Origin of the sequence: Pseudomonas parakoreensis (assembly GCF_021602155.1) — a bacterium.
GTDB classification, from domain to species: Bacteria; Pseudomonadota; Gammaproteobacteria; order Pseudomonadales; family Pseudomonadaceae; genus Aquipseudomonas; species Aquipseudomonas parakoreensis.
Genome location: NZ_BQHY01000011.1, coordinates 115344 through 173014 on the forward strand (window position 1 = coordinate 115344; position 57671 = coordinate 173014).

43 protein-coding genes and 3 pseudogenes (2 of these 46 cut by a window edge) are annotated in these 57671 nt (G+C 61.9%); 26 read left to right on the forward strand and 20 right to left on the reverse strand.

Features of this window, described 5'->3' with window-relative positions; genetic code table 11:
* On the reverse strand, positions 1-605 hold the 5' portion of the coding sequence (locus L6D63_RS18675; RefSeq protein WP_047291528.1) for a hypothetical protein. The gene continues 145 nt to the left of window position 1, outside the view; 605 of the gene's 750 nt are visible here — the first part of the coding sequence; its start codon is at positions 603-605; its stop codon lies off the left edge, out of view.
* Between the two features lie 358 nt (positions 606-963).
* Here L6D63_RS18675 and L6D63_RS18680 point away from each other — a divergent pair, with 358 nt between their 5' ends.
* The 3 genes from L6D63_RS18680 (at position 964) to L6D63_RS18690 (ending at position 3623) form a co-directional block, all read left to right on the forward strand.
* Entirely contained in the window at positions 964-2112 is a 1149-nt protein-coding gene (locus L6D63_RS18680; protein WP_131670103.1) for an aldose epimerase family protein, read from the forward strand.
* A gap of 190 nt (positions 2113-2302) precedes the next feature.
* Positions 2303-3124: an aldo/keto reductase gene (locus L6D63_RS18685; RefSeq protein ID WP_131670102.1), complete on the forward strand. Its 822-nt coding sequence runs from the start codon at positions 2303-2305 to the stop codon at positions 3122-3124.
* A 28-nt stretch (positions 3125-3152) separates the two neighbouring features.
* Positions 3153-3623 (forward strand): DUF1810 domain-containing protein, encoded by a 471-nt coding sequence (locus L6D63_RS18690; protein WP_095667002.1) that lies wholly within the window; start codon positions 3153-3155, stop codon positions 3621-3623.
* Here the strand turns inward: L6D63_RS18690 and L6D63_RS18695 are convergent.
* Positions 3588-5948 (reverse strand): DNA polymerase II, encoded by a 2361-nt coding sequence (locus L6D63_RS18695; RefSeq protein ID WP_236170368.1) that lies wholly within the window; start codon positions 5946-5948, stop codon positions 3588-3590. The two genes, L6D63_RS18690 and L6D63_RS18695, sit on opposite strands and share 36 nt — an antisense overlap.
* Before the next feature lie 342 nt (positions 5949-6290).
* Here L6D63_RS18695 and L6D63_RS18700 point away from each other — a divergent pair, with 342 nt between their 5' ends.
* Entirely contained in the window at positions 6291-6731 is a 441-nt protein-coding gene (locus tag L6D63_RS18700; RefSeq protein ID WP_027613875.1) for a CBS domain-containing protein, read from the forward strand.
* A gap of 92 nt (positions 6732-6823) precedes the next feature.
* Here L6D63_RS18700 and L6D63_RS18705 read toward each other — a convergent pair whose 3' ends face one another.
* Entirely contained in the window at positions 6824-7447 is a 624-nt protein-coding gene (locus tag L6D63_RS18705) for a glutathione S-transferase N-terminal domain-containing protein (RefSeq protein ID WP_047291518.1), read from the reverse strand.
* A gap of 1082 nt (positions 7448-8529) precedes the next feature.
* Here L6D63_RS18705 and L6D63_RS18710 point away from each other — a divergent pair.
* The 11 genes from L6D63_RS18710 (at position 8530) to L6D63_RS18760 (ending at position 21311) form a co-directional block, all read left to right on the forward strand.
* Positions 8530-9348 (forward strand): energy transducer TonB, encoded by an 819-nt coding sequence (locus tag L6D63_RS18710; RefSeq protein WP_131670100.1) that lies wholly within the window; start codon positions 8530-8532, stop codon positions 9346-9348.
* A gap of 46 nt (positions 9349-9394) precedes the next feature.
* Complete coding sequence (locus L6D63_RS18715; protein WP_007966644.1) at positions 9395-10102, forward strand: MotA/TolQ/ExbB proton channel family protein; 708 nt, start codon at positions 9395-9397, stop codon at positions 10100-10102.
* Positions 10102-10503, forward strand: a complete 402-nt coding sequence (locus L6D63_RS18720; RefSeq protein WP_003223575.1) for an ExbD/TolR family protein — start codon at positions 10102-10104, stop codon at positions 10501-10503. The genes L6D63_RS18715 and L6D63_RS18720 overlap by 1 nt, the downstream gene beginning before the upstream one ends.
* Positions 10504-10710: 207 nt before the next feature.
* Positions 10711-13422 carry a TonB-dependent receptor gene (locus tag L6D63_RS18725; protein WP_047291513.1) on the forward strand — a complete coding sequence of 904 codons (2712 nt, stop codon included), beginning with the start codon at positions 10711-10713 and terminating at the stop codon, positions 13420-13422.
* A gap of 149 nt (positions 13423-13571) precedes the next feature.
* Positions 13572-15437 (forward strand): extracellular solute-binding protein, encoded by a 1866-nt coding sequence (locus tag L6D63_RS18730; RefSeq protein ID WP_047291511.1) that lies wholly within the window; start codon positions 13572-13574, stop codon positions 15435-15437.
* A gap of 1 nt (position 15438) precedes the next feature.
* The gene (locus tag L6D63_RS18735; RefSeq protein WP_047291509.1) at positions 15439-16503 is read left to right on the forward strand and encodes a microcin C ABC transporter permease YejB; all 1065 of its coding nucleotides are present in this window, start codon (positions 15439-15441) and stop codon (positions 16501-16503) included.
* A complete protein-coding gene (locus L6D63_RS18740; protein ID WP_047291506.1) occupies positions 16503-17525 on the forward strand; it encodes an ABC transporter permease in 1023 nt (340 codons plus the stop codon). The genes L6D63_RS18735 and L6D63_RS18740 overlap by 1 nt, the downstream gene beginning before the upstream one ends.
* Before the next feature lies 1 nt (position 17526).
* A complete protein-coding gene (locus L6D63_RS18745) occupies positions 17527-19131 on the forward strand; it encodes an ABC transporter ATP-binding protein (protein WP_047291504.1) in 1605 nt (534 codons plus the stop codon).
* A 197-nt stretch (positions 19132-19328) separates the two neighbouring features.
* Positions 19329-19850, forward strand: coding sequence for a DUF3455 domain-containing protein (locus L6D63_RS18750; protein ID WP_131670099.1), 522 nt, complete (start codon positions 19329-19331; stop codon positions 19848-19850).
* A 226-nt stretch (positions 19851-20076) separates the two neighbouring features.
* Positions 20077-20613 (forward strand): sigma-70 family RNA polymerase sigma factor, encoded by a 537-nt coding sequence (locus tag L6D63_RS18755; protein WP_047291500.1) that lies wholly within the window; start codon positions 20077-20079, stop codon positions 20611-20613.
* Positions 20610-21311, forward strand: coding sequence for an anti-sigma factor (locus tag L6D63_RS18760; protein ID WP_047291498.1), 702 nt, complete (start codon positions 20610-20612; stop codon positions 21309-21311). The genes L6D63_RS18755 and L6D63_RS18760 overlap by 4 nt, the downstream gene beginning before the upstream one ends.
* A 7-nt stretch (positions 21312-21318) precedes the next feature.
* Here the strand turns inward: L6D63_RS18760 and L6D63_RS18765 are convergent, their stop codons facing one another.
* Positions 21319-22401 (reverse strand): DUF1615 domain-containing protein, encoded by a 1083-nt coding sequence (locus L6D63_RS18765; RefSeq protein ID WP_095667005.1) that lies wholly within the window; start codon positions 22399-22401, stop codon positions 21319-21321.
* Positions 22402-22677: 276 nt separating this feature from the next.
* On the opposite strand from L6D63_RS18765, the gene L6D63_RS18770 reads away from it, so the two are divergent.
* The gene (locus L6D63_RS18770) at positions 22678-24882 is read left to right on the forward strand and encodes a TonB-dependent receptor (RefSeq protein WP_095667006.1); all 2205 of its coding nucleotides are present in this window, start codon (positions 22678-22680) and stop codon (positions 24880-24882) included.
* Positions 24883-25092: 210 nt separating this feature from the next.
* Complete coding sequence (locus tag L6D63_RS18775) at positions 25093-26628, forward strand: FAD-dependent oxidoreductase (RefSeq protein WP_131670098.1); 1536 nt, start codon at positions 25093-25095, stop codon at positions 26626-26628.
* A 129-nt stretch (positions 26629-26757) separates the two neighbouring features.
* Here the strand turns inward: L6D63_RS18775 and hemB are convergent, their stop codons facing one another.
* Positions 26758-27732: a porphobilinogen synthase gene (gene hemB, locus L6D63_RS18780; protein ID WP_121184653.1), complete on the reverse strand. Its 975-nt coding sequence runs from the start codon at positions 27730-27732 to the stop codon at positions 26758-26760.
* 243 nt (positions 27733-27975) lie between these two features.
* Positions 27976-28674, reverse strand: a complete 699-nt coding sequence (locus L6D63_RS18785; protein WP_047291489.1) for a glutathione S-transferase family protein — start codon at positions 28672-28674, stop codon at positions 27976-27978.
* Between the two features lie 225 nt (positions 28675-28899).
* On the opposite strand from L6D63_RS18785, the gene L6D63_RS18790 reads away from it, so the two are divergent.
* Entirely contained in the window at positions 28900-29574 is a 675-nt protein-coding gene (locus tag L6D63_RS18790; RefSeq protein ID WP_047291488.1) for a hypothetical protein, read from the forward strand.
* A 133-nt stretch (positions 29575-29707) separates the two neighbouring features.
* On the opposite strand, the gene mnmH is transcribed toward L6D63_RS18790, so the two are convergent.
* The 4 genes from mnmH to L6D63_RS18810 form a co-directional block, all read right to left on the reverse strand.
* Complete coding sequence (mnmH, locus tag L6D63_RS18795) at positions 29708-30811, reverse strand: tRNA 2-selenouridine(34) synthase MnmH (protein ID WP_047291486.1); 1104 nt, start codon at positions 30809-30811, stop codon at positions 29708-29710.
* Positions 30811-31845: a selenide, water dikinase SelD gene (gene selD, locus L6D63_RS18800; RefSeq protein ID WP_131670095.1), complete on the reverse strand. Its 1035-nt coding sequence runs from the start codon at positions 31843-31845 to the stop codon at positions 30811-30813. Before selD ends, mnmH begins: the two co-directional genes overlap by 1 nt.
* A 196-nt stretch (positions 31846-32041) precedes the next feature.
* The gene (locus L6D63_RS18805) at positions 32042-32407 is read right to left on the reverse strand and encodes a nuclear transport factor 2 family protein (RefSeq protein ID WP_131670094.1); all 366 of its coding nucleotides are present in this window, start codon (positions 32405-32407) and stop codon (positions 32042-32044) included.
* A 98-nt stretch (positions 32408-32505) separates the two neighbouring features.
* Positions 32506-43026 (reverse strand): autotransporter-associated beta strand repeat-containing protein, encoded by a 10521-nt coding sequence (locus L6D63_RS18810; RefSeq protein WP_236170369.1) that lies wholly within the window; start codon positions 43024-43026, stop codon positions 32506-32508.
* A 442-nt stretch (positions 43027-43468) separates the two neighbouring features.
* On the opposite strand from L6D63_RS18810, the gene L6D63_RS18815 reads away from it, so the two are divergent.
* A complete protein-coding gene (locus tag L6D63_RS18815; RefSeq protein WP_121184643.1) occupies positions 43469-44428 on the forward strand; it encodes a nucleoside-specific channel-forming protein Tsx in 960 nt (319 codons plus the stop codon).
* Between the two features lie 15 nt (positions 44429-44443).
* Positions 44444-45466, forward strand: coding sequence for a purine-nucleoside phosphorylase (locus L6D63_RS18820; RefSeq protein ID WP_131670092.1), 1023 nt, complete (start codon positions 44444-44446; stop codon positions 45464-45466).
* A gap of 126 nt (positions 45467-45592) precedes the next feature.
* Here the strand turns inward: L6D63_RS18820 and L6D63_RS18825 are convergent, their stop codons facing one another.
* The 3 genes from L6D63_RS18825 to L6D63_RS18835 form a co-directional block, all read right to left on the reverse strand.
* The gene (locus tag L6D63_RS18825; protein WP_131670091.1) at positions 45593-46549 is read right to left on the reverse strand and encodes a quinone oxidoreductase family protein; all 957 of its coding nucleotides are present in this window, start codon (positions 46547-46549) and stop codon (positions 45593-45595) included.
* Between the two features lie 32 nt (positions 46550-46581).
* Positions 46582-46755 (reverse strand): DUF1427 family protein, encoded by a 174-nt coding sequence (locus L6D63_RS18830; protein WP_073471384.1) that lies wholly within the window; start codon positions 46753-46755, stop codon positions 46582-46584.
* Positions 46756-46952: 197 nt separating this feature from the next.
* Complete coding sequence (locus L6D63_RS18835) at positions 46953-47720, reverse strand: AraC family transcriptional regulator (RefSeq protein WP_236170370.1); 768 nt, start codon at positions 47718-47720, stop codon at positions 46953-46955.
* 145 nt (positions 47721-47865) lie between these two features.
* Between L6D63_RS18835 and L6D63_RS18840 the strand changes: the two genes are divergently transcribed.
* Entirely contained in the window at positions 47866-48093 is a 228-nt protein-coding gene (locus L6D63_RS18840; protein WP_003223528.1) for a DUF6555 family protein, read from the forward strand.
* A gap of 40 nt (positions 48094-48133) precedes the next feature.
* Complete coding sequence (locus L6D63_RS18845) at positions 48134-48406, forward strand: hypothetical protein (RefSeq protein WP_131670089.1); 273 nt, start codon at positions 48134-48136, stop codon at positions 48404-48406.
* A 22-nt stretch (positions 48407-48428) separates the two neighbouring features.
* Here L6D63_RS18845 and L6D63_RS18850 read toward each other — a convergent pair whose 3' ends face one another.
* The 3 genes from L6D63_RS18850 to L6D63_RS18860 form a co-directional block, all read right to left on the reverse strand.
* Positions 48429-48596: a metallothionein gene (locus tag L6D63_RS18850; RefSeq protein ID WP_080963240.1), complete on the reverse strand. Its 168-nt coding sequence runs from the start codon at positions 48594-48596 to the stop codon at positions 48429-48431.
* A 1007-nt stretch (positions 48597-49603) separates the two neighbouring features.
* Positions 49604-50059 carry a DMT family transporter gene (locus L6D63_RS18855; protein WP_095667017.1) on the reverse strand — a complete coding sequence of 152 codons (456 nt, stop codon included), beginning with the start codon at positions 50057-50059 and terminating at the stop codon, positions 49604-49606.
* A 4-nt stretch (positions 50060-50063) separates the two neighbouring features.
* Complete coding sequence (locus L6D63_RS18860; protein WP_131670088.1) at positions 50064-50549, reverse strand: DMT family transporter; 486 nt, start codon at positions 50547-50549, stop codon at positions 50064-50066.
* 114 nt (positions 50550-50663) lie between these two features.
* Here L6D63_RS18860 and L6D63_RS18865 point away from each other — a divergent pair, with 114 nt between their 5' ends.
* Positions 50664-51599 carry a LysR family transcriptional regulator gene (locus tag L6D63_RS18865; protein WP_095667019.1) on the forward strand — a complete coding sequence of 312 codons (936 nt, stop codon included), beginning with the start codon at positions 50664-50666 and terminating at the stop codon, positions 51597-51599.
* Positions 51600-51737: 138 nt separating this feature from the next.
* Here the strand turns inward: L6D63_RS18865 and L6D63_RS28825 are convergent, their stop codons facing one another.
* The 3 genes and pseudogenes from L6D63_RS28825 to L6D63_RS18875 all read right to left on the reverse strand — a co-directional run bounded on the left by L6D63_RS28825 (position 51738) and on the right by L6D63_RS18875 (position 54899).
* Positions 51738-52559, reverse strand: a complete 822-nt coding sequence (locus L6D63_RS28825) for a methyl-accepting chemotaxis protein (protein ID WP_373292980.1) — start codon at positions 52557-52559, stop codon at positions 51738-51740.
* Between the two features lie 84 nt (positions 52560-52643).
* A pseudogene (locus tag L6D63_RS28830) lies at positions 52644-53420 on the reverse strand (cache domain-containing protein); the annotation flags it as partial.
* 162 nt (positions 53421-53582) lie between these two features.
* Positions 53583-54899, reverse strand: coding sequence for a Na+/H+ antiporter family protein (locus L6D63_RS18875; protein WP_041070854.1), 1317 nt, complete (start codon positions 54897-54899; stop codon positions 53583-53585).
* A 145-nt stretch (positions 54900-55044) separates the two neighbouring features.
* Between L6D63_RS18875 and L6D63_RS18880 the strand changes: the two genes are divergently transcribed.
* From L6D63_RS18880 to L6D63_RS28840, 3 genes and pseudogenes are all read left to right on the forward strand, one after another.
* Entirely contained in the window at positions 55045-55200 is a 156-nt protein-coding gene (locus L6D63_RS18880; protein WP_236170371.1) for a hypothetical protein, read from the forward strand.
* A 385-nt stretch (positions 55201-55585) separates the two neighbouring features.
* Positions 55586-56554 (forward strand): annotated as a pseudogene (locus tag L6D63_RS28835) (PDC sensor domain-containing protein); the annotation flags it as partial.
* A gap of 264 nt (positions 56555-56818) precedes the next feature.
* Positions 56819-57412, forward strand: a pseudogene (locus L6D63_RS28840) (methyl-accepting chemotaxis protein); the annotation flags it as partial.
* Positions 57413-57537: 125 nt separating this feature from the next.
* On the opposite strand, the gene L6D63_RS18890 reads toward L6D63_RS28840, so the two are convergent.
* A protein-coding gene (locus tag L6D63_RS18890) for a sensor histidine kinase (protein WP_095667022.1) crosses the window boundary here: on the reverse strand, positions 57538-57671 show its 3' portion. The gene runs 1180 nt beyond the window's last position; the window shows 134 of its 1314 coding nt (coding positions 1181-1314); its start codon lies off the right edge, out of view; it ends in the stop codon at positions 57538-57540.

The following is a 57671-nucleotide window of genomic DNA, read 5'->3' on the forward strand; positions in this document are numbered from 1 at the left end:
CCCTCCTCCGAGATTTCATTGGAGAACAGCAGCGGCTGGCCTTCCTTGTTCTGGCGCTGGGCCAGGATCCACGTGGCTTTCTCGATGTTACGCGCGGCGTTGTGGACGAAGGTCGGGTTGATTGCGTCGGTCATGTAGAACTCGACACGGTTGCCATGAGCGGTGACCAGCATGCTGCCGATGGCATAGATGAAGGCGCCGACCCGATCCCCGAGAAACTCCGGACTCATCGCATAGCTGAGCGCCGCCAGATCCTTGCGCCCGCCCAAAACCGGCAACGGTTGCTGCTGCTCGACCGCCAGGCGCACCTGTTTCACCGCGGTGTTGATGTCGAGGAACCCAGACTTGCGCAGTTCTTCCGGGTTGCGCAAATACAGCTTGCCCATCAACCGATAAAGACTGTTGAGGTTGTCGCGCATCGCCAATGTGGCCATGCGGTCGACGCTGGTCTGCAGGAATTCCTGCGGTTGACCGTCACGCATCTGAGCGATGAAACCGTTGCCGGTCTGGTGCGTGCAACCGCTGACAAACAGCGATGACAGACAGGCCAGCAGCAGACACGGGCGGCGAACAAATCGGATGATCGGGTGAAAAGCTCTCGGCATGAATTCTCGAACGGGCACATTCCTGCGCGGCGGGCGTCGCCGCATCCTGGCCATGGATAGAGCCGGCAATTGCAAAAAAGTGCAGTGGCGGATCTGCCCGGTTGATCGGCGGCGAATGAGCGCCAAGCCAATTAGTCAGTCTTTATTGTTGAAATATACGATCAATCAGCTATAAATCTCCTTAAACAACCAAAATAGATTGACTAGTTACCTGTAGGAGCTGCCGAAGGCTGCGATCTTTTGACCTTCGTTTTTAGAATCAAGATCAAAAGATCGTCCGAACGCGGCCCGAGCCTGCGGCAGCTCCTACAGGGGAATTGTGGTGTTTTCAAAACAACAACAAAAAGGAAGGTCAACCATGCTTCAATCCCGTCACCTGCTTTCCGGCCTCGGACTGTCCCTGATGATCGCCACCCTCTCCGCCAACGCAGCCGGCCTGAGCGCCGAACACAAAGCCTTTGGCAAAACCAATGACGGCACGCCCGTCGAGCAATACATCCTGCGCAACAGCCACGGCATGCAGGCGACCGTCATCACCTACGGCGCCACCTTGCAATCGCTGCTAGTACCGGACAAACACGGCAAAGCCGCTGACGTGGTGCTCGGTTTCGACGATGTCCAGGGTTACCAGAAAGGCACGGCGTATTTCGGCGCGACCATCGGCCGCTTCGGCAATCGCCTGGCCGAGGGTGCATTCGCACTCGACGGCAAGCGCTATCAAGTGCCGCAGAACGACAAGTCCAACGCCTTGCATGGCGGCACCCAGGGTTTCGACAAGAAAGTCTGGAAAGCGCAGGAAACCAAGGACAAGGATTCAGTCGGCGTGACCCTCACCTATCTGTCGGCGGACGGTGAAATGGGCTTCCCCGGCAATCTCACCACCGAAGTGACCTACCGCCTGACCGACAACAACGAGTTGCGCATCGACTACAAGGCCAGCACCGATAAACCGACGGTGCTCAACCTGACCAACCACAGCTACTTCAACCTCGCCGGTGCCGGCAATGGCGACATCCTCAAGCAGGTGGCCACCTTGCACGCCAGCCATTACACCCCGGTCACCGGCAAACTGATCCCGACCGGCGAACTGGCGTCCGTGGCCGGCACGCCGATGGACTTCACCCGGCCCACTGCCATCGGCACGCACATCAAGGCTGATCACCCGCAGCTGAAATTCGCCGAACCGAAACAGGGCGGCTTTGATTTCAACTGGGTGCTGGACACAAAAGGTGATGTGAGCAAAGTTGCCGCCGAGGTCAGTGATCCGCAATCCGGACGGCATCTGCAGCTGTTCACCAGCGAGCCAGGCGTGCAGTTCTACACCAGCAACTTCCTCGACGGCACGGTCAAAGGCAAGGGCGGCAAGGTCTATCCGCACTGGGGCGCGTTTACCCTGGAAACGCAGCACTATCCGGATGCGCCGAATCAGCCGGACTTCCCGAGCACGCGGCTGGATCCGGGGCAGACTTATAGCCATAGCGTGGTGTTGAAGTTCTCCGCGAAATAACACCGGCCTTGTGGTGAGGGGATTTATCCCCGATGGGTTGCGCAGCAACCCTGCTTCTTGGGGGCGCTGCGCGCCCATCGGGGATAAATCCCCTCGCCACAACCCCGATCCACTCCTTTCTGGAGGCCATTGGAACCCCTGCGCTATCCTGCTGCCCACTAAGGTATGACCATCAGCACAGGAGGTTTGAATGCGTACCCTTGAACTGGCAGGCGTGCAGGTTCCAGTGATCGGCCAAGGCACCTGGCGCATGGGCGAAGACCGCTCGGCGCACTCGCGTGAAGTGTCCGCGCTGCGCCAAGGCATCGAACTGGGCATGACCCTCATCGATACCGCAGAAATGTACGCCGAAGGCGGTGCCGAAACTGTCGTCGGCGAAGCCATCGCGGGCCTGCGCGATCAGGTGTTTCTGGTGAGCAAGGTCTATCCGCACAACGCCAGCCGCAAAGGTATCCCGCAAGCCTGCGAACGCAGTCTGCGCCGGCTCGGCACCGATTACATCGAACTCTATCTGCTGCATTGGCGCGGCCAGTATCCGCTGGAGGAAACCGTCGAAGCCTTCGAACGCCTGCGCGAGGACGGCAAGATTGGCCGTTGGGGCGTGTCGAATTTTGATGTCGATGATCTCGAAGAACTGTCTTCCCCGGCCTGTGCGACCAATCAGGTGCTGTACAACCTGGAAGAGCGCGGCGTCGAATTCGATCTGCTGCCATGGTGCCAGCAGCAACGCATGCCATTGATGGCGTACTGCCCGATCGGTCAGGGCGGTGCGATGCTGGCTGAACCGGTGCTGAACACGATTGCCACTCGTCACAACGTTAGCCCGGCACAGGTTTCACTGGCGTGGATTCTGCGCCAGGATGGTGTGATTGCGATTCCCAAGGCTGTGCGACCGGAACACGTGCAACTCAATGCACAAGCGGCGCAGTTGCAACTGGATGCCGGGGATCTGGCGGCGCTGGATCAGGTATTCAAAGCGCCACAACGCAAGCAACGGCTGGCGATGGTCTGAGTCGCTGGCCGTTGGCGAGGGCTTCGTCATGAGAAGCACTGATCAGTACGATCCGTTCAATCTGCAGCGTTTCGTCCAGGCGCAGGACCCGGTGTTCGAACGGGTTCAGCGCGAACTCGATGAAGGGCGCAAACGCAGTCACTGGATGTGGTTTGTGTTCCCGCAGTTCGCCGGGCTGGGTGGCAGCGAGATGTCCCGGCGTTACGCCATTCAATCCGCCGAAGAGGCGCAGGCCTATCTGGCCCACGATCTGCTTGGCGCACGGCTGCGCACCTGCACGCAACTGGTGCTGAACATCCGTCAGCGCTCGATAGCCGAAATTTTCGGCCACCCCGACGACCTGAAATTCCACTCCTCGATGACCCTGTTTGCGCAGTTCAGCGCCGACGACTGCCCGTTCGCTCAGGCGCTGGAGCGCTACTTCCATGGCATCCTTGACGAATGGACGTTGCAGCTACTGGACTCAAAACAGGCCCAGTTGCCCCCCGATCAGGGTTGAAAAATCGTCATCGACGAACGGCAGAATCGCATCCGCCACCGGTTGCAGCTGGCGAGTGATGTAGTGGTCGTAGTCGATGGCGGCGCGGCGCACTTCCAGCGGTTCCGGCCCGGCGAGAGTGATGACGTAACTGATCCAGCCGCCATTCTGGTACTGCCGTGGGCGACCCTGCTGCGCGTTGTAATCATCGGCCAGCCGCGCCGCCCGCACGTGCGGCGGCACGTTGCGTTCGTAGTCGTCGAGGGTGCGGCGCAGGCGCTTGCGGTAGACCAGTCGTTCATCGAACTCGCCAGCCAGAGTCTTGCGCACGTAATCACGCACGTAATCCTGATACGGCCTGCGCTGGAAGATCCGTTCGTAGAGCTCCTGCTGAAATTGCCGGGCCAGCAGCGACCAGTCGGTGCGCACGGTTTCCAGGCCTTTGTAGACCATTTCTTCACTGCCGTCGGCGCGGGTCACCAGTCCGGCGTAGCGCTTCTTGCTGCCCTCCTCGGCGCCGCGAATGGTCGGCATCAGAAAGCGTTTGTAGTGAGTTTCGTATTGCAATTCGAGGGCGCTTTGCAGACCGTATGCTTCCCGCACGTGCTCGCGCCACCAGTCGTTGACGTGCTTGACCAGCGCTTGGCCGATCTGCGCCGCCTCCTCCTGACCGTGCGGCCGGCGCAGCCAGACGAAGGTCGAATCGGTGTCGCCGTAGATCACCGCATGGCCCTGCGCTTCGATGAGCTGGCGCGTGCGCAGCATGATCTCGTGGCCGCGCAAGGTAATCGACGACGCCAGACGCGTATCGAAAAACCGGCAGCCACTGGAACCGAGCACACCGTAGAACGCGTTCATGATGATCTTCAGCGCCTGCGACAGTGGCGCGTTGTGCTCGCGTTTGGCGGTCTCGCGACCTTCGGCGACCCGCGCGACAATCGACGGCAGGCAATGCCGGGTGCGCGAGAAACGCGCGCCGCGAAAACCCGGAACCGAATCGGCATCGTCCGGGTGCTGCAAACCTTCGATCAGCCCCACCGGGTCGATCAGAAAGGTGCGGATGATCGACGGATACAGGCTCTTGTAATCGAGCACCAGCACCGACTCGTACAGCCCCGGCTGTGAATCCATGACGAAGCCGCCCGGGCTGGCCTGTGGCGGATTGGTGCCCAGGTTCGGCGCTACGAAACCCTGACGGTGCATCAGCGGCATGTACAAATGGGTAAACGCCGCCACCGAGCCGCCGCTGCGGTCCGCCGGCAGGCCAGTGACGCTGGCGCGCTCGAGCAAAAACGTCAGCAGTTCGGTTTTGGCGAAGATCCGCGTGACCAGTTCGCAGTCCTTGAGGTTGTACTTGGCCAGCGCCGGTTTGTCCTCGGCGAACATGCGGTTGATTTCGTCCATGCGCTGGTATGGGTTGTCGATCGCCTTGCCCTCGCCAAGCAAGGTCTGGGCGACGTTTTCCAGGCTGAACGAAGGGAAACTCCAGGTCGCCGAACGCAGCGATTCGATGCCGTCGATGATCAGCCGCCCTGCTGCCGAAGCAAAGAAATGCGTGCGACTGCCGTGTTCGCGCCATTGCATCTCTTCACCGCCACGGCCGATTTTCAGCGGCACGCCGAGGCGCCGCGCGTGTTCGTGGAGGACGCGCAGGTCGAACTGCACGACGTTCCAGCCGATGATCGCGTCGGGGTCGTGGAGGGCGAACCAGTCGTTGAGCTTTTTGAGAAGGACGGTGCGCGAATCGCAGTATTCGAGATCGAAGTCGACAATGCTCGCATCACCGTTCGGTGCGCCGAGCATGTACACCTGACGCTGGCCGCAGCCTTCCAGGGCAATGGAATACAGCTCGCCGGTTTCGGTAGTTTCGATGTCCAGCGATACCAGACGCAGTTGCGGTCGGTAGTTGGGGTCGGGTTTCAGTTGGGCATTGAGCAAGACGCCGCCGTCATCGGCACTGCCACTGAACAGCACCGGCGCGGTGATGAAGCGCTCCATCAGGTAGCGTTCCGGCGGGCGCACGTCGGCTTCAAAGACGTCGACCCCGGCGCGGTTGAGCGCGGTTTCCAGGCGCATCAATTGACCGTGTTGCTGGCAATACAGGCCCAGCACCGGACGATGCTCGAAATCCTGCAGGGCCAGCGGGCGCAGCTCGACATTCTTTTCATCGTGCAGCAGACGTTCGGCTGCTTCGCGTTGTGCAGCGGGGATAAACGCCACTGACGTCTGCGGCGCCAGACGCACACGGCGCGGTCCGGCGTCAGTCGCCAGCCAGAACTCGACTTCGGTGCCGGCCGGGGTGTCGCGCCAATGCCGGGTCAGGACGAAGCCCTGCTGTAAATCCACCACTGCAACCTCAGGAATTGAATCAGAGGGGCATTCTACGCTGCCATTCAGGGGATAACCCCATACCCTGTGGCGAGGGGATTCATCCCCGATGGCCTGCGTAGCGGGCCCAAAACCATCCAGTGATATGTGTCAGAAAAATCCGGCTTCATGAGTTTGGGGCTACTTCGCAGCCCATCGGGGATAAATCCCCTCACCACAAGGTTTCCCTTCGCGCAGGCTCAGGGGTAGGTATTTTCGGCAAATGACGTTTTTTGCGTGCTATCTGTCGCTTTGCCACCTTGCCCTGCGCGCCAGCGTCTACGATGCTTGGAGAACAACGACAACACCTGAGTAACCACCATGAAGACCGTCGCCCAATTGCTCAAGCTCAAAGATCAGAAAAATCAGGAAGTGCACCATATCGATCCCGGTCACATGGTGCTCGAAGCGCTGATGAAAATGGCCGAGAAAAACGTCGGGGCCTTGGTGGTGATGGAAGATGACAAAGTGGTCGGCATCATCAGTGAGCGTGATTACGCGCGCAAACTGGTGCTGCACGGGCGCTCGTCAGTGGGCACACCGGTGCGCGACATCATGGTCAAGGACGTCATCACCGTGGACACCCACCAGACCGTCGACACCTGCCTGGGCATCATGTCCGACAAACGCCTGCGCCACTTGCCGGTGGTGGAGAACGGCAAGCTGATCGGCCTGCTGTCGATCGGCGACCTGGTGAAAGAGGCGATTGCCGAACAGGCCGAGCTGATCAAGCAGCTGGAGCAGTACATTCGCGGGGAATAATCCGCAAGATCAAAAGATCGCAGCCTCCGGCAGCTCCTACAGAGAACAGTGTAGGAGCTGCCAGAGGCTGTGATCTTTTGATCTTTACACTCTTAAACCGGCCAATGCCGGGCGAAGACAGGCGCCAGCACCGGGTGCCGGTCAATGCGCTGCAACCATGCGTAGAACCCGGGGCGGGTCTGGCGCAGGTGCTCGCGACTCCCCGACCAGCGCGTCACCACCGCTGCCAGCACGTCCAGGGCGCCGGGCGTCTCATCGTCCAGGTACAACTCGGCGGAAAACTGATCGGCAAATACTTCCCAACTCCAGTGCAAGCGCTCGCGGGCACCGGCCATCAGATTCTGTCGTGAGGCTTCGTCCGGCATCACCAGCCAGCGCTCGGGGTAATCGATGACGCCGATGGCCGCGTAGCAATTGCTCGCGATGTAGACCATGCCGCGAATCGCCTGATCGCGATCAGCCGCCTTGGCGGGCAACAGACCGGACTCGGGAAAACTCAGGCCCAGATGAATCAGAATCGCCACACTCTCGGTGATCGCACTGCCATCGGGCAACTGCAGGGTCGGCACCTGTTTCAGTGGATTGAGGCGCGCCAGGGCTTCGGCCGCCTCGCTCGAAGCTTCGATATCGATGAAGCGATAGGCGATCTGGCATAACTCCAGCGCTGCTTCGATGGCTGCAGCACCCGAATTGCGATGTCCGTACAGTTGATACATGCCCCCTCCTCGATCTCGACGGATCTGTGTAGCCCTATTTATAGCGGGTGTATCGGCTTTGGCACGTTTTTCCCATGCATTCGCGACTTGCGAATTCAAACCCCGCAAAACTGCGCTGGCGGTGCCCATCCCGCACCAAGAGCAATCATCGAACGCTATCCGCGTTCTTGTAAGGTGCGATACCGGACCAAAAGTTCGCGTATCCGAACTGGCAACAAGGAGGTCACTGCGTGAATCTTCAATCGTTCTGCCGTTTCACGGCCTGTTTATACCCATCCGCGCAATGTCGAGTTCACCTGAACAGCACCGGCCACCCGCGCATTTACGTCATTACCTGAACCTGATAACCGACCACTCTGCTGGCGCTGAATAATGCGCCGACGGCAGCGTGATATTTATTTTTTAAATAAGACCCATGAAGTTGTTGAGCCAGCACTGAGTTAATCAGCGACTGCCAAATTGTCGAACAATAACTTCAATTGATTTTTTAATTGCACCAAAAGCGTTCCTGCACACGCAACTAACGCAGATCCGGAATACTGATTTCATTTAAACAAAAACAAGGAACATGCGCCGTGACCCGCTAAAACACTGACCCGCACCAAATCAGTCCGTCGCGCACCATCAAGCGCCCTGGAGGACCCGAGCTCAGCGGCTCTATCTGGCTAATCCGGCGGATACGGCGCCCGGTCTGACTCGCCTGCAAAAAAGCCCCGGCGTTCGGGGCCGCGGACAGTCATGCACTAAATAAAATGGGGACCGTCTGTAAAATTTATATAAATGCGACATGGGTAACAGCCATGAAATAACCGCGCTACATTTCAGCAATATTTGGCACAGCGGTTGCAAAATGAATCACGACCATTGAAACAATCCATACCGATACAGAACAACACCAGGGAATGGCGAATGAACAAACGAAGTCATTGGCGTTAAGCCAGTAAGCCTGCACAAGCCTATTCAATAGATAGTTCAACTATCGGCTTGCGTACACCCAAAAGAAAGTTACACCCACCCACTCGAACATCAACGAAATGTTCGGACGGCACCTTATTGCCCTTCATCAACCCGAGGGAGCTTTAATGAACGATGCGGTAAAGCACAGAACCCTGCCGGGGCCGTTACGGGACGCGCCAGTCCCGCCACCACCGGGCAGACCGGCCTTCACGGCCAACACTTCGCAGCCCGGCGGGTTGAACAAGCAGCAGATGCTGTTGCTGGTCGCGGTATCGGCACTGATACACGGCGGTGCCTGGTGGTTTTTCCAGCAGACCCGGCCCGAGCCCCTGCCGACGCCGCCGCAGATTCCGGAAATGACCGTCGAGCTGAGCAGCCCGACGCCACCGGCACCGCCCACACCGGAACCACCACCGCCACCGCCGCCCCCTCCGGAGCCGGAACAACCGGTGGAGGACGAAGACGCGGTCAAGCCACCGCCCAAACCGGTGGAGAAACCCAAGCCGATCGAAAAACCGAAACCGCTCGAGAAGCCCAAACCGGTGAAGAAGGTCGAGCCGCCAAAAGCCCCGCCCGCCCCGGCACAACCGGCCGCTCCCGCTGCGCCGGCGACACCGAGCGCGCCACCGGCCCCGGCCGCCGCGCCGGGCCCGGTCAAGGAATCGGCCGCGATTTCCGGCCTTGCCAGCCTTGGCAACCCGCCGCCGGAGTACCCGTCACTGGCGCTGCGGCGCAACTGGGAAGGCAGCGTGGTGCTGCGCATTCAGGTGTTGGCCAACGGACGTGCTGGTTCGGTGACAGTGACCAAGTCCAGCGGCAAGCCACAACTGGATGACGCCGCCGTCGCGGCGGTAAAGAACTGGAAGTTCATTCCGGCCAAACGCGGTGACACGCCGATTGACGGCTTTGCCACCCAGACCATCGATTTCAAATTGCCGCAATAACGGCAAACCCAACTCACAACCGACTTAATGCAAGCGAGGTGTAGCGATGAACAATTCACTGTCTTCGATGATTGTCCCCGGTGTGCTCTGGGGCCTGGTGCTGTTTTCCGTGGTCAGCTGGGCGATCCTGCTGGTCAAGTCGGCGCAATACCTGCGCCAGAAAGCCCAGAACAAACAGTTCAGCAAAGCCTTCTGGGGCGCGCCGGATCTGCTCACCGCGGCCGAGCACGCCAGCCAGTATCCGGGCTCGCTGGCGCGCATCGCCAGCAGCGGTTTCGAAGCCTTGTTGGTGGAAGAATCGCCGCGTACCACGCAACAACTGGCGCACACCATCAACCGTTCCGATCGCCTGGAGCGCAACCTGCGCCAGCAGATTCAGAAGGAACGCCGCTCGCTGGAAAACGGCCAGGCAATCCTCGCCAGTATCGGCAGCACCGCGCCGTTCATTGGCCTGTTCGGTACCGTGTGGGGGATCATGGAAGCCCTGCAAAGCATCGGCGAAACCGGTTCGGCGAGCCTTGAAGCAGTCGCCGGCCCGATCGGTCATGCACTGATCGCCACCGGCGTCGGGATCGCCGTCGCGGTCCCGGCGGTGCTGATTTACAACTTCTTTTTGCGCCGCCTGAAACTGGCCTCGGCAGACATGGATGACTTCGCTCACGACTTCGACGCCCTCGCCTCGCGCAGCGCGTTTTCCATCAGCCGCCAGGCCATCGCCAGCAAAACCACTGCCGCCGTGCGGGAGGCCAGCTGATGTCCTTTTCCACCCAAGACAGCGATGAAGTACTCAGCGAAATGAACGTCACGCCGCTGGTGGACGTGATGCTCGTGCTGCTGGTGGTGTTCATCGTCACCGCACCGCTGATGACCAACGCGATCAAGGTCAACCTGCCGAAAACCGACGCCGTCGCCCCCGCCGAAAAGAAAGACCCGGTGGTGGTCAGCGTCGATCAGGACGGCAAGTTCTACCTGGCGAAAACCGAACTGGCACCGGAATCGCTGGAGGCCAGCCTCAAGGAGGTCAAGGCCAAGGACGCCGAAGTGCGCGTGCAGCTGCAGGCCGACGCCAACGTCAATTACGGCCAGGTGGCCAAGGCCATGGCGTCCATCGAACGCTCGGGCATCAGCAAGATTTCGGTGATGACCACCCACTGAGTGCGGTGCCGGGCGCGCGTTGAGAAACGCGCCCGACACCGCGAACCGCTTCCCGTCGCAATCAGCCGACCGAAAAACGCCAGACGTCTTCGGAGGGGATCGGCTTGCTTGAAGAAAGTGGCTTTCCGCATGCGGTATCACCGAAAGCGGAGCAATGAGGGGCTCACAAGGCCAATTCGATAACGTCTGATCAAGTCGGAAACAACCATGCTGATGAACACTCCACGCTTCACGCTCAAACCTTTGGTGGCAACGATTTCTCGTCACCGTTTTGTTCCGTTGTACCTGGTGGCCATGGGGATGGGCGCCGGGACCGTGCAAGCCGCCGAGGACGACAACGTCGCCGTTCCCGCTGCAGCCGCAGTGGTGGCACCGACCACACAATTGCAACGGGTGGAAGTGACCGGATCGGCGATTCGCCGGGTCGATGCGGAAACGGCCGTGCCGATCACCATTCTGAAAGCCGATGAGCTGCGCAAACAGGGCGTGACCACTACCGCCGAACTGGTGCAGCGGATCACCGGCAGCCAGTCGATCAACAACAGCGCCGGCTCAGTCGGCGCCGCCACCGGTGGCGCTTCGTTTGCCGACATGCGCGGCATCGGCGCGAACAAGACCCTGGTGCTGCTCAACGGTCGGCGCCTGGCCAACAACGCCTTGTCCGGCACCAACTCGGCCGGCGGCGCGGTGGATCTGAACATGATCCCGTTTGCCGCCATCGAGCGCGTGGAGGTTCTGCGCGACGGCGCATCAGCCCTGTACGGCACCGACGCCATCGGCGGCGTGATCAACTTCATCACCAAAAAATCCCTGACCGACGGCCAGCTCACCCTCGGTGGCGAAACCCCGACCCACAGCGGCGGCGGTGCCACCAAAGACATGAGCGCCAGTTGGGGCTATGGCGATCTGGAAGAAGACCGCTTCAACGTGCTCGGCGTGTTCAACTACAACAAGCAACAGAACCTCGACGCCAACGACCGCTCCTTCGCCCGCGACTACGACCCTGGTCGTGGCCTGGACCAGACCTCCGGCACCGCGTTCCCCGGCAACTACAGCCAGAACGGCAACGCCACCAACCCGTTGGCCAACAGCAATTGCAATGGTCCGAACCTGGTCGCGCGCGATGGGCTGTGCCGCTTCAGCACCCGCGAATACATCGACCTGATTCCGCAAACCGAGAAGACCTCGTTCTTCGGCAAGACCACCGGCAAACTCGGCGACGATCACAACGTCAACCTCGAATACTTCTGGTCACGCAACAACAACGCCACCGCGGTCGGCCCGGCCCCGCTCACCGGCCTGAGCCTGGATTCCTCGTCGCCGTACTACCCCGGCAACGGCATCACGCCTGGCCCCACGGGCTTCGCCCTCGACCCGACGCAACCGGTCGATGTGAACTGGCGCGAAACCGCCGCCGGCCCACGGGAATCGAAAGACCAGAACACCAGCCAGCGCTTTCTGTTGAGCTTCGACGGTCTGGTCGGCGGCTGGGATTACAACGTCGGCGCCTCGTACAACCAGAACAAAATCGTCTCCAGCGTCACCAGCGGCTATATCAGCGATCAGGCGATGATCAACGGTCTGGCCAGTGGTCTGCTCAACCCGTTCGGCCCGCAGACCAGCGCCGGTCAGCAATACATCGATCAAGCGATGTACCACGGCGCCTACTCCACCGCCGTCGGCCGCGTGGCCGGTTTCGACGGGCGGGTCAGTCGCGAGATCGGAGACTGGTTCGGTGCCGGGCCGGCCGGTCTGGCGCTGGGTGGCGAGTACCGCAAAGAGAAATTCCATCAGGATTTCGAGTCGTTTGCCGGTGACATCCAGAGCCTCGGTATCGACCCGGCCGGCAGCGTCGAGGGCGACCGCAGCGTGAAAGCCGCGTACGCCGAAATCAATGTGCCGGTGCTCGACAGCCTCGAACTGTCCGCCGCTGTGCGTCACGACAAATACAGCGACTTCGGCAGCACCACCAACCCGAAATACTCGTTCCGTTATCAGCCGCTCAAAGAGCTGGTGGTGCGTGGCGCGTACAGCGAAGGCTTCCGGGCGCCGTCGCTCTACGAGCTGTATTCGCCGCGCAGCATCACCTACACCCAGGGCTACTACAACGATCCGGTGCTGTGTACCGGCGGCGTGGTGCAACCGGGCGGCAACGGCGGGCGCGATTGCGGTCAGCAGTTCCTCAATCAGATCGGCGGCAATGAAGATCTGGCTCCGGAGAAGGCGCGCAACGTGACGCTGGGCTTCGTCTATCAACCGGTCAGCAACCTTTCCGTGGGCCTGGATTTCTGGTGGATTCATATTTCCAACCAGATCCAGCCGTTCCCCGAGTCCACCGTGTTCGATCAGGCCGGCAGCTACCCGGATCGCTTCGTGCGCAACGCCGACGGCACGCTTAACTACATCGTCACCGGCAATGCCAACCTCGGCATCGTCGAAACCAACGGCGTCGATGTGTCGCTGGACTACCGCTTCCCGAACACCCCTTACGGCCAGTTCGGTCTGGGGCTGCAAGGCACTTACGTGGACGAGTACGACTTCCAGAGCACCATCAAAGGCCCGTTCACCGACAAGGTTGGCGACTTCGAAGGGGACGGCGTGATCGCGCGCTGGAAACACAACCTCACCGGCAGCTGGACCTTCGGCGCCGCAAGGGCGTCGCTGACCAACCGCTTCACCACCGGTTACAACGACTACGACCGCGATACCCACGCACGCGTGGCGTCGTATTCGGTGTGGGACCTGTCGGCCGGCTACACCTTCAACAAGGTGCTGGATGTCGATGCCGGGATGAAGAACATGTTCGACCGCAACCCACCGTTCTCCAACCAGGCCTACAACTTCCAGAGCGGCTATGACCCGCGCTACACCGACCCGCTGGGCCGCACGCTGTTTGCGCGCATGACGTATCACTTCTAAAGAACGAGCGCCAAAAAACCCTGTGGGAGCTGGCTTGCCAGCGATAGCGTCGTATCAGTCGACATTTACTTCACTGACATACCGCTATCGCTGGCAAGCCAGCTCCCACATGGGAACCGGGTTTCTTCAGGGATTTTCAGGGTGACCTCATGAGTTTTTTGCGCAACATGGCAGGCCTGCTGCTCGGCGGCGCCTTGCTCTGCGCCGCTGTGCCAGCAATGGCCGCCGGCAGCTATGCACTGACGGTGTACGGCGAAGCGCCGAAGTATCCGGCGGGTTTCCAGCATTTCGATTTCGTCGATCCCGACGCGCCCAAGGGCGGTTCGCTCAGCCGGGCGTCGATGGAAATCGGCCAGTACAACTACATCACCCCGTATGCCGATCAGGGCATTTCCGTGGTGCAGGTCAACGACTGGGTGTATGCGCCGCTGGCGTTCCGTTCGCTGGACGAGCCCTACACCGTTTACGCACTGGTCGCGCAACAAATGGAACGCGATCCCGAGGGGCTCTGGGTGCGCTTCACCCTCAACCCCAAGGCCCGCTTCGCCGACGGTACGCCGATCACCGCCGAAGACGTGCGCTACACCTTCAACCTGCTGATGACCAAGGGCAGCCTCAGTTATCGCCAGCAGTACGCCGACGTGCAGGACGTGCTGATCGAAGGTCCACGGCAGGTGCGTTTCACCTTCAAGAACAACCTCAACCGCACCCTGGCGCTGGACCTGGCGACGCTGCGCGTGGTGCCCGAACACTGGTGGAAGACGCGCGATTTCGCCAACGGCGGCGGCTTCGAACCGCCGCTGGGCAGCGGCCCGTATCGCGTGAGCAAGGTCGACGCCGGGCGCAGCATCAGTTTTCAGCGCGACCCGGACTGGTGGGGCAAGGACTTGCCGGTCAGTCGCGGAATGTACAACTTCGACACGCTCACGGTGAATTTCTACGGCGACACCGACGTCGCTCGCCAACTGCTGCAGGCCGGTGCGTTCGATTACAACCGCGAGTTTTCTTCGTCCGGTTACGTGGTCGGCTACGACAGCCCGGCATTGCGTGACGGGCGTTTGCAACAGGCGATTCTCGCCCCGGAAAAACCCACGGCGGCGCAAGGCTTCGTGTTCAACCTGCAAAACCCGATTTTTCAGGATCGCCGCGTGCGTCAGGCGATCAGTCTGCTGTGGGATTTCGAGTGGACCAACAAGCAGATGATGCGCGGCTTCTACGTGCGTCAGAACAGCTTCTGGCCGAAGAGTGAAATGGCCGCCACCGCCCTGCCCGACGCCGAGGAATTGAAGATCCTCGAACCGTTGCGCGGGCAGATCCCGGACGAAGTGTTCACCGAGGTCTATCAGGCGCCGAAAACCGACGGCAGCGGTTACATACGCGACAAGCAGTTGCAGGCGCTGAAACTGCTCGCCGAGGCGGGCTGGACGCCGCAACACAGCCGATTGGTCAACGCCGCTGGCGAGCCGCTGGCGTTCACCTTCCTCGACGGTCAGGGCGGCTTCGACCGCATGCTGTTGCCATTCAAACGCACCCTCGCGCAGATCGGCATCACCCTGAATCTACGGCGGATCGATTCGGCGCAATACGTCAATCGGCTCAACGCCCGCGACTACGACATGATCGTCACCAGTTTCCCGCGCAGTGGCGATCCGATCGTCTCCCCCGGCCGCGAACTGTACAGCCTGTATGCCTCGCAAAGTGCCACGCAGGTCGGCAGTTCCAACTCAATGGTGCTGGCCAACCCGGCGGTCGATCAACTGATCGACGGGCTGGTCAAGGCCGACACCCGCGACGCCATGGTGCATTACGCCCGCGCCCTCGACCGGGTGCTGCAATGGGGTTACTACATGATTCCCAACTACTACTCCAAAGGCACGCCGACGGTGTATCAGAACCGCTTCGGCAGGCCGCCGGTGCAACCGGCCTACGACGAAGGCCTCAACACCTGGTGGGAGGTCTCGGCCAAGCCGTTGACCACGCAACAGATGCACGCCCAGCTTGCGGGGGGCCAGTGACATGCTGCGTTATCTGAGTCGACGTTTACTGCTGATCATCCCTACGCTGCTGTGCATTCTGGTGGTCAATTTCCTCATCGTGCAGGCCGCGCCGGGCGGCCCGGTGGAACAAGCCATCGCGCGTCTGCAAGGTTTCGGCGGGCACAGCATGGGCGGTGGTGGCGAAGTCGCTGCGACGGGCGGTGCCGGGCGCAGCAGCCGTGGCCTCGACCCGGCGCTGATCGAGGAAATCAAACACCACTACGGTTTCGACAAGCCGATGCACGAACGCCTGTGGCTGATGCTGAAAAACTACGCGCAGCTGGACCTGGGCAGCAGTTTCTTTCGCGGTGCCAAGGTCACCGATCTGATCCTGCAGAAACTGCCGGTGTCGTTGTCGCTCGGCGTGTGGGCGACGCTGATCACCTACCTGATTTCGATCCCGCTGGGCATTCGCAAAGCGATCAGGAACGGCAGCGCATTCGATGTCTGGAGCAGCACCGCGATCATCATCGGCTACGCGATGCCGGCGTTTCTGTTTGCGATTCTGCTGATCGTGGTGTTCGCCGGCGGCAGCTACGTCAACTGGTTCCCGGTGCAAGGGCTGGTGTCGGATAACTTCGACAGCCTCAGCACCTTGGGCAAGGTCGGCGACTACCTCTGGCACCTGGTGTTGCCGGTCACGGCGCTGGTCATCGGTGGCTTCGCCACCCTGACCATCCTCACCAAAAACAGCTTCCTCAACGAGATCAGCCGCCAGTACGTGATTACCGCACGGGCCAAGGGGCTGACCGAACGCCGCGTGCTTTACGGCCACGTGTTTCGCAACGCCATGCTGCTGGTGGTGGCGGGTGTGCCGTCGGCGCTGATCGAAGTGTTTTTCGCTGGCTCCTTGCTGATCGAAACCCTTTTCAACCTCGATGGCCTCGGGCGCATGAGTTACGAAGCGGCGGTGTCGCGGGACTATCCGGTGGTGTTCGGCGCGCTGTTCCTGTTCACCTTGTTCGGCCTGTTGATCAAGCTGATCGGCGACCTCAGCTACACCCTGCTCGACCCGCGCATCGACTTCTCGGCGAGGACTGCCTGATGTTCACACTCTCTCCTCTGGGTCAGCGCCGGGTCGCGCAGTTCAAGGCCAACCGTCGTGGACGCTGGTCGCTGTGGCTGTTCATTGGCCTGTGCCTGATCTGCCTTGGCGGCGAACTGATTGCCAACGACAAACCGTTGGTGATCCGCTACCACGGCGCTTTGTACTTCCCGATCCTCAGCGATTACCTGGAAACCGATTTCGGCGGCGAGCTGCCGTTCCAGCCGGATTACGCCAGCGCTTACGTGCACTCGCTGATCGAGGATCAGGGCGGCTGGATGCTGTTTCCGCCGATTCCGTTCAGCTACGACACCGTCAACTACGACCTCACCGAACCGGCGCCAAGCCCGCCCTCGGCGAGCAACTGGCTGGGCACCGACGATCAGGCGCGGGACGTGTTGGCGCGAGTGATTTTCGGCACACGAATTTCGATCCTGTTTGCGCTGATCCTCACCGGCATCAGTGCGTTGGTCGGTATCGTTGCCGGCGCGTTGCAGGGTTATTACGGCGGTTGGGTGGATTTGCTCGGGCAACGGCTGCTGGAGATCTGGTCGGGACTGCCGGTGCTGTACCTGCTGATTATTCTGTCCGGGTTTGTCTCGCCGAGTTTCTGGTGGCTGCTGGGGATCATGGCGCTGTTTTCCTGGCTGGCGCTGGTGGATGTGGTGCGCGCCGAGTTCCTCCGTGGACGCAATCTGGAATACGTCAAAGCCGCGCGGGCGCTGGGGCTGACCGACAGTGAGCTGATGTGGCGGCACATCCTGCCCAACGCAATGACCTCTACCCTGACCTATTTGCCATTCATTCTGACCGGCGCCATCGCCACCCTCACCGCGCTGGATTTTCTTGGCTTCGGCATGCCGGCGGGCACCGCCTCACTGGGCGAACTGATTGGCCAGGCCAAACGCAATCTGCAGGCGCCGTGGCTGGGCCTGACGGCATTTTTTGCCTTGGCGCTGATTCTGTCGTTGTTGGTGTTCATCGGTGAGGCTTGCCGAGACGCGTTTGATCCGAGGAGCTGACATGCAAAACCATTTGATCGAGATTCGCGACCTGCGTGTAGCCTTTGGCGAGCAGGCCGTGGTGCACGGTTTGAACCTCGACATTCGCCGTGGTGAATGTCTGGCGCTGGTCGGTGAGTCCGGCTCGGGCAAGTCGGTCACGGCGCATTCGATCCTGCGTTTATTGCCAGGTAAAAGCGTCAGCAGCAGCGGTTCGATAACTTACAGCGGAGTGAACTTGCTGCAGGCCAGTGAGCAACACCTGCGCGGTTTACGCGGCAACCGGATTGCGATGATTTTCCAGGAGCCGATGACCTCGCTGAACCCGTTGCACACGGTGGAAAAGCAAGTCAGTGAAGTGCTGGAGATTCATAAAGGCCTGAAGGGTCGCGCGGCACGTGAGCGGACGCTGGAGCTGCTGGAACTGGTCGGTATTCGCCAGCCTTTGCAGCGCTTGAAAGCCTATCCGCATCAGCTGTCGGGCGGACAACGGCAACGGGTGATGATCGCCATGGCGCTGGCCAACGAGCCGGAACTGCTGATCGCCGATGAACCGACCACCGCGCTGGACGTGACCGTGCAGCAGAAGATTCTTGAGCTGTTGATCGAACTGCAACAACGCCTGGGCATGTCACTGTTGCTGATCAGTCACGATCTGAATCTGGTGCGACGCATCGCGCAACGGGTGTGCGTGATGCGCCACGGCGAAATCGTCGAACAGGCCGACTGCGAGACACTGTTTCGCACCCCGCAACATCCTTACAGTCGCTTGTTGATCGAAGCCGAACCCAGCGGTGCTCCGGTGCCAAGTGCGTATCAACACAATCTGCTGGAAGTCGATGATCTGAAGGTCTGGTTTCCACTGCCCAAGGCACTGTTCAGTCGTTCGCAGGCGTACATCAAAGCGGTGGACGGCGTCAGCTTCCGCCTGCAACGCGGCAAAACGTTGGGGATTGTCGGCGAATCCGGTTCGGGCAAATCCACGCTGGGCCAGGCGATCCTGCGGCTGGTGGAATCCGAGGGCGAGATCCGCTTCGGCAACAAGCAACTGAGCCTGCTCAATCAGCGTTTGATGCGCCCGTTGCGGCGGCAGATTCAAGTGGTGTTCCAGGACCCGTTCGGCAGCCTGAGCCCGCGCATGTCGGTGCAGCAGATCATTGCCGAAGGTCTGCTGACTCACGGCATCGGCACCGAGGCCGAGCGCGAGGCGGCGGTGATTCGCGTACTGGAGGAAGTCGGCCTCGACCCGAAGAGTCGCCATCGCTACCCCCACGAATTTTCCGGCGGCCAGCGCCAGCGCATCTCCATCGCCCGCGCACTGGTGCTGGAGCCGGCGCTAATCCTGCTCGACGAACCGACCTCGGCGCTGGATCGCACGGTGCAGAAACAAGTGGTGGAGCTGTTGCGACAATTGCAGATCAAGCATGGGCTGACCTATCTGTTCATCAGCCATGACCTGGCGGTGGTGCAGGCACTGGCTCATGACTTGCTGGTGATCAAGGACGGCCAGGTGGTCGAGCAAGGGGCGTCGCGGGAGATATTTGCTGCGCCGCAGCATCCCTACACCCAGGAACTGCTGAAAGCCTCCGGCCTGAGCGTCCCGCGTAAAACTGCCGAGCTTGTGTAGGAGCTGACGCAGGCTGCGATCTTTTGATGTTGTTTTTTCAAGAGCGAAAGATCGCAGCCTGCGGCAGCTCCTACAGGGGATTGGTGGGGCCTGGAGAATATTTTTCGGGCACTGCATCCAAACGCCTCCGTCACGGGTAGTTCCAGTAGCAGCCCTCTTCGGCTGTCAGCGGTTTACCCCTTTCGGAGATAACACAGATGAACATCACTCAACTGATTGGCCTCACCGGTTTGCTCGCCCTGTCCTCGACAACCTTCGCCCAGAGCAGCTATCCCGACGCGATCAAAGTCCCGGAAGGCCACAAGATCGCCATGGAAACCACCGGCGTCGGCGAGATCACCTATGAATGCCGCGACAAGCCCAACGCGGTCGGACAAACCGAGTGGACCTTCGTCGGCCCGAAAGCGGTGCTCAATGATCGCAGCGGCCAGCAAGTCGGCACCTACTTCGGCCCGCCCGCCACCAGGCAGGCCAAGGACGGTTCGAAAGTCACCGGTACGCAATTGGCCGTCGCCCCGTCGAGCCCGGGCAACCTGCCCTATCAACTGGTCAAGGCCAACCCCGCCGAAGGCAAAGGCGCGATGAGTGGCGTGAGTTACATCCAGCGTGTCGCGCTCAAGGGCGGCGTGGCCCCGGGCAGCGAATGCACGGTGGCGAACAAGGGCAAACAGGAAGTGGTGAAATATCAGGCCGACTACATTTTCTGGGCGGCGAACTAGCTCCTTGATGCTTCTATGGGAGCGAACTGGTGGCGAGGGGATTCATCCCCGATGGGGCGCGAAGCGCCCCAAAATCCGGCAACTGCGGAAGCAGGAATTCATCGCAACCAACGGTTACGGCTGCTGTGCAGCCGGTCGGGGATGAATCCCCTCACCACAAAGGCTCGCTCCCACAGTAGAAGACTGTTGGCTGGATGTTTGAAGAATGTGAGCTAGATTGCACCCCATGTCTTTGCCTGAACCGCTGTTCGATTACGAAGCCCGTCTCACGGCCTGCGCCCGCGGCGAGCACTCGGCCCTGCGCGATTTATATGTGCAGGAAGGCCCGCGCCTGCTCGGCGTGGCCAAGCGGCTGCTACGTGACACGGCGCTGGCCGAAGACATCGTGCATGAAGCATTCATCAAGATCTGGAACGGTGCGGCGCAGTTCGATCCGGCGCGCGGCTCGGCGCGGGGCTGGATGTTCAGCGTGACCCGGCATCTGGCGCTGAATCTGCTGCGCAATCAGGCTCGGGAGACGCCGTTCAGCGAAGATCATGAAATGCCTGCCGAAGAAGATGACGGCTTCTATGCCCAGGCGCATTCGGGGCGCATCCATCGCTGCCTGGAACAACTCGACCCACAACGCCGAAGCTGCATCCTCCACGCCTATGTCGATGGCTACAGCCACGCGCAGATTTCCCAACGATTGGGCACGCCGCTGGGCACGGTCAAAGCCTGGATCAAACGCAGCCTCAACGCTTTGCGGGAGTGCATGGGATGACCACTGAAGCGGCGCAGGAACGCGATGAACTGGCCAGTGAATACGTGCTCGGCACCCTGTCGGCGCCGGAGCGTGAAGCGGTGCAACGACGCTTGCCCCACGAGCCCGAACTGCAAGCGGCGGTGGACGCGTGGGAGCGGCGCTTGCTCGACCTGACCGATCTCGCCGGGACGCAGCAGCCATCGCCGCACTTGTGGCCGCGTATCGAGCGCAGTGTCGAGCAACGCTCACGAAAAACACCGGCTCCGGCGCCCACCTCATGGTGGAATCTGCTGCCGCTGTGGCGTGGGCTGAGTGCGTTCGGACTGGCTGCGACGCTGATCCTGGGCTCGATTCTGCTGACCCAGACCACGCCGAAACCCAGTTATCTGGTGGTGCTGGTCGCGCCGCAGGACAAGGCGCCGGGCTGGGTGATTCAGGCCAGCAACGCCCGGGAAATTCAGCTGATCCCGCTGGGCGTGGTCGAAGTGCCGGCGGACAAGGCGCTGGAGTTCTGGACCAAGGCTGACGGCTGGCAAGGGCCGGTGTCGCTGGGGCTGGTCAAGCCGGGCCAGGCGCTGTCGGTGCCGCTGGACAAGCTGCCGCCGCTGCAACCGAATCAGCTGTTCGAGCTGACGCTGGAAGGCGCCAATGGCTCGCCGATCGGTAAACCGACCGGGCCGATTCAGGCGATCGGCCGCGCCGTCAAAGTGCTTTGAACCCGCGTTAACCGGCCTTGGCCATGCAGCGTTTGTAGCGCTCATCCACGCGTTTGGCGAACCACGCCGTGGTCAGTTTGCGGGTGATTTTCGGGCTCTGCAGGACGATCCCCGGCAACACCGCACGTGGCAAGGTCTTGCCTTCAGCCTTCTCGGCCAGTTCGAACACGCGCTGGTAGAGTTTGGTTTCTTCGAATTCCAGGGTCTTGCCCTTCTCCAGTTGATCGCGAATCGTCGGGTTGCGCAGGCCCAGCGACTTGCCGAGGGTGCGCACCGCCAGTTCGGTGCTGCCGGGCATGATCGAGTCGTAGCGAATCAAGTCGCCATCCAGCGCCAGCGGGATGCCCGAGGCTCGGCTGACGGCGTTCTGGAACGCGGCATTGCGGCTGGCGTACCAACCGGCGTTGAAGTCGGCGAAGCGATACAGCGGCTCGCGGTAACTCACCGGGTAGCCAAGCAAATGCGCGATGCCGAAGTACATGCCGCCTCGGCGGGTGAACACTTCGTGGCGGATCGTGCCGTCTACCGGGTATGGATAGTCCTTGGCGTGCTGCTCAGCGAATTCGATACTGACCTGCATCGGTCCGGCGGTGTGTACCGGGTTGAAGCCACCGAACAAGGTGCGGCCCATCGGCACCCTGCCGATGAAGTCATCAAAAATGGCGCTGAGTTCTTTTTCACTGCGCGCCGCGCTCAGGCGTTCGCTGTAGGTCTTGCCGTTGGTGGAGCGCACTTGCAGCGCGCCGCTGACCAACAGGCCGGGGATATGCACTTTGGCGGCACGACGGTCGATTTCGTCGCGAGCGATCTTGCCCAGCCCCGGCACCGTCGGGTCGACCTGATAGGTCGATTCCTGCTCGGCCACGGCCAGCACTGAACAGAGATTCTGTGTGGTCGGGCTGATGTGCTGAGCGGCGAACGCGGCGTAGATGTCGGTGGCCCAGCCCTCGCGGTCGGGCACTTTGGCCGGCATCAGCCGCACTATTTCGGCCTTCACTTCGGCGGGTGCGCGGGCGACAGGCTCACCGCTGCGCTGCCCCGCGCAACCGGCGAGCGCCAGCAACGCGGCGAGGGTAATGAGTAATCGCATGTTGCTTCATCCAGTCCATTAAGCCCGGACACCATACACAATCCGTGTAGGAGCTGCCGCAGGCTGCGATCTTTTGATCTTGTCTTTTAAAAACCAAGTCAAAAGATCGCAGCCTGCGGCAGCTCCTACAGGTGAATGTGTTTTCCGGATTGATGACAAACTGATTGCAAAACGTTACTGCGAACTCCTATCATTTGCGCCTGGAGTCGTATTTGCGCAAGGAGTTCCCCGCGCAGTTCTAATTTTCTCACCGGCCGTACGCCTCCAGGTATCGACATGCCCGCTTCAACTCGACTCGCTGTCCCGTTCCGCCCGACGCTTCTCGCCCTGCTGTGCTCCCTGACCGTCACCGCCCACGCTGCCGATGAAAACGGCAAGGCGCTGGTGCTCGACAATGTCAACGTCAACGCCCAGGCACCGACGTCCAACGCCCTGCCCCCGGTCTACTCCGGCGGTCAGGTCGCCCGTGGTGGTCAACTCGGCGTGCTCGGCAATCAGGACATGATGGACGTGCCGTTCAGCGCCGCGTCGTACACCGAACAGCTGATTCAGGACCAACAGGCGGAAAATGTCGCCGACGTCCTGCTTAACGATGCCTCCGTGCGTCAGGCTTCGGGCTTCTCCAACCAGGCGCAGGTGTTCATGATTCGCGGCCTGCCGCTGAACGGTGACGACATTTCCTATAACGGTCTCTACGGCGTGCTGCCCCGGCAGATCATTTCCAGCGACGCCCTGGAGCGCGTGGAAGTGTTCAAAGGCCCGAACGCCTTCATCAATGGCGTGACCCCGACCGGCTCCGGCATCGGCGGTGGCGTCAACCTGCAGCCCAAGCGTGCCGGCGACGAGCCGCTGCGCCGCTACACCACCGACATCAACAGTGAAGGCCGGATCGGTCAGCACCTCGATATCGGCCAGCGTTTCGGCGAAGACAACCGCTTTGGCGCGCGGGTCAACCTGTCCCAGCGCGAAGGCGACACCGGCATCGATCACGAAAACCAGCGTTCGAAACTGTTCGCCATCGGCCTCGATTATCGCGGTGACGCGCTGCGTATTTCCGGCGACTTCGCCTACCAGAAGGAACGCGTCAACGGTGGCCGCAACTCAGTCAACCTCGGCACCGCCACGCACATTCCGGACGCGCCGTCGGCCGACACCAACTACGCGCCAAAGTGGGGCTACACCGACATCGAAGACACTTTCGGCATGCTCCGCGCCGAATACGACCTGAACGACAACTGGACCGCGTACGTCGCCGGCGGCGCCAAGCACACCCGCGAAGTCGGCCGCTACAACTCAACCACGCTGGTGGGCAACAACGGCGCCTCGTACACCACCGGCTCGTTCATCCCCCACGACGAGGACAACACCAGCCTGATGGCCGGCCTCAACGGCAAATTCAACACCGGCGCGGTCAGCCACAAGCTCAATTTCGGTTTGAGCGGCCTGTGGGCCGAACAGCGCAGCGCCTATGATTTCGACCTGACCCAGTACGCCAACCATATCTACCACCCGGTGGAAACGCCGTCGCCGGTCGGTAATTTTTCCGGCGGCGACCTCAGCGATCCGGGCATCGTCGGCAAGACCTTCAACCGCAGCCTCGCGCTCTCCGACACCCTCGGTTTCTTCGATGACCGCCTGCTGATCACCGCCGGGCTGCGTCGTCAGCAACTGGTGGTGCAAGGCTACAACTACGCCAGTTACGGCAGCGGCAGCCGCAAGTCGAGCTACGACGAATCGATCACCACGCCGGTCTACGGCATTGTCTTCAAACCGTGGGAGCACGTGTCGTTCTACGCCAACCACATCGAAGGTCTGGCGCAAGGCCCGACTTCGCCGACCAGCACCGGCGGTTTGCGCGTGACCAACGGCAACGAAGTCTACGCACCGGCGCGCTCCAAGCAGACCGAGGCCGGGGTCAAGGTCGACATGGGCACTTACGGCGCGAGCCTTGGCGTGTATCGCATCGAACAGCCGAGCGACGGTTACTGCGAAATCAACAGCGCCACCACCTGCACCTACGTGCGTGAAGGCGAGCAGATCAACAAAGGCGTAGAGATGAACGTGTTCGGCGAGCCGATCAACGGCCTGCGCCTGATCAGCGGCCTGACACTGATGGACACCGAACTGCGCAACACCCAGAACGGTGCCAACGACGGCAACCGCGCCATCGGCGTGCCAAGCTTCCAGTTCAACGCCGGCGCCGACTGGGATGTACCGGGCCTGCAAGGCGTGGCGCTGAATGCGCGGATGCTGCGCACCGGCGGCCAATATGCCGATGCGGCCAACAACCTCAGCCTGCCAACCTGGAACCGCTTCGATGCCGGTGCGCGTTACGCCTTCAAGGTCGCGCAGAAAGACGTGACCCTGCGTCTGGGCGTCGAAAACCTGGCCAACAAGAAGTACTGGGAATCGGCGCAGGGCGGCTATCTGACCCAGGGTGAGCCACGGGTGGCGAAGTTGTCGGGGACGATCGATTTCTAAAACGCTGCCAAATTGAAAAAGGCCCCGCAGCTTCAGCGCTGTGGGGCCTTTTTGGTTTTTGGGTGCCTGAAAAGGCCTTTTCGCGAGCAGGCTCGCTCCCACATTGGAATGCGTTCGACTGTGGGAGCGAGCCTGCTCGCGAAGAGGCCGGCACTGGCTAGCCTTTCCATCTGATCCATACTTGCTGCACAGCCAACGGAGGACAGGCTCATGCACCGCAGCGACGTTCTGATCATCGGCGCCGGCCCGACCGGTCTGGTGCTGGCTCTGTGGCTGAGCAAACTGGGCGTGCGCGTGCGTATCATCGACAAGACCTCCGCGCCCGGCACCACCTCGCGGGCGCTGGCGGTGCAGGCGCGCACGCTGGAGTTGTATCGTCAGCTGGATCTGGCCGACACCGTGGTGCGCAACGGGCACAAGGTCGCGGCGGCGCATTTCTGGGTCAAGGGCAAACCGGTTGCGCAGTTGCCGCTGCAGCGCATCGGCGAAGGCCTGACGCCCTACTCGTTCATCGAAATCTTTCCCCAGGACCAGCACGAACGGCTGCTGCTCGAACGCCTCGAAGACTATGACGTGGTGGTTGAGCGCAACACCGAACTCGAAAGTTTTGAAGAACTCGGCGACGGCCTCACCGCGCATCTGCGCTTGCCCGACGGGCAGCAGGAAATCTGTCAGGCATGCTTTCTCGCGGGCTGCGATGGCGCGCGTTCGGTGGTGCGCAAAACCCTCGACACCGGTTTCCCGGGCGGCACCTATCAGCAGATTTTTTACGTCGCGGATGTGCAGGCCAGCGGCCCGGCGCTTAACGGTGATTTGCACCTGGATCTGGACGAAGCGGATTTTCTCGCCGTCTTCCCGTTGGCCGGCGAAGGCCGTGCGCGATTGATCGGCACGGTGCGCGATGAGCGTGCCGACCGCGCCGAAACCCTGCAATTCGCCGACGTCAGCCGCCGCGCCATCGAACACCTGAACGTACACATCGACGAGGTCAACTGGTTCTCCACCTACCGTGTGCATCACCGCGTGGCCGAGCACTTTCGCAGCGGTCGGGCGTTTCTGCTCGGTGACGCGGCGCACGTGCACAGCCCCGCCGGCGGCCAGGGCATGAACACCGGGATTGGCGATGCAATCAACCTGGCGTGGAAACTCGTCGCCGTGCTCAACGGCAGCGCCACGGCGCAACTGCTCGACACTTACGAAACCGAGCGTATCGCGTTCGCCCGCCGATTGGTGTCGACCACCGACAAAGTATTCACGTTCGTCACCGCCGAGGGGCGCATCGCCGATCTGCTGCGCACGCGCCTGGCACCGTTTCTGATCCCGAAAATGGCCACGTTCGACGCCAGCCGCGAATTCCTCTTTCGCACCGTCTCGCAAGTCACCCTCAACTATCGCGGCATGCCGCTGAGCCAGGGCAGCGCCGGCCACGTCCACGGCGGCGACCGCTTGCCGTGGGCGCATGATGGTGAGGGCGATAATTACGAGCCGCTACGCCAGCCCTGCTGGCAGGTGCATGTGTACGGCGACACCAGCGACGAGATGATCGCCTGGTGCCACGAACATCATTTGCCGCTGCACGTGTTCGATTGGCGCCCGGCGTTTGACACGGCGGGGTTGGGGCGTAACGGGTTTTATCTGCTGCGCCCGGATACCTATGTGGCGATTGCCGACAACAGTGCGGATCCGAAGGTGATCGAGCGGTATTTCCGCGATCACGGCATCCGGCCCTACTTCAACGGCCCCTGACCCAAGAACACCCTGAATACCTGTGGGAGCTGGCTTGCCAGCGATAGCGATGGATCAGCCAACATTGATTTTGACTGCACCGACGCAATCGCTGGCAAGCCAGCTCCCACAAGGGTTCTGCGGTATTCGTCAGATCCCGGCCAGCGCCAGATCCATCGCAAAGTAAGTGAAGATCAGGTCCGCACCCGCGCGCTTGATTGCGCCCAGGCTCTCGCGCACCACGCGATCCTCGTCAATTGCACCGGCCTGTGCGCCGAACTTGATCATCGCGTACTCACCGCTGACCTGATACGCCGACAGTGGCAGGTTCGAGGCTTCACGGATGTCGCGGATGATGTCGAGGTACGCTCCGGCCGGTTTGACCATCAGCGCATCGGCGCCTTCCTGCTCGTCGAGCAGCGATTCGCGCAGGGCTTCACGGCGGTTCATCGGGTTCATCTGATAGCTTTTGCGGTCACCCTTCAGCGCACTGCCGCCGGCTTCACGGAACGGGCCGTACAGCGCCGAGGCGAATTTGGTCGAGTAGGCCATGATCGGAATCTGGGTGAACCCGGCGGCGTCCAGCGCCTGGCGGATCGCCCGCACCTGACCGTCCATCGCTGCCGACGGCGCGATCACGTCAGCACCGGCATGCGCCGCCGCCACGGCTTGCTTGCCAAGGTTGATCAGGGTCTGGTCGTTGTCGACTTCGTGGTTGTGCATCACGCCGCAGTGGCCGTGATCGGTGTATTCACAGAAGCAGGTGTCGGACATCACGATCATTTCCGGCACTGCGTCCTTGGCAATCCGCGACATGCGCGAGACCAGGCCGTCTTCACGCCAGGTGTCGCTGCCATTGGCGTCCAGATGATGGGACACGCCAAACGTCATCACCGACTTGATCCCGGCACGGGCGTAACGCTCGATTTCGCCGGCCAGCTTGCGCTCGGGAATGCGCATCACCCCGGGCATGCTCTTGATCGGTACAAAGTCATCGATTTCTTCTTCGACGAAAATTGGCAGCACCAGATCATTCAGGCTGAACTCGGTTTCCTGGAACAGGCTGCGCAGGCTCGCATTGCGGCGCAGACGGCGGGGACGTGCTTCGGGGAACTGGCTGGACATGAGGCTTTCCTGAAATCGGAAGATGAGACGAAAGTCGTAGGGGGCGAAGCTTATGCCTTCGCCGGGCGCAGGTACAAACCTGGATCAATCAAGACAGCATTACCGGCGGTGCAATAATCCTCGGAACAATCCGATTACCTGTGGGAGCTGGCTTGCCAGCGATAGCGGTGGGTCAGGCAACATAGATATTGACTGTGCCGGCTTCATCGCTGGCAAGCCAGCTCCCACAGGGTCGAGTGAAGGTCAGGAAGGTATGGTCAGCCCGCGAACAACCGCCGGCCGCGCCAGAAACCGCTCCAGCACCCGGGTCACATTCGGGAAATTGCTGATTCCCACCAGATCCCCGGCCTCATAGAAGCCGATCAGGTTGCGCACCCACGGGAACGTGGCGATGTCGGCGATGGTGTAGCGCTCGCCCATGATCCAGTCGCGACCTTGCAGACGTTTGTCGAGCACGTTGAGCAGGCGTCTGCTCTCCTCGACATAACGGTCACGCGGACGCTTGTCCTCGTAGTCCTTGCCGGCGAATTTGTTGAAGAAACCGAGCTGGCCGAACATCGGGCCGATACCGCCCATCTGGAACATCAGCCACTGAATCGTCTCGTAACGCAGAGCGCCCTCCTGGGCCAGCAACTGGCCGCTCTTGTCGGCGAGGTAGATCAGGATCGCGCCGGACTCGAACAGCGCCAGCGGTTGGTCCTCGGGGCCGTGCGGATCGAGGATCGCCGGGATCTTGTTGTTGGGGTTCAGCGAGAGGAACTCCGGTGACATCTGATCCTGCGTGTCGAAGCCCACACGGTGCGGCTCGTACGGCAGGCCGATCTCTTCGAGCATGATCGAGACCTTGACGCCGTTGGGGGTCGGCAGGGAATAGAGCTGAATCCAGTCGGGGTACTGCGCCGGCCATTTCTGGGTGATAGGGAACGCGGACAGATCGGTCATGGGAAACATCCAGTCACATGGAAAGCACTGATCATAATGTAGGAGCTACACGAACCGTAACATCCTGCGGGTAATGTGCATGAACCAAACCGGTCTCAGAGGACTCTGAGCTATGCCCTTCGTAACGGAAGCGCGACACACGACATGGACAACACCCGGTGCAGGGAGCCCGTGGTGCAAGGGTTGGTCAGCCCCAACCGAATTTGCTGAAGAATCCTGTACTCAATGACGAACCTCATGAGTTTCGCCAAACGCTTCAAACATCGCGCCTGCGTGGCCCTGCCCTCCCTGTTGGCGGTCAGTGCGCTGACCTTGTCGCTCGAATCGAGCCAGATTCGCGCGCAACCGGTGGACGGTACGCAGACGCTGATCTTCCTGCGCCACGCGGAAAAACCCGAGGGCGGTCTCGGCCAGCTCAACTGTCAGGGTCTGAACCGGGCGATCGAGCTGTCGACCCTGCTGCCGGAAAAATTCGGCAAGGCCGATTACGTGTTCGCCGCCGACCCGACACGCAATGTCGAGGAAGGCGAGCTGGACAACTCCTACAGCTACATTCGCCCGCTGATGACCATCAGCCCCGCCGCGATCAAGCTCGGCCTGCCGGTGAACATCGAATTCTCTGCCAACGATACCAGCGACCTGGCGCGGGAACTGACCGAAGACAAGTACCACAACGCGACGATCTACACCGCGTGGTCCCACGGTTATCTGCCGGAGCTGATCAACAAGGTCGCGGGCAACGCGGTCGGCGAAAAGCAGACCATCACCGACGACTGGGCCTCAGGCGATTTCGATTCGCTGTATGTGCTGACCCTGACCTGGCACAACGGCAAGGCCAGCCTGCAGAGTCACAGCTACAAGCAGGGGCTGGATAACGGCAAGGCGACGTGCCCGACTTGAGTGATTGGCTGTCTGTCGGTTCCTCATCGCTGGCAAGCCAGCTCCCACAGGGATTGGGTGATGCTTACATTTACAGCATCCCCAAAACACTGTGGGAGCTGGCTTGCCAGCGATTGGGCCAGCCAAGCCACCCTCACACCCGCTGATTCACTCGCTCGCGCAAATACTCCAGCACCGCCCCGCGCTCCCCGGCAAACTCGATCCGCCCGCCCTTCTTCTCCCGCTGGAACGCATACATCGGGTCGTAGTATTCGCGCAACAATCCTTCGATCCAGCTACGGTGCAAATCCACCGACCCGCTGCGTGCCTGTTCGGCCAATGCGTCTTCCATCAGCAGCAACATCCGCCGATGACGCTCACCACCCAGCCGCTTCTGTACTTTGTTCAGGCTCTCCAGCAAGCGCTCGGAGAACAAAGCAAAACCTTCCTCGCCATGCACTGCGCAAAACTCGGCCGACAGATCCACCACGTAGTCGCGCAGGATCCGCTCGACCCGATCTTCGAAACTGTCTTCCAGCCAGACCATCGGGTACTGCTGCATGCCCTGATACAGCGGTAGCGGCAACGCACAACTGCCAACTACCCGACTCTCGTCTTCCAGAACAAACTGTTCGATACCGGCATCGCGCTTCTTGAGGATATCGATGGCCAGACGGTTCTCGAAATCAATGTTCGACGGTTGACCGGTAGCACGCTTGCCAAAGCTCGAGCCACGGTGATTGGCGTGCCCCTCCAGATCCACACCGTTGCGCAACTGCACCAGGACCTCGGTCTTGCCGGTCCCGGTCATGCCACCCAGCAACACGAAATCACACTGGCCGATCGCCTGCTCAAGCGTATCAAGCAGGAAGCTGCGCATAGCCTTATAGCCGCCGCCAACGCGCGGATAGTCGATACCGGCCTCGTCACGCAGCCACTGCTGCGTGATCTGCGAACGCAGGCCACCACGAAAACAATAGAGATAACCATCAGGATGGGCCCGGGCGAAATCAGCCCAGGCCTGAATGCGTTCGGCCTTGATCGCGCCGGACACCAGCTGATGACCCAGCTCGATGGCGGCTTGCTGACCGTGCTGTTTGTAACAGGTACCGATCTTCTGCCGTTCGATGTCGTTCATCAGCGGCAGGTTGACCACACCGGGAAACGCACCTTTGTGAAACTCGACCGGCGCGCGGGCGTCCATCAGCGGCCGGTCGTTGAGGAAAATGTCGCGGTAATCGGTGCAGTCGCGGTACATCAGATCACCTCGACTGCGTGGGTCTGTCGCTCAACCAGTTCGCCAATCGGCGCCAGGTCCAGGCCCAGTTCGGCGGCCACCGCGATGAACTCCTCGTTGCCTTCAGGGGTGACCGCAATCAGCAGACCACCGCTGGTCTGCGGGTCGCACAGCACGCGCTTGTGCAACTCCTGCAGACGGCCAAGCTTGCTCGAATAGCTGTCAAAGTTACGCAGGGTGCCACCGGGCACACAGCCCTGTTCGAGGTAGTACTCGACGCTGTCCAAACGCGGCACATGGTTGTAGCCGATACGCGCGGTCAGGTGGCTGCCATCGGCCATTTCCACCAGGTGCCCGAGCAGACCGAAACCGGTGACGTCGGTCATTGCGGTGACGCCGGCCAGTTTGCCGAAACGGCTGCCGGGTTTGTTCAGGGTGCACATCCAGTCGCGGGCCACACCAATGTCGCCGGGGCGCAATTTGCCCTTCTTCTCGGCGGTGGTAAGGATGCCGATGCCCAGCGGCTTGGTCAGGTACAGCAGGCAACCGGCGGTGGCAGTGTCGTTGCGCTTCATGTGGCGCTTTTCCACCAGACCGGTCACCGCCAGGCCGAAGATCGGCTCCGGCGCATCGATCGAATGCCCGCCGGCCAGCGGAATGCCAGCGGCGTCGCACACCGCACGCCCGCCGCGAATCACTTCCCGCGCCACTTCCGGCGCCAGCACATTGACCGGCCAGCCGAGGATCGCAATCGCCATCAGCGGATCGCCGCCCATGGCATAGATGTCGCTGATCGCGTTGGTCGCGGCGATCCGGCCGAAATCGAACGGGTCGTCGACAATCGGCATGAAGAAGTCCGTAGTCGACACCACACCACGCTCGGCATCGATCTCGTACACCGCCGCGTCATCACGCGAGGCATTGCCGACCCACAGTTTCGGGTCAAGGTTCTGCGCACCGCTGCCGGCCAGAATCACTTCCAGCACCTGCGGGGAAATCTTGCAGCCACAACCGGCACCGTGGCTGTATTGGGTCAGGCGAATCGGCTCGCTCATGGGAGAGTCTCTGGCAGTTGATGGGGCGGATTCTAGCAGAGCGCGGGCCGGCAGATTTTTGCGCTGAATGTCCGGCCCCCTTCGCGAGCAAGCTCGCTCCCACAGGGGATCGCTGTCATCCACAAATCCTGTGTTCACTGAAGATCCGTGTGGGAGCGAGCTTGCTCGCGAAAGCTATCGACGGGTCTCCACGGTTTCACGGCCGGGCACAAAAGGTGCCCTGATGAAAAACCATCTGCCACTGCTCCCCCTGCCGCCGCCACACCGAACTGCGCAGACTGTCCCCCGGCACCCGCTGGCCGCCAGCGACGGTATGGCAGTGATATGTCACCAGCGCCGAATCTTCCGACAATTGCTTGAGCGTGAACTGACTGACGTTACGTTGTGCGAAAGCTTGCTGCGGCAGCGCTTCCAGCACATCAAATTTGTTCCAGATGCCGCCGCTGGCGCCGAATTCGACAAAGTCGTCCGCGATCAATCTCGCCAGTTCTGCGGCATCCTCGCGCACGGCGCGCGACAGCAGGCGGTTTTCCAGATGTAACAAATGCTTCGACAGATCCATCTCGTTCCTACCTCAATGCAGAAATCACTCGCCACAAAGACTTTCGATTGTGCAAAAAAAACCGCCCTTTCGGGCGGCTAAAGTACTTCGACCATGATTCAGAAGCTTTGACTGAAGCTGATGTTGAACGCGCTGTCGTTGTTGTCGCTCGACACCTGGCCCGAGTAGCCGATGCCCAGCTTGCCGGTCGGGGTGACCTGGAAGTCGATGCCGGCTTCAAGCAATGCGCTGTCCTTGGCAATCGGCACGCCCTGGGTGCTGAACGAGGCGCCGCCGTCGATGAAGGTCAGGTCGGCGTCAGGTTTGGTGTCGCCGTAGGCGTGCCGCCAGCCGATGGCTGCGCGTGGCGTCAGTTGACTGCCGTTGGCCAGGGTCACCAACTTGCCGATGCGCACGCCGAGGGTCGAGTAAGTGATGTCCTGATCGGCGTCGGCCTTCAGGCGCCCCACTCCGCTTTTTTCCTTGGCGGTATCGCTGTCGTAATTGACGTAGGCCAGACCCGCAAACGGTTCGATGGCAACACCGGCGGCGTTGATCGCGTAACCCACTTCACCGAACACCTGCGCACTGCGCGCGTCGTAATCGGCCTTCAGGCGATCGTTGTAGCTGCCGACGCTGACGTCGCGTTTGGTCTCGATGCTGTGCCAGCTGTAAGCCGCGCCGAGGCGCACCGCCAGTGCATCGAATTGCGAGTTCAGATAACCGGCCAAGTGGTAGCTGTCGACCTTGGCGTCCGAGTTGCGATCATGCGCGTTGAGGTTGCTGCGGGTGTAGCCGGCCGCCATCCCGGCACGCCAGTTGTCATCCAGCGCCTTGTCGGTACCGAGCATGAAACCGCCGAGGTTGCGATCGACTTTGGCTGTGTTGCTGTCGCCGCCCATGTCGCCCCAGGCACCAATGGCCCGGATCCAGCCGACCATTTCCCCGTGGCAACCGTTGCTGCTCAGTTGCGTGTCGCTCGGTGCCAGGGTACGACGCGGATCATCCGCAGCGCTGCACGATGGCTGGCGCATGCGGTCGTTGACCGCCTCGCGAATGAAGCGCGAGTCTTCAAGCATGGCGCTGGCGGTGCTGGCGTGGATTTCCCCGGAGAGGCTGTCGAACGCATTGCGCGCACCGGCCACGCTGAGGTTGACGATCTGGTTCTGCAACGCCGCGCCAGCCGCACCGTTGTTGGACAGTGCCGTGGCGGTGCCGCGCTGGTTGCCCGTGGCGGCGACGTCGGCGAACGAGTTGCCGTTGCGGCTGACGGCCAAGGTGACCGAATCGGCGCCGTAGACCAGCGAGCTGTCGAGGAACGCGTACTGCGGCAGATCGGCTGCACTGAAAGTGCCAGTCACGCCGCCACCGGCGGTGATCAGCGAGTAAGTGGTATTGCCGGTGAATGGCGCCAGGCTGTTGACCACCAGACCGCCGCCCAATGCCGCCGTACCGCCCACCGCCAACGGTGTCGCGGTTGGCGAGCTGACCGTCAGCGCCAGCACACCATCACTGCTGTTGGTCAGGTTGCCGGCCACGCTCAAGGTGCCGTCAGCACCACCGGAAGCGACCACACCGTGGTTGACCACCGAACCGACGCTGCCGTTACCGCTCAGGCCTGCGCCATTGGCGACCGTGACTTGGGCGCCCAGCGAAGCCCGGGCCGCACGGCTGCCGACTTGCAGCAGGCCTTGATCGACCGAAACGGTGCCACTGAACGGTTGATTGCCGGTCAGCAGCAACGTGCCGGCGCCGCGTTTGGCCATCGCCCCGAGTCCGCTGAGAATTCCGTTGAACTGGCCATTGGTATTCTGCTGGAACACCAGCGTGGCATTGTCGGTGATGTTGCCTTGCAGACTGGTGGTGTTACCGATCAGCGTACCGCCACTGACGGTGGTGCCGCCGCTGTAGGTGTTGGCGCCACTGAGCACCAACGTGCCAGAGTCAAGTTTCTCGATACCACCCGTACCCACCAGCGGTACGGAAATTTCCGCACTTGCCCCCGCATTGACCCGTACCGGCGCCAGACTGCCGTCGGCACCGTTGACCGGCGTCAACGTGCCGCCAGCCCCCGGCACCAGGCTGTATCCCCCCGCGAGAAACTGCAGGCCGGTGAAGTTCTGATTGCCCTGCACAGTGACGGTACCGGCCTGACCGCCGAACACCGCGAACTGACCATTGGCCGCCAGTGCCTGCGTGCCGCTCGGATCGGTCCAGTTGGTGCCCGGCCCCCACACGCCACTGCCGCCACCGATGCTGCCGTCAGGGTTGGTGGTGCCGCCGTTCCAGAACTGCACTTCACCCGGTGTGCCCTGCACCAGCAGGTTGACCTGATTGGCAATCGCGGTTTGCAGGGTCAGGTTGGCCGCCGACACCGGCAGGCTGCCGTAGACCAGACCGTTGTCGGTCAGGCTGCCGCCGTAGCGGAACAGTTGATAGACCCCGGTGCCGAAGCCGCCGGCGTTGCTGATATTCAGCGTACCGTCGAGGGTCAGGTTGCCGGCAACATTGACCACCGTGGTCGAACTGGCGGCCGAGCCGAGGCTGAAGTCCAGGTTGGTCCCCGAGGACAGCGCCAGCGCACCGACCGACAACGGCGTGGCCGAGCCGCCACCGCTCAGCGTTGCACCGCTGGCCAGTTGCACGTTGCCACCCAGTTGCCCGCTGCCACCGATTTGCGCACCGCTGGCGACGTTGACGTTGGCGCTGTTGAGCACGCCATTGACGATCAGGTCGCCGGCCTGCACCGAGGTGTTGCCGGTGAAGGTGTTGTTGCCGGTCAGGAGCAACTGGCCGGTACCGGTTTTGTTCAGCGTGCCGCTGCCCGTGAGGTTGCCGGTGTAGCTGCCGTCGGCGTTTTGCGCGAAGGTCAGCGCCGCGTTGTTGACGATGGCGCCTTGCAGGCTGCTGGTGTCGCCAGTGGTCGTGCCAGCGTTCAGCGTGGTGCCGCCGCTGTAGGTATTGGCACCGCTGAGCACGAGATCACCGCTGCCGTTTTTCACCAGACTGCCGGTGCCGGTGATGGCGCCGAGCAGCGTAGTGTTCTGGTTGCTGGCCAGGGTCAGTTGCGACCCCAGATTGATCGCGTTGGCCAGTTGCAGCGCCGAGCTGCTGTCGAGAGTGCCGTTGCCGGTCACGCTCAGTGCACCGCTACTGATCGCGCTGTTGTTGCCCAGCACCAGTGTGCCGCCATCGAGCTGAGTACCGCCGCTGTAGGTGTTGCTGCCATTGAGGGTCAGGCTCGAAGCGCCGGACTTGATCAGGCTGCCTCCACCGCTGACCACACCGTCGAGGGTCAAGGCGTTGCTGCCAGCGACAGTCAGGCCACCGTTCACCACCACATCGTTGCCCAGCGTGACGGCCGCGTTGCTGTCCAGTGCGGTGCCGTCAGCGGCAGTCAAGACGCCAGTGCCCAGCGCCGTGTTATTACCGACGACAATCTTGCCGCCGTTGAGCGCGGTGCCACCGGTGTAGCCGTTGGCGGCATTGAGCACCAGCGTACCGCTGTCATATTTGCCGAGGGTGCCGCTGCCGTTGAGCGCGACGCCAAGGGTCGCGGTGGCGTTCGGATCGACTCGCACGGTGGCGTTACCCAGCGAACCGTTGACCAGGTTCAGCGCACCGGCCGTGCCGTTCTGCAGGTTGTAGCCATCAGTGACGAACTGCAGGCCGGTGATGGTTTGTGCGCCGTTGACGGTGACCGTGCCGGCTGTGCCCTGGAACACCGCGAAGCTGTTGGTCCAGGCCTGATTGGTGGTGCCGTTGACGTCGGTCCAGTTGGTGGTGCCGGTGCCCCAAGTGCCGCTGCCGCCATCGACCGAACCGTTGGCGACGAGTTGGTTGCCGTCCCAGAACTGCACGGTGACGCCCGGTGCGGTGACCAGCAGATTGATCTGGTTGGCCAGCGCGGTTTGCAGGGTCAGGTCCCCCGGGGTGACGCTGCCCGGCACTGTACCGATCAGCATGCCGTTGTCGGTCAGGCCACCGGTGTAGTTGATCAGGCGATACACGCCGCTGCCAAAACCGCCGATGTCGCTGACGTTGAGGGTGCCGTCGAGAGTCAGGTTGCCACCGACGTTGACCAGCGCATTGCCGCCACCGGAAACCGGCACTCCGAGGCCGACATCGAAGTTGGAATTGGCGTTGAACACCAGCGAGTTTACCGACAGGGTGCTGCCGGTGGCGCCGGCCAGATGACCGCCATCGGCCACGGTCACGGCACCGCCCAGTGAGCCGCCGCCAGTCAGGGTGCCGCCGCTGTTGACCAGCACACTGGCGCTGTCCAGCGAGCCGCTGACGTTCAAGGTGCCGGCGTTGACCGTGGTGTTGCCGGTCAGGCTGTTGAGGCCGGCCAGGGTCAGCGTGCCGGTACCGAGTTTGCTCAATTCGCCAGTGCCGGTGAGTACACCGGCGAAAAGGCTGCTGGCGTTGCTGCCGCCGACGCTCAAGGTGTTGCCGCCGCCGATCAGTGCGGTGCCGCTGCCGGTCAAGCTGGCGAGGCTGCCGGAGCCGCCGAGATTCAGCGTCGCCGCAGCGCCGAGATTGACCCCGGCGTTGCTGCCCAGTGCCGAGTTGCCCAGCGTGGTCAGGCTGCCGGACTGCACATCAAAGGTGCCGCTGAAGGTGTTGTTGCCGTTCAGCGTCAGGTCGGCCAGACCATTCTTGGTCAGGGTGCCCGCCCCGGCAATCACACCACCGAGGGTCAGGTTGTTGTTGCCGGCCACGCTCAGGTTGGCATTGACGTTGACGTTGTTCGCCAGCACCAGCGGCGCGGTGGTGTCGAGGGTCGACGCACCCGCCACGGTGACCGCGCCGGAGCCCAGGCCCGCCGAGGTGCCAAGGGTCACGGTGCCGGCGTTCAGCGTGGTGCCGCCGCTGTAAGTGTTAATGCCGTTGAGGGTCAGGTTGGACGCGCCGTTCTTGATCAGACCGCCGGTACCGCTGACCACGCCGCTGAGGGCCACGTCGCTGTTGCCGGTGTTGGTCAGATTGGCGTTGAGCACCACGTTGTTGCCCAGCGACACCGAGGTGTTGCTGTCCAGCGCCGAGGCACCGGCCACGGTCAGGTTGCCCAGACCGAGGGCGCCGTTGCTGCCGGTGGTCAGGGTGCCGGCGTTGAGGGTGACGCCACCGAGGAAGTTGTTGGCCCCGCTCAGGATCAGGTTGGCCGCGCCGTTCTTGGTCAGGCTGCCGGCGCCGTTGATCGCGCCGCTCAGCGTCAGATCGTTGCTGCCGACGATGCCGAAGTTACCCGCCAGGTTGATCGCGTTACCTGCCGTGAAGGCGCCGCTGGCATCCAGGGTGGTGCCGTTCGCCGCGTTCAGGGTCGCCGAACCCAGCGCGCTGTTCGACGCCAGAATCAGGCCTCCCGCATTCAGCGCCACCGGCCCGAGGAAAGCGTTGTTGCCACCGAGGGTCAGGCTGGCCGAACCGTTCTTGATCAAGCCGCCGGTGCCGGAAATGACACCGTTGAGGGTCAGGGCATTACTGCCCAGCAGGGTGAGATTGCCATTGAGCGTGGCCGCGTTGGCCAGGGTCACGGCGGTGTTGCTGTCGAGTTGCGTGCCGGCATTGGCAATTAACGCGCCGCTGCCCAGGGCGGTGTTGCTGCCGACCACCAGGGTGCCGCCGTCCAGTTGCGTGCCGCCGGTGTAGCTGTTGGCGCCGTTGAGTACCAGGGTGCCGGCATCGAGTTTGTTGAGGATGCCGCTGCCGTTGATGTTTACGCCGACCGTGGCGGTCACGCCCGGGTCGACCCGCATCGCCGTGGTGCCACCGCTGCCATTAACAGCGGTCAACAGACCCGACGCGCCGTTGATCACGCTGTAGCCATCGGTGAGGAACTGCATCCCGGTGAACAGCTGGGTGCCGTTGACCGACACCGTGCCGGCCGTGCCCTGGAACACCGCAAAGTCGCCGGCCCAGGTCTGGTTCAGCGTACCGTTGGAATTGGTCCAGTTGGTGCCGCCGGCAGTCCATGTGCCGCTGCCGCCGTCCACATTACCGTTCGGGATGGTCTGGCTGCCGTCCCAGAAGCGCAGGTTGGTGTTAGGCGCCGACACCACCAGATTCACCTGATTGCCAAGGGTCTGCACAAGGATGTCGCCGAGGCCGTAACCCACCGGTACACCGGCCACGGTCAGGCCGTTGTCGGTCAGTGCGCCCACGTAGTTGAACAGGCGATAGACACCGACGCCGAAGCCGCCGGCATCGGTGACGTTGAGGTTACCGTCGAGGGTCAGGTTGCCGCCGACGTTCATCAGCGAAGTGGTCGATGGCGTGGCGAGGTTCGCATCGATATTGCTGTTGGCGGCCAGCACCAGTGACGCGGCAGACAGGGTGGTACCCGAGGACAACGCCAGGTGGCCGCCGTTGTTGATGTTGAGAGTGCCGAGCAGCGAACCGCTGCCGGTTACGCTCGCGCCGGTATTGACATTGACCTGGGTACTGGCCAGCGACCCGCTGAGGTTCAGGGTGCCGCCGTCGACGGCGGTGTTACCAACAATGCCGTTGATCCCGGTCAGGTTCAGGGTGCCGGTGCCGACCTTGGTCAGGCCGCCGTTGCCACTGAGGTCGCCGTCGAAGGTGCTGGTGCTGCTGACGCCGCCCACAGTCAATGTGTTGCCGCCGGCGATCTGCACGCTACCGCTGCCGCTCAATCCGTCGAGGCTGGCGTCGCTGCCGAGGTTGAGGCTGGCGCCGGCGCTGATATTGGCGCCGGAGGTGTTGCCCAGGGCTCCGCTACTCAGGGTGGTGACGCTGCCGGCGGCAATGTTCAGCGCGCCGGTGAAGGTGTTGGTGCCGCTGAGAGCCAGGTCATCCAGGCCGGTTTTGGTCAGGCTGCCCGTACCGTCGATCACACCGCTGAGGGTCAGCCCGTTGTTGCCGGCCAAGGTCAGCCCGGCATCGAGGGTGATGTTGTTGCCGAGGGTGAAAGCGCTGCTGTTGTCCAGCGTCGCGGCGCCACCGACGGTCAGGGTGCCACTGCCCAAGGCGCCGGGCGCACCGACGGTGAGGGTGCCGGCGTTGAGGGTGCTGCCGCCGCTGTAGGTGTTGGTGCCGTTGAGGGTCAGGTTGGCCGCGCCGTTCTTGATCAACTGGCCGGCACCGCTGATCACGCCGCCGAGGGTCAGGTCCTGCGTTCCGCCGACGCTCAGTGCCGCATTGAGCACGACCGCGTTGGCCAGGCTGACCAGCGGCGAGCTGCTGTCGAGGGTTGCCGCACCGCCAACGGTCAAGACACCGGTGCCGAGAGCCGAGCTATTGCCGACGGTCACCGTACCGGCATTCAGTGTGGTGCCACCGACGTAGGTGTTGGTGCCGTTGAGGCTCAGATTGGCCGCGCCGTTTTTCACCAGGCTGCCGGCTCCGGCGACAGTTCCGGTGAGGGTCAGGTCTGCGCTGCCACCCACGCTCATCGCACCGGCCAGATTGACCTGATTGCCCAGCGTAACGGCAGTGTTGGTATCCAGCGTGGTGCCCGCCGCGGCGTTCAATGCGCCGCTGCCCAGCGCGGTGTTGCTGCCGACAATCAGCTTTCCGACGTTGAGTGCGGTGTTGCCGAAGTAGGTGTTGGCGCCGTTGAGAATCAGGTCGGCAGGGCCGCTTTTGGTCAACCCACCGACGCCGGAAACCACGCCCGCGAGGGTCAACGCATTGCTGCCGCCGAGGGTCACGTTGCCACCGAGGTTGACGTTGTTCGCCAGGCTCGCCGCGGTGCTGGCGTCCAGCGTGGTGTTGTTGCCGGCGTTGAGCACGCCGGTGCCGAGTGCAGTGTTGGAGCCGACGACCAGTGTCCCGGCGTTCAGCGACGTAGAGCCGGTGTAGGTGTTGTTGCCGGTGAGGGTCAGGGTCGAAGAGCCAGTCTTGATCAAATTGCTGCCGCCGCTGATCACGCCACCGAGGGTCAGCGGGTTGGCGCCGCCGGCAGTCAGGTTGGCGTTCAGGGCAATGGCATTGTTCAGCGCCACGTTGGCGCTGCTGTTGAGCGTTGCGCCCGCACCGCCCACGGTCAGCGTGCCGGTGCCGAGTGCCGCGCCGTTGCCGACGGTCAGGCTGCCGGCGTTGAGCGCGGTGCCACCGGTGAAGGTGTTGGCGCCGTTGAGGGTCAGGTTGGCGGTGCCATTCTTGATCAACTGGCTGGCGCCACTGATCACGCCACCGAGGGTCAGCCCGTTGCTGCCGCCGATCCCCAGATTGTTGTTGAGAATGACGTTATTGTTCAGCGTCACCGCTGTATTGCTGTCGAGAGTCGCAGCGCCGCCGACGGTGATATCGCCGCTGCCGAGCGCAGCATTGGCACCCGCGGTGATGGTGCCTGCGTTCAACGCAACAGCACCGAGGAAAGTATTGGCGCCGTTGAGAATCAGGTTGGCCGCGCCGTTCTTGGTCAGCCCGCCGCTGCCGCTGACCACACCACCGAGGGTCAGGTTGGCGTTGCCGGCAATGTTCAGGTTACCGCCAAGGGCGACCGCATTGCTCAGCGCCACGGTGGTGCTGGCGTCGAGGGTGGTGCCCGCCGCCGTGGTCAGTGCGCCGGTGCCGAGCGCGGTGTTGCTGCCGACGATCAGCGTACCGGCATTGAGTGCCGTGCCGCCGGAGAAGGTGTTGTTGCCGCTGAGGGTCAGGTTCGCAGTGCCGCCCTTGATCAGGTTGCCGGCGCCGCTGATGACGCCACTGAAGCCAAGCGCCTGAGTGCCACCGATGGTCAGCCCGCCCGCCAGCGCCACAGCGTTGGCCAGCGTCACCGCCGTGGTTGCATCCAGTGTTGTGCCGGCCGCAGCGTTCAATGCGCCTGTGCCGAGGGCAGTGTTGCTTCCGACGAACAAGGTGCCGCCGTTGAGCGCGGTGGTGCCGCTGTTGGTGTTGTTGCCGGTCAAAGTCAGGCTGGCAGTGCCGCTCTTGGTAATCGCACCAGTGCCGGAGACGATGCCGCCCAGGGTCAGCGCATTGCTGCCGAGCACGTTCAGCGCACCGGTGATGCCGACGTTGTTGCCCAGGATCACGTTGCCGGTGCTGTCGAGGCTGGTGCCGTTGCTGGTGTTGAGCACCCCGGTACCCAGTGCGTTGTTGTTGCCGACGCGCAAGGTCCCGGCACTGAGACTGGTGATCCCGGTGTAGGTGTTGCTGCCGTTGAGGGTCAGGCTGCCGCTGCCGGTTTTGGTCAGGTTGGCGGCGCCGCTGATCACCCCGCCCAGGGTCAGCGCACCGGTGCCGGTCGCGGTCAGGGTGCTGTTGAGCGTGATCGCGTTCGCCAGCGAAATGGGCGTCGTTGCCGAAATGCTCGAAGAGCCGCCAACCGTGATGCCCCCGGTACTGAACGACTGGTTGTTGCCCACCAGCACCACACCGCCATTGAGCACGGTGTTGCCGGTGTAAGTGTTGATGCCGTTGAGATTGAGCTGGCCGCTGCCGATCTTGGTCAGGCCGCCCGTGCCGGAAATCACACCGTTGAGGGTCGTGCCGTTGATGCCCTGCAGGGTCAGGCCGCCGGCGCCCAGGTTGATCTGGTTGGCCAGCGTCAAACCGGCATTGCTGGCCTGCAGAATCCCGCCGTTGGACGTCAGCACGCCACTGCCGAACGCCGCGTTGTCGTTGAACTGCGCGACACCGCCATTGAGCGTGGTCGCACCGCTGACCAACGGCCCTTGCAAGGTCCAGGTGCCGCTGTTGAGGGTCAGGTTGTTGAAGTTGACGTAGGTCGCGCTGGACGCCGTGCCGGTCCCGGTGGTGCCGCCGCCGAGGCCGATCGGGTTTTGCAGGATCAGCGTGTTGGTGCCCGCTGCGCCGCCATCGATCGTCCCGGTCGGGGCGAAGGTCAGGTTGATGCCAATCAGGCCACCGAGGCCGACGGAGACTTGCACACCGTCGCCGACGTTAACGCTGGAACCGGTGATCGCGTAGAAGGTGTTGGTGCTGCCCGCCCCCATCGACACACCGCCGGTGATGTTGCCGGCGTTGGTGAAGGTGTTGCCCGCAACCGACGTCTCGAACGCAATCCGACCGTTGATGGTGCCGCTGGCGCTGTTGGTCATGTTGACTTGCGAACCGCCATACACCCCGACCACCGGGGTATCGGCCAGGGTGATGCCGCCGACCGACAGCCCGGTGGAAGTGATGGTGCCGTCGTTGGTGATGGTCGTGGTGCCCGACACCGAGTTGTTCACGCCAATCCCCAGCCCGTCGATGCTGGTCAGGTTGAGCCCGAGCAGCATGCCGGTACCGCGAATGATCCCGGTGGCGTTGTTGACGATGCTCACCGTGCTGGTCGCGCCGGTACCGATGAACGCACCGCCACTGAGGATCGACACCAGGCCCAGCAAGGCCGGGTCGAGGGTGCCGGAGTTGTTCAGGTTGATGTTGGCCCCGGTCAGGTTGATGACCTTGCCACCCAGGGTCGCGTTCATCTGCGCCCCGGAGTTGACGTTGACCGTCAAGCCGCTGGTGGCGCTGCTGTAGTCATTGAGAAACAGCGGCAGCGTCGGGACGCCCGAACAGGTAATCGTCGAACCTGCCGCCGAGCACGTCGCGAGCGCCTGCTCGCTGACCCCACCGAACAAAAGTCCGGCAACGCTCAGGTGCACGGCAAGGGAAAGAGGGGAAAAACGCGAAACGAGGGCGACACCAAACCTTGCTTCCACGGGCTACTCCTTGTCGTGGCCAAATTCTTCCTTGAAGGCGTGCACGTCGGGCTTATTCCACACGCGAATCAAGACTGCGACGGTCATCACAAAACCGCGTCATGGCTGACAAGCTAGTAGACGCCCCGCAATGGGGCACTGATTAAATGGTGTTAATACTTTAATACTACGGCCGTCTAAACCGCGGGTTTCGGCCCCTAAACACAGGACTCTGCCTAAACGACATCCCCCTGTAGGAGCTGCGGCACGCTGCGATCTTTTGATCTTGATCCTTAAAAACAAAATCCAAAGGTCGCAGCGTGCCGCAGCCTCTACAGGGGCAATCGGAGCGACTTGGTACGTGTTGTGCAAACGTTTGCGACCTGCCTATATCGGCTTTTTCGTAACAAAACCGTACAGACCCGCAGAACCCGGGCCTTGATCCGCAAAAAAAGGACTTTGAATGCACGCTGCTTCCCTTCTTCGCGCCCCGTTTGCGCGCACGTTTGCTGTTTCCCTGCTACTGACCGGCGTTACCGGAGTTCTCAGCCACAGCGCATTGGCGCAACCGGCGCTGCCCGACGAATCGGCCCAGGGCGAAGCCCTCAGCCCGGAAGCTGCCCCGGCGAAAAAAGGCGCGTATCTGTCGGACTGGTACAACCAGGACCTGACGTTGATCGGCAGCAAGGACATCAGCTTCGGCCCGCAACCGGCCGATGACATCTATCTGGAATACGAGTACTTCGGGCGCAAGGGGCCGTTCGAGCTGTACGGCTACATCGACATTCCGAAGATCTTCAACATCGGCAACAGCCACGACAAAGGCGTGTGGGACCATGGCTCACCGGTGTTCATGGAGCACGAGCCGCGCATCTCCATCGACTACCTCGCCGGCCGCAGCCTGGCCATCGGCCCGTTCAAGGAATGGTACGTGGCGTTCGACTGGATCTACGATCACGGCAGCCGTAAAGAGAACCGCGCCAACACCCTGTACAGCGGCTTCGGCACCGACATCGACACCCATTCGCGGGTCAACCTGTCGGCCAACCTGTACGGTCGCTACCAGTGGGAAAACTACGGCGCGAGCAATGAATATTCGTGGGACGGCTACCGCGCGCAGCTCAAGTACATCGTGCCCATCGACAAATTCAGCAATGGCGCGTCGCTGACCTACATCGGCTTCACCAACTTCGACTTCGGCTCCGACATCCACAAGGACAACCCGGCGCGCACCGCCAACGCCACGGTGGCGACCAACGTGCTGTTGTACTCGTTCACCCACTTGCGTTTCACCCTGGTCGGCCGTTATTTCCACAACGGCGGCAACTGGGAGGACGGCAGCGAGCTGAACTTCGGCGACGGCAATTTCCGCGCACGTTCCAACGGTTGGGGTTACTACGCCGGCATCGGCTACCAGTTCTGAATTCAGGAGATTTTCATGCAAGCAATGACGCGTCTGACTTTGGCCGCTGCGGCCCTGCTCTCTTCCACGGCGTGGGCGGCGCAAGCGCCGATCCAGCCGAAAGTGGTGCTGATCACCATGTTCGCCCCCGAGGCGCAGCACTGGATCGAGCGCCTCGATCTGCAACAGGAAATCCGCGTGCCGGGCCTGTCCGCCGAGTACCCGACCGTGCGCTGCAACGCACAACAGGTGTGCCTGCTGACCACCGGCATGGGTCAGACCAACGCCGCTGCTTCAACCCTGGCACTGGCCCTGTCGCCGAAATTCGACCTGCGCAAAAGCTACTTTCTGATCGCCGGGATCGCCGGCATCAGCCCGAAACACGGGACCATCGGCACCGCCGCGTGGGCGCATTACCTGGTGGAGTTCGGTACGCAATGGGAGCTGGATTCGCGCGATGCGCCGGCGAGCTGGCCGACCGGCTACCTGGGCATCAACACCAAGGGGCCAAACGAAAAACCACCGCTGGACTACAAGACCGAAGTCTTCGAACTCAACCCGAAATTGCAGGCCAAGGCCTTCGCCCTGAGCCACAAGGTCGAACTGAGCGAGAGCAAGGAATCGGCGGCGTGGCGCCGGAAATACCCGTCAGCCCCGGCCAACCAGCCGCCAGTGGTTACGCGCTGCGACACGCTGGCAGGCAACACCTGGTTTTCCGGTACGCGCCTGAGCGAACGCGCGGAGGTCTGGACCCAATTGCTGACCGACAACAAGGGTGAGTACTGCACCACGCAACAGGAAGACAACTCGACCTATGAAGCGCTGCTGCGTGCCAGTCGCGAAGGTCTGGTGGATGTGCAGCGTCTGGCCGTGGTGCGTGCTGGCTCCGACTTCGACCGCCCGGCGCCGGGCGGCAGTGAAGTGGACAATCTGCTGAAGTACGCCGATCAGGGCGGGTTCGTGCCGGCGCTGGAAAACCTCTATCGCGCGGGTAATCCGCTGGTGCAGGACATTCTGAAAAACTGGTCGGCGTGGGAAAACGGCGTTCCACAATCCTGAGCACAAAACGAGCCCTGTGGGAGCTGGCTTGCCAGCGATGGCGCCAGTTCAGTCAATATCTTGATCGACTGTTCTACCGCTATCGCTGGCAAGCCAGCTCCCACAGGTTATGCGGTGTCTGGAAGATCAGGGGATGAGGATGACCTTGTCCCCACACCCATGATTCACCTCTGCATAGCTCTGCACTCCCTGCGCCAAAGGCACTTCCACCCACGCCTGCGGCAACGGCAACAGTCCCTCATCGAAAAACCGCCCGAACTGCTCGAGCATCGCCGCACAGGCTTGCACGCCGTACAGCAGCGAGTTGATCCCGACCACCGAACCGCCCTTGCGGTACAACGCCAGCACTGGCAACTGCACATGGCCGTCGACCGGTGCGGCGATGATCGCGATGCGGCCGAACGCTGCCAATGCCGCCACCGAGGCCGGCAGCCAGAAACCGGTGGTGTCGAAGATTACGTCAGCGCCGCCGCTGTACACCGCGTTGACCTGCACGCCGAGGTCTTCGGGCTTATCCAGCTGAATCGTCGGATAGCCCTGCGCCTGCAACGCCTTGACCTGCTCCGGCCGCCGCGCAGCCGCGAGGATCTGCGCGCCGCGCACCTTGGCCAATGCCAACGCCGCGGTCGCCACCGCACCACCGCCGATCACCAGCAAACGGGTTTCAGCGCTCACCAGGCTGCGCTCCAGTGCATCCCAAGCGGTGGTGTAAGGCACGCCGAGGCTGGCTGCCTGAGCGAAGCTCAAGTGCGACGGTTTATGCGCCACGCCGTTGGCCGGCAATTTGACGAATTGCGCGTGCGAACCATCGGCAAAAAAGCCCAACTCGCGCCCGGTGCCCCAGACTTCCTGACCGAGCAACGCCTGCGGGCCTTCGACCACGACACCGGCGAAATCGCGCCCGGGAATCCGCGGCAACGTGGTGTAGGGAAAACGCCCGAGCACGTTCTTCACATCGCTGGGGTTCAGGCCGGCGGCCTTGATCTCGACCAGCACGTCATCAGCGCCGGGCATTGGGGTCGGTACGTCGACGAAACGCAGGGAGGACAGATCGCCGGTTTTATCAAATTGCAGTGCTTTCATGAGGACATCCACCAAAGGGAAAAAAAAGACATTCAGGACAACCAACCGGCGACCAGTTGCCGGCCCAGCGGCCACAGCTGCTCACCCGCGAGCATGCCCAGCAGCCCCACCAGCGCGATGGCCGGTGGCGCCGGGGAACGGAAGTCCAGCGCGCCATAGAGCAGGCCGACACCCAGACCGATGGCCAGCGAAATCAGGTAGTTCATGGAAAACTCCGCCGCGTGAAAGGAATGGGCAGAGTCTAGGGAAGGATCGGCAGAGGTGTCGGCCAAGGACTTCTGAATTTCGGCCAAAAGACCGACATCCCCCTGTAGGAGCTGCCGCAGGCTGCGATCTTTTGACTTTGATTTTGAAAACAAGAACAAAAGATCGCAGCCTGCGGCAGCTCCTACAGGGATCGGGTTCAGGCCGTGGAGAATTGCGAAGGCGCCACGCCCAGCTCGCGCCGGAACATGTCACTGAAACTGCTCGGCGAATACCCCAGCTCCCGAGCAATCGCGCTCACCGGCACGCCCTGAATCAACTCGGCCACCGCCGTCGCCAGTTGCACCTGCCGCCGCCATTCGGCGAAGCCCATGCCAAGGCTGTCCCTGAACAACCGCGCCAGCGTGCGCACGCTGGCCCCGGCGTTTTCCGCGTGCTGCTCGAACGGAATGTCCAGCGACGGCGCCGCCATCACCGCCTGACACAGGTTCATCAGGCGCCGGTCGGAATCGTCGGGCAGCGGGATCTTCAATGCCGAGCGCCGGGCACGCTTGAGCTCCAGCAGCGCCAGCCCGACCAGGGCGTCGTAATAAGCCGGCTCGCCGCTGTCACCCTGCGCCACCAAACCGACGATCAACTCGCGCAACAAACCACCGACCTCGATCACCTGCACGGTCGCATCCAGCGTCGCCGCCAGCGCCGGGCGCAGGTAGATGTTGCGCATCTGCAAGTCCGAGACCACGCGAATTCCGTGCGGCACTCCGGGCGGCAACCACACCGCGCGCTGCGGCGGCACCACCAGCGCCTCATGCGGGGTCTCGACCCACATCACCCCGCTCATCGCATACAGCAACTGCCCCCAGACATGCTCATGCGGCTCAATAAACAAACCACGCGGATAGGTACGCGCCAGCGGTTGCACCGGCACATCGGTATCCGTCAGATCGGGGGGTGCGGCGAGGGCCATGGCGAGTATTCATTGGGGTTGGCGAAAGGCGCATGGTAACCAGGCGGTCACAGCGTCGCCAACGATAGATACCGTCGGACAATCCGAGTGAATTTTCCCGACGCGCCGCGATCCTTCTAATACCACAGGGAGGAATACGGGCTTTATGAACAACGCAAAACTGTTTGTCATCGATTACACCCTTCACGGCACGCCCAAATCGTTCATTATCCGCTCGGACAAAATGGACAACGCCGAGGCGTGGCATTGGGCAAGCTGTGATGCCGGCGTGGGTCGCATCCCGCGTTTCGGCCGGGAAAAAGTGCAAAAGACCAGCAAACCGATGGCGGAGAAATTCGGCGTGGAAAACGTCACATGGCGACCGGCGAGCTAGACTCTCGCCAGGCAATGGGGACTCTTCGGGGGCGTACACAATGACCAGTATCTTCAGCCCGGCGCATCTGGATTATGGCCTGGACACCCTTTTCGGACGTATCACCAGAAGCGTGGACTGTCAGGTGGGTCTTGAAGCTGTCGAAGACGACCCCTATCGCTTCGCCCTGCGCGTACCGGCGCCGTTACCGGAGGACCTCGACCAGGCGAAAACCGTGGTGGTCAGGGTCGACGGCCGGCGTCTGCAAGGCACGGTTCGCCATACCGAACGGCTGGATGATGAAAGCCTGAAACTGCAAGTGGAGCCTGATTAGGCTCCACTTTTTTTGCGCGCGGTTATTTGGGGTGGGCGCAATGACAGCCTTTGCTTGAACACTCTTCACCGCCCTTGTGGTGGTGCGCGCAAGCCTCGCAGCAATAGTGTTTGCCGTGCACGGCGTAGGCGTGTTCGCCTTCCTTGATGGTGCATTTGCAGTTGGGGCAGTCGCATTTTCTATCGGGCATGGGGGCAGACTCCTTTTTGGGTGGTTGTCTGGGCTTGTGGGATAAGCCGTAAATAGCAGTGTAGGAGCTGCCGAAGGCTGCGATCTTTTGATCTGGTGTTTTTTGCGGGATTGGGGTGTATGTCCGTTTCTTCGGGTGCTGGCGATATCGGGTGAATATCCGTTGCTTCGGGTGTTGCTGATTACGGTTCCGCCCTTACGGCGGGTCACTTTTTCCAAACGCCGAAAAAGTAACCAAAAAGGCTTCCCCCAGCGTACGGCACTTCGCCGAGGCTCAGTGTTCCCTCGCTACGGTGCCCATCCGGGGGCATCGCCTACGGTTTGCTTCGCTGCACCTCCTCTCGATGTATGCGGCTTCGCCGCATGGCGCTACGCGCCTACCCCCCGGATGGACACCTCCGCTCGGCCTGCCGAAGGGGCTGAAGATCAAAAGCCAGATCAAGAGCCAAAGCCAAAGCCAAAGCCAAAGCCAAAGCAGATCAAAAGATCGCAGCCTTCGGCAGCTCCTACATGGGATCGGGTGTTTTCAGTTAGAGATTGGTCGGCTGTCAGGCCGCCATCGCTGGCAAGCCAGCTCCCACAGTGGGATCGGGTGTTTTCAGTTAGAGATTGGTCGGCTGTCAGGCCGCCATCGCTGGCAAGCCAGCTCCCACAACTTTATTCGTGCACACCCCCTGCGGCGAAGCCGCCCCACTCAACACGATGAGCGTTAGCTCGAGTACCGCTCTTGATCTGAGGGCCCGTCGGCAGGCTGAGTGGAGGGATTTATCCGGGGGTGGGAGCGCAGCGACCGTTTGGCGCAGCCAAACACAGCGAGAGGAGGTGCAGCGAAGCAAACCGTAGGCGCTGCCCCCGGATGAATCCCGTAGCGAAGGAACCCGAGCCCAAGCGAGGGCCGAACGTCAGGGTAAAGCCCTTTGGTTACTTTGGGGCTTTTGCCAAAGTGACCCGCCGTCAGGGCGGAACCCTAGGTGGCCGTTACCGCAGCAACGGATATTCACCCAAATATCAATCAGAACGACGAACACTGCTGCGATACATAAAAACCAAAGCCAACCCCAGACAAACCATCGCCAACACCCGTGAAGACGAAAGCTCGATCGCCGGGTTCCCCAGCCAGCCAAAATTATCGATCAACATCCCCATCCCCAATTGCCCGACGATCACCGCAACAGTCGCCACCGCCGTACCCACGACAGGCACAGCACCGACCATGACCATCATGTAAACCACACCAAACAGCGCCCCGGTGAGCTGCCACTTCGGCACGTCCAAGAGGCTGACCGCCTGCGCCGGCTCAAAAAACAGAATCAACAATCCGGTGGTCACAGCCCCAACGACAAACGTCAGCAGACTACTGCGCAACACCCCGACGGTCTCGCCCAAGCGCCCATTGATCGCCGCCTGCACACTCAACACCGCACCAGCCAACACCACCACTGCCAACAAAATAACCAGACTCATCTCTTCAACCCCGCGCAATCAGAACCAATGCCACCACAATCAACACCAACGCCAGCCAGCGCTCGGCATTGACCTTCTTGCGCGTCGCGCCGAACCAGCCGAAATGGTCGATCAGTACGCTCTTGCCGACCTGCCCCGAGAGAATCGCGATCATCGTCATCGCAATCCCGATATGCGGCGTCGCCAGGGTCAGCACCACCACGTACATCGGCCCCAGAAATCCTCCGATCAACTGCCAGCGCGGCAGCTCGGTCAGCGCCGGGCCCTTTTGCGGCCCTGCGAACAACAGCAGCAAAAACAGAATCGCCGAACCCACACCGAAGATGCTCAAGGTCGCCCACAGATGCCCGACTTGCTCCCCCAAAGGCCCAAGCAATCCGGCCTCCACCGACAGGCCCATGCCGGCCAGAATCACCAGCGGCAGCAACAACAGGCGCAACCACGACCGGGTAGCCGGTGCCGCCCCACTTACTTCATCCAGCGTTTGCATATTCAAATTCCCCTGCAAGTAAACGATGGCGCGGATTATCGGCTGGCGCCGCTGTGCGATAAATGGGAGCATCCAGACAACACTTTTGCGCAACTCGCACAACAGGACAGATTCATGCACGGGCTGAACGAACTGGGGTTCAAGACGTTGAGGCTGTTTGTGGCGGTACTCGACCACGGCAGTTTCTCTGAGGTCGCCCGTCGCGAGGGCGTGGCGCCCTCTTCGATCTCGCGGCAGATCCAGTTGATGGAGCAGGCGCTGAACCAGCAATTGCTCTACCGCCACACCCGTGCCGTGACGCCGACCGAGGCCGGGCGCATGCTCGGTCACCATGCGCGGCTGGTGCTGGTGCAACTGGAAGAAGCCGAACAGGCGCTGCAGGAACAGCAAAGCGAACCCACCGGGCTGGTGCGCATCAATGCGCCGGTGGTGTTCGGCCAGCGTCACTTGACGCCGTGGCTGGGGAAATTGTGCGCGCGCTATCCGAAGCTGCAACTGGACATCCAGCAAACCGACCATTACGTCGACCCGCTGCAGGAAGGTGCCGACCTGCTGTTTCGCATCGGCCCGCTGCACGATTCAAGCATGCAGGCGCGGATTCTGGCACCGCACAGTTTTCAGGTCGCCGCCAGTCCGGCCTATCTGCAGCGCCACGGCACCCCGCAACACCCGGAAGATCTGGCGCAGCACCAGTGTCTTGCCTACAAAGGCGCAACCGGTCAGCAGCGCTGGTTCTTTCGTCAAGGTCAGGGCGACTGGACGCCGTACTCGGTCAAAGGCCCGATCACCGGCAACCACGCCGACACTCTCACCCAGGCCGCCGAACAAGGCCTGGGCCTGGTGATGTTTCCGTCATGGCTGATTGGTGAGGCGGTGCGTGAAGGCACGCTGGTGCCGGTGTTGCGCGAATATCAGGTGTCCAACAGTCTGGAGCCGCAGCAGATTGCGGTGCTGTGGCCGGGTAGCCGAAGGTTGTCGGTGAAGGTGCGGACGGTGATTGATTTCTTTGTCGAGTGCTTTGGTGAAGTGCCGTACTGGGACAGACCTTGATAGATCAATTGTCACAGTCTCTGTGGGAGCTGGCTTGCCAGCGATGAGGCCGGCACATCCGACATTGATGTCGACTGACAGGACGCCATCGCTGGCAAGCCAGCTCCCACAGGATTTTGAGTCGAACTCTCGATTGCGTCAGATGCGGAACTGGCCCACCAGCTTGCCCAACCGCTGCCCCAGCTCCGCCAGACTGCGCGAAGTCTGCGCGCCCAACTGGGTCTCATCCGCCACGCTGTCCACCGCCACGGCGATCTGATGCACGCTGCGGTTGATCTCTTCGGCCACCGCCGTCTGCTCTTCCGCCGCACTGGCGATCTGCGCGTTCATCGAATTGATGGTCGCAATCAGCTCGGCCATCGCATCCAGCGACGCGCCAGCCTGATTGGCTTGCGCCGAGGTGCCATCGCCCGCCTCGCTGGAGCGGCGCATCGCCTCGACCGCCGACTGCGTGCCCGCCTGCAAACGATCGATCATGCCCTGAATTTCCTGGGTGCTGATCTGCGTGCGGCTGGCCAATGCCCGCACTTCGTCCGCCACCACCGCAAAGCCACGCCCGGCCTCCCCGGCCCGCGCTGCCTCAATTGCCGCGTTCAGTGCCAGCAGGTTGGTCTGTTCGGCAATCGAGCGGATTACTCCGAGCACGCCTACAATCGACGACACGTCTTGCTGCAGGCTGTCGAGCGATACGCCGCTGCTGCGAATGTCATCCACCAGCGCATGAATCTGTTTGATGCTGCCAGCCACCACGCGCTTGGCGCTCTGGCCCTCCTCGTCGGTCTGCTGCGCGGCCACCGCGGCGTTCTGCGCGCTTTTGGCGACTTCCTGGGCGGCGGCGGACATTTCGTTGATCGCCGTGGCAACCTGATCGGTCTCGTGACGCTGACGCTCCATCGCCTGATCGGAACGCTGGGCCTGATCCGACACTTGGGTCACCAGGCCGGTCAGTTGCGTGGTCATCTCGGTGATCTGTCGCACCAGGCCGTGGATCTTGTCGACGAAGCGGTTGAACGAGCCGGCCAGTTCGCCGAGTTCATCCTGGCTGCTGATGTTCAGCCGGCGGGTCAGATCGCCCTCGCCTGCGGCGATGTCGTCGAGGTTGGCTTTCATCAGGTTCAGCGGCCGCAAAATGGTGTTGGCCAACAGCATGCCCGCTGCGGCGATCACCAACAGCACCAGCACGGCCACGCCGACGATGCTGAGAATCACGCCTTGCATACGCTCCTGCACTTGCGCCTCGACCACCGCCACTTGCGCTTCAATGCCGTCGAGGTTGACCGACGTGCCCACCGCCATGTCCCACTTTGCCAGGTATTCGGTGTAGCCGAGTTTCGGCACCAGCACGTTGGCATTACCCGGCAGTGGCGAGCTGTATTGCAGATAGTGGGTGCCGTCCTTGGCTACGCTCACCAGGCCGCGATTGACGTAAACCCCGTTGGGGTCGCGGTTGTCCTTGAAGCTTTTGCCCACACCTTCCGGGTCATTGGCCTTGAACAGGCGCACGGTTTCGGAGTCGTAGCCGAAGAAATAGCCGTCCTTGCCGTAGCGGATGCCCGATAGCAATTTGATCGCCTGCGCCCGCGCCGCGTTGTCACCGGGGGCGGCCGCGTCGTACAGCGGTTTGATCGTGGTCATCGCCACGGCAACGTAACTTTGCAGCGTGGCCTTGGCGTCGGCGAGCAGGCGTTCGCGGGTCTGTTCGACCTCGGTGTGCGCCTGCTGCTGGAGGATGAACAGCGTGGTCAGACTGATGACCAGCGCAAAGAGCAGCACCGGCAGGACGGCAAGGGACAGGACTTTAGCCTTGAGACTCAAGCGCATTGGGGGGGCTCACTCTTTTGGTTTTATTGGCGTGGTTAAAGGCGTTAACGGCACGCGCGAGCAAAAGTTGAACCCAAAAAAAGATCGCAGCCTTCGGCAGCTCCTACAGATATTGATGTAGGAGCTGCCGAAGGCTGCGATCTTTTGATCTTCAGCTTTTAATCAGAGGACCATCGCCGCCACCCAGCCGAACGCCAGCAGCGGCAGGTTGTAGTGCAGGAAGGTCGGGACCACGGTGTCCCAGATGTGGTGATGCTGACCGTCGATGTTCAGGCCGGAAGTCGGGCCCAGCGTCGAGTCCGAGGCGGGCGAACCGGCGTCACCCAGGGCTCCGGCGGTGCCGACGATGCAGACAATCGCCAGCGGGCTGAAACCCAGTTGCACGCACAGCGGCACGAAAATCGCCGCCAGAATCGGCACGGTGGAGAACGACGAACCGATGCCCATGGTCACCAGCAGCCCCACCAGCAACATCAACAGCGCGCCGATGCCCTTGCTGTGATTGATCCACGACGCCGACGATTCGACCAGGGTCTGCACTTGCCCGGTAGCCTTCATCACTTCGGCGAACCCGGACGCGGCAATCATGATGAAACCGATCATCGCCATCATCTTCATGCCTTCGGTGAACAGGTCATCGGTCTCACGCCACTTGACGATGCCGGACACCGAGAAAATCAGGAAACCGACCAGCGCCCCGATAATCATCGAGTCCAACAGCAGTTGCACAATGAACGCCGCCGCAATCGCCACACCGGCGATCATCAGGCTCAGCGGGTTGTACTGCACGGCCACTTGCTCGACCTGCTCGATTTTCTGCAGATCATAGACGCGCTTCTTGCGGTAGCTGATGAACGCCATGGCCAGGCCGAACAGCATGCCCAGCGCCGGAATGCCCATGGCGTGGGTGACGTTGATGCCACTGATGTCGACGCCGCTGCGCGCGACGTTGGCCAGCAGGATTTCATTGAGGAAGATGTTGCCGAAGCCCACCGGCAGGAACATGTACGGAGTGATCAGGCCAAACGTCATGACGCAGGCGATCAACCGGCGATCGAGTTGCAGCTTGGTCAACACATATAACAGTGGCGGCACCAGCAGCGGAATGAACGCAATGTGGATCGGCAGAATGTTCTGCGAGGCAATCGCCACCACCCAGAGCAGGCCGATCAGCAGCCATTTGACGCTGCCGCCCCCGGTCGCGTGTTGCCGATCGACCATCGCCAGCGCCTTGTCGGCCAGCGCATGGGCCAGGCCGGACTTGGCAATCGCCACGGCGAACGCACCCAGCAATGCGTAGGACAAGGCCACGGTTGCGCCGCCACCCAGACCGCTGTTGAACGCCTTGAGCGTGGCATCGATGCCCAAACCACCGGTCAGGCCACCGACCAGCGCACCGACGATCAGGGCGATCACCACGTGCACACGGGACAGGCTGAGGATCAGCATGATGCCGACCGCAGCAATCACTGCATTCATTTCACTACCTCAAAAACACGGCGATGACATCATCACCGCCAGACAGGATGAGTCCGCCAACGGTTAACCGGCGGATTGGCAAAGAGGGTCTTATTAGAAGGGCGCGCACTGTGCCGCAGAGTGGCGATGGTGTCAAAGCAACCGAATGCAACAACCGATGAACCACCCTGTAGGAGCTGCCGAAGGCTGCGATCTTTTGATCTTGTTTTTAAAAATCAAAATCAAAAGATCGCAGCCTTCGGCAGCTCCTACAGGGGATTGGTTGCATGCGGCAATCGGTCATATTGCGCTTGAACAATAAAGAAAGCCGAAACGCGGCCGTTACAGTGCAAAGTCTCAGATATTTATCGAATAAGGACGTCTCCATGTCGCTCAGACAACTTTCCATTCAATGGAAAATCACCCTGCTCGCCGGCCTGTGCCTGGCGGGCATCGTGACCCTGCTGGTGGGTCTTTCGCTGTACCGCATGGAGCACAGCTCCGAGCTGGTGAAGGCTTCGAGCATGGAGATGCTGACCGAGTCGGCCCAGGCGCGCATTGAATCGCAAGGCGAAGTGCAGGCTGCCGGGATTCGCCAGCAGTTCATGGACGCCTATCAATATGGCCACGGTTTTTCGCGGCAGGTGCTGTTCCTGCGCGAGCAGGCCGAGAAGCGCTTCCTCGATGCTTTTGACCTGCGCGAAGACATGACCCGTCAGGTCAAGTCCGCGCTGCAGGCCAACCCGGAGCTGCTCGGTCTGTCGCTGGTGTTCGAAGCCAACGCCTTGGATGGCAAGGATGAACTGTTCGCCGGTCAGGCCGAGCTGGGCAGCAATGACAAGGGCCGCTTCGCCCTCTACTGGTCGCAGCCGACTCCCGGCAAAGTCACCTCGATGGCCCTGCCGGAAAGCGACATGACCGATACCAGCACAGGCCCCAGCGGTCAGGCGGCCAACGCCTGGTTCACCTGCCCGCGCACCACGCTCAAACCGTGCGTGATCGAACCGTACTTTTATGTGATCGACGGCCAGAACGTGCTGATGACCAGCATCGTCTTTCCGCTGATGGTCAACGGCAAAGTCATCGCCTCGCTGTCGGTGGACATCAATCTCAACAGCCTGCAGGCGATCAGTCAGGGCGCGAGCAAAAAACTCTACGACGGCCAGACCGCCGTGAGCATCATCAGCCCCACCGGCCTGCTCGCCGGTTACAGCCCGGACGCCAGCAAGCTGAGCAAACGTCTGGATGCCGTGGACACCGTCAGTGGCGCCGAACTGCTGCGTCAACTCGGCGCCAGCAGCAGCGTCAGCAGCCTGCACAGCAACGGCCAGTTGAAAGTGCTGTCGCCGTTCCAGCCGATCCCCGGCGGCCCGTCGTGGGGCGTGTTGCTCGACGTGCCGGAAAAGGTGCTGGTCAGCCGCGCCGAAGCACTCAAGCAGCAACTGGATGCGAGCAACCACTCCGGCACCCTGATCGAACTGAGCCTCGGCGTGCTTGCGGCGCTGATCGGCCTGTTGCTGGTGTGGCTGATGGCACGCAGTGTGACCAGACCGATCCTCGGCGTGGCCAACATGCTTGAAGACATTGCCAGTGGCGAAGGCGATCTGACCCGCCGCCTGGCCTACGACAAAAAAGATGAACTCGGCCAATTGGCCGGCTGGTTCAACAAATTCCTCGACAAGTTGCAACCGATCATCGCCGAAGTGAAACGCTCGGTGCAGGACGCGCGCAACACCGCCGACCAGTCCTCGGCCATCGCGACTCAGACCAGCGCCGGCATGGAGCAGCAATACCGTCAGGTCGATCAGGTCGCCACCGCATCCCACGAAATGAGCGCTACCGCGCAGGATGTAGCGCGCAGTGCTGCGCAAGCCGCCGAAGCGGCCAAAGACGCCGACCGCGCCACCCGTCAGGGCCTGACCGTGATCGACCGCACCACCGCGAGCATCGACACCCTCGCCGCCGACATGAGCGCAGCAATGGTGCAGGTCGAAGGCCTGGCCGCCAACAGCGAGAAGATCGGCACCGTGTTGGAGACCATCCGCGCCATCGCCGAACAGACCAACCTGCTGGCGCTCAACGCGGCAATCGAAGCGGCGCGTGCCGGTGAAGCCGGGCGCGGTTTTGCCGTGGTCGCCGACGAAGTGCGCAACCTCGCCCGCCGCACGCAAGAGTCGGTGGAAGAAACCCGTCAGGTGATCGAGCAACTGCAGACCGGTACCCAGGATGTGGTCGGTTCGATGGGCAACAGCCATCGTCAGGCGCAGGGCAGTGTCGAGCAGGTCGGTCAAGCGGTGACCGCACTGCGCCAGATCGGTGATGCGGTGACGGTGATCAGCGACATGAACCTGCAAATCGCCAGCGCGGCGGAAGAACAGAGCGCGGTGGCCGAGGAGATCAACAACAACGTGGCGACCATTCGCGACGTCACCGAGTCGCTGTCCGGACAGGCCAACGAGTCGGCGCGGGTCAGCCAGTCGCTGAACAGCCTGGCGAATCAGCAGCAGAGTCTGATGGATCAGTTCCGGGTCTGACTGCATCACCCTCGCCTGTAGGAGCTGCCGCAGGCTGCGATCTTTTGACTTTGATTTTTTAAAAACCAAGATCAAAAGATCGCAGCCTTCGGCAGCTCCTACAGGGGGTTTGTGGGGAACCGGGGTTAGCGTTTGGGCAACTCGATCACCACCTTCAACCCGCCCCACTCGCTCTCGCCCAGCACCAGCAACCCGCCCCACGTCTCGACAATATCCCGGACAATCCCCAGCCCCAGACCATGCCCGTCAGTCTGCTCGT

Bases quoted from the DNA above. Each gene is read 5' to 3' on its own strand.
- L6D63_RS18680 (WP_131670103.1), top strand. From the start codon at position 964: ATGCTTCAATCCCGTCACCTGCTTTCCGGCCTCGGACTGTCCCTGATG.
- L6D63_RS18685 (WP_131670102.1), top strand. From the start codon at position 2,303: ATGCGTACCCTTGAACTGGCAGGCGTGCAGGTTCCAGTGATCGGCCAA.
- L6D63_RS18690 (WP_095667002.1), top strand. From the start codon at position 3,153: ATGAGAAGCACTGATCAGTACGATCCGTTCAATCTGCAGCGTTTCGTC.
- L6D63_RS18700 (WP_027613875.1), top strand. From the start codon at position 6,291: ATGAAGACCGTCGCCCAATTGCTCAAGCTCAAAGATCAGAAAAATCAG.
- L6D63_RS18705 (WP_047291518.1), bottom strand. From the start codon at position 7,447: ATGTATCAACTGTACGGACATCGCAATTCGGGTGCTGCAGCCATCGAA.
- L6D63_RS18710 (WP_131670100.1), top strand. From the start codon at position 8,530: ATGAACGATGCGGTAAAGCACAGAACCCTGCCGGGGCCGTTACGGGAC.
- L6D63_RS18715 (WP_007966644.1), top strand. From the start codon at position 9,395: ATGAACAATTCACTGTCTTCGATGATTGTCCCCGGTGTGCTCTGGGGC.
- L6D63_RS18720 (WP_003223575.1), top strand. From the start codon at position 10,102: ATGTCCTTTTCCACCCAAGACAGCGATGAAGTACTCAGCGAAATGAAC.
- L6D63_RS18725 (WP_047291513.1), top strand. From the start codon at position 10,711: ATGCTGATGAACACTCCACGCTTCACGCTCAAACCTTTGGTGGCAACG.
- L6D63_RS18730 (WP_047291511.1), top strand. From the start codon at position 13,572: ATGAGTTTTTTGCGCAACATGGCAGGCCTGCTGCTCGGCGGCGCCTTG.
- L6D63_RS18735 (WP_047291509.1), top strand. From the start codon at position 15,439: ATGCTGCGTTATCTGAGTCGACGTTTACTGCTGATCATCCCTACGCTG.
- L6D63_RS18740 (WP_047291506.1), top strand. From the start codon at position 16,503: ATGTTCACACTCTCTCCTCTGGGTCAGCGCCGGGTCGCGCAGTTCAAG.
- L6D63_RS18745 (WP_047291504.1), top strand. From the start codon at position 17,527: ATGCAAAACCATTTGATCGAGATTCGCGACCTGCGTGTAGCCTTTGGC.
- L6D63_RS18750 (WP_131670099.1), top strand. From the start codon at position 19,329: ATGAACATCACTCAACTGATTGGCCTCACCGGTTTGCTCGCCCTGTCC.
- L6D63_RS18755 (WP_047291500.1), top strand. From the start codon at position 20,077: ATGTCTTTGCCTGAACCGCTGTTCGATTACGAAGCCCGTCTCACGGCC.
- L6D63_RS18760 (WP_047291498.1), top strand. From the start codon at position 20,610: ATGACCACTGAAGCGGCGCAGGAACGCGATGAACTGGCCAGTGAATAC.
- L6D63_RS18765 (WP_095667005.1), bottom strand. From the start codon at position 22,401: ATGCGATTACTCATTACCCTCGCCGCGTTGCTGGCGCTCGCCGGTTGC.
- L6D63_RS18770 (WP_095667006.1), top strand. From the start codon at position 22,678: ATGCCCGCTTCAACTCGACTCGCTGTCCCGTTCCGCCCGACGCTTCTC.
- L6D63_RS18775 (WP_131670098.1), top strand. From the start codon at position 25,093: ATGCACCGCAGCGACGTTCTGATCATCGGCGCCGGCCCGACCGGTCTG.
- hemB (WP_121184653.1), bottom strand. From the start codon at position 27,732: ATGTCCAGCCAGTTCCCCGAAGCACGTCCCCGCCGTCTGCGCCGCAAT.
- L6D63_RS18785 (WP_047291489.1), bottom strand. From the start codon at position 28,674: ATGACCGATCTGTCCGCGTTCCCTATCACCCAGAAATGGCCGGCGCAG.
- L6D63_RS18790 (WP_047291488.1), top strand. From the start codon at position 28,900: ATGACGAACCTCATGAGTTTCGCCAAACGCTTCAAACATCGCGCCTGC.
- mnmH (WP_047291486.1), bottom strand. From the start codon at position 30,811: ATGTACCGCGACTGCACCGATTACCGCGACATTTTCCTCAACGACCGG.
- selD (WP_131670095.1), bottom strand. From the start codon at position 31,845: ATGAGCGAGCCGATTCGCCTGACCCAATACAGCCACGGTGCCGGTTGT.
- L6D63_RS18805 (WP_131670094.1), bottom strand. From the start codon at position 32,407: ATGGATCTGTCGAAGCATTTGTTACATCTGGAAAACCGCCTGCTGTCG.
- L6D63_RS18815 (WP_121184643.1), top strand. From the start codon at position 43,469: ATGCACGCTGCTTCCCTTCTTCGCGCCCCGTTTGCGCGCACGTTTGCT.
- L6D63_RS18820 (WP_131670092.1), top strand. From the start codon at position 44,444: ATGCAAGCAATGACGCGTCTGACTTTGGCCGCTGCGGCCCTGCTCTCT.
- L6D63_RS18825 (WP_131670091.1), bottom strand. From the start codon at position 46,549: ATGAAAGCACTGCAATTTGATAAAACCGGCGATCTGTCCTCCCTGCGT.
- L6D63_RS18830 (WP_073471384.1), bottom strand. From the start codon at position 46,755: ATGAACTACCTGATTTCGCTGGCCATCGGTCTGGGTGTCGGCCTGCTC.
- L6D63_RS18835 (WP_236170370.1), bottom strand. From the start codon at position 47,720: ATGGCCCTCGCCGCACCCCCCGATCTGACGGATACCGATGTGCCGGTG.
- L6D63_RS18840 (WP_003223528.1), top strand. From the start codon at position 47,866: ATGAACAACGCAAAACTGTTTGTCATCGATTACACCCTTCACGGCACG.
- L6D63_RS18845 (WP_131670089.1), top strand. From the start codon at position 48,134: ATGACCAGTATCTTCAGCCCGGCGCATCTGGATTATGGCCTGGACACC.
- L6D63_RS18850 (WP_080963240.1), bottom strand. From the start codon at position 48,596: ATGCCCGATAGAAAATGCGACTGCCCCAACTGCAAATGCACCATCAAG.
- L6D63_RS18855 (WP_095667017.1), bottom strand. From the start codon at position 50,059: ATGAGTCTGGTTATTTTGTTGGCAGTGGTGGTGTTGGCTGGTGCGGTG.
- L6D63_RS18860 (WP_131670088.1), bottom strand. From the start codon at position 50,549: ATGCAAACGCTGGATGAAGTAAGTGGGGCGGCACCGGCTACCCGGTCG.
- L6D63_RS18865 (WP_095667019.1), top strand. From the start codon at position 50,664: ATGCACGGGCTGAACGAACTGGGGTTCAAGACGTTGAGGCTGTTTGTG.
- L6D63_RS28825 (WP_373292980.1), bottom strand. From the start codon at position 52,559: ATGACCACGCAACTGACCGGCCTGGTGACCCAAGTGTCGGATCAGGCC.
- L6D63_RS18875 (WP_041070854.1), bottom strand. From the start codon at position 54,899: ATGAATGCAGTGATTGCTGCGGTCGGCATCATGCTGATCCTCAGCCTG.
- L6D63_RS18880 (WP_236170371.1), top strand. From the start codon at position 55,045: ATGCAACAACCGATGAACCACCCTGTAGGAGCTGCCGAAGGCTGCGAT.